The following is a 53028-nucleotide window of genomic DNA, read 5'->3' on the forward strand; positions in this document are numbered from 1 at the left end:
GCCCCGCCCCCCGCGGCGCCGCGCACCCCCCGCCGCCGCCCCACCCCCCCCGCCCCCCCCCCCCGGGCCCCCCGCCCCCGCCCCCCCGCCCACTCCGGCGGCGCCGTCCAGCGCCGCCGGGTCCAGGCCCCGCGCCACCCCGTACAGGTAGACGGCGAGGCCGTCACCGACGGTGTCGTGGTCGGTCACGATCCGGCCTCCTTCCCCTCGGCGCGGCGGGACCCGGAGCCTTCGGAACCGGACGCGGCGGAGGCGTCGCCGGCCTCCAGCGCGGCCAGCCGCTCGCGCAGCCGCCGGTTCTCCTCCAGCAGCTCCCGGTCCGCGCCGCCCTCCACGTGCCCGTCGCCGGACTTCGGCGCGCGGGCCTTCGACGACAGCGACGGGTCGTGCTCCCACCAGTCGATGCCCATCTCGCGGGCGCGGTCGACCGAGGCCACCAGCAGCCGCAGCTTGATCGTCAGCAGCTCGATGTCCAGCAGGTTCACCCGGACGTCACCGACGATCACGATGCCCTTGTCCAGGATCCGCTCCAGCAGGTCGGCCAGGTTCGCCGACTGCCGCTCCCCCGCCATCGACTTGGCGGGCCCCCGCGAGCCGGTCCAGGTGATCTCGCTCAACGGTCCTCAGTCCCTCTCCACTCGTCCGCGCGGGTACCGGCGGACGCGCCGGTAGGACACCAGTTCGCCGTCCGCGTCGACTTCGGTGTCGTAGATGGCGAGGATGTCGGCGGAGTCGGGGATGCGGTGGGTCTCCACCACCTCCACGGCCACGCGCCAGCCGTCCTCGCCGGAGCGCTCGAGTCCGACGACGCTCTCGGCGGCGCGGCCGGTCATCGCCGTCACGTGCTCGGCCGCCCGCTTGGCGGCCTCGGACGCCGACATCATCACTGGTCTCCCTCCACGCGCCGCGCCGCTACAGGCCGCGGGCGCGGCCCTCGTGCAGGCGGGCGATCAGTTCCTCCTCGCGGGCGGCGGCCTCGTCCTCGCCGATCTCGCCCGCGGCGACCTCGTCGGCGATCTGCTGCATCTCCGCAGCGATCCTGCCGGGGTCGTACAGTTCCTGCTCGGCCTGCTCGGTGAGCACCTCCGCCAGCCACATCACCCCGCGCACGGGCGCCAGCGGCAGCGTCACCAGGCCGGTGAACAGGCCCATTCACGCCTCCGGGACGAAGTCGTAGGGCGGCAGCGGCCCGATCAGCCGCAGCCGGATCCGTTCGGTGTGGGACGCGCCGAGCTTCTCCACGACCTTCTCGAACTCCTCGCGTCGGTCGGTGCGCACCAGGAACGAGGCGTCCAGGACGTCCTCCTCGCGGGGCGGCGTCTTGCGCACGAACGCCTCGGCCGCGGGCGCGACCGCCTCCAGCAGCACCTGCCCGTCGTGCTCGCGGCGCCGGTCCATCGCCTGCGCGATCAGCTCGCCGAGGCGGACCTGGTCGTAGTAGACGGCGTCGGCGACGTCCGCGGGGACCTCCCGCAGCCGCTGCGACAGCTCGGCGACCTCCGGCTCGGCCTGCATGATCTCGCGCAGGACGGTGTCCTGGACGTAGGTGGCCTTCAGCCGCAGCTCCACCCGGCCCTCGAGCTGGTCGATGACCTGCCCGAGCCGGTCGGAGTTGCCCTCCAGGAGTTCCTTCTGGACCGCGGTGCGGTCGGACAGGGCGGCGCCGAACCGGAACGGCAGCACCACCATGCCCGCGTCCAGCAGCGCGTTCAGCACCCGCTGGTGCGCGACCAGGTCGGCGCGCTCACCCAGCGGGCGGCCCGCCGGCAGGTCGCTGACGACCGCGGCGCAGCGCCCGCCGTCCTCCACCAGGGTCACCGGCCGGTCGTCCAGTCCCGCCACGTCGGCGGGCAGGGACGCGCCGGCGCGCGTCACCCCGTACACGTACTGGGGGGTCTTGCCCTCACCGGATTCGTTCGGGGAGGTCATTCGTCGTCCTCCTTCTTGCGGGACGACCGCCGCCGCGCGGGCTGCTTGTCCTCGTCCTCGTCGTCGTGGTCATCGTCGGAGCCGCCGCCGAAGGTCTCCTTCAGCCGCTCGCCGGCGCCTTCCAGCGCGCCCCGGGTCTTCTTCTTCGCGCCCGACTCCTGCATGCCCTCCACGAACTGCGGCAGGCCCTGCGAGGTGCCGTCGTGGGCGATGTCGAGGCGGTTCACCGCCTTGGCGAACCGCAGGTAGGTGTCCACGCTCGCCACCACGATCCGCACGTCCACCGTGAGGATCTCGATGCCGACCAGCGACACTCGGGCGTAGATGTCGATGACCAGACCCTTCTCCAGGATCAGGTCGACGACGTCGGCGAGGCTGCTGCTGCCGCCACCGCCGCCGCGCTGGACGGTGCTGGTGCCCGAGGTCTGCTGGGCTATCGGCCCAGTCATGTCATCTCCTTGTCCGGGGGAAAACGTTCATGCACCCCTCTACCCGCCTCGACCTGTCTAAACGGACATTCCGGTTTCGGTCAGGCACCGGTCAAGCGGCATGCCGCGCCCCCGGGACCCTCCCGTGCGGGACGGTCCCGGGGGCGCGAAACGGGCGGGTCAGCGCTTGGTGCGGCGGCCGATCAGAATGCCGGCGCCCGCGGCGGCCACCACCGGCGCCGCGCGCAGCAGCCGCCGCAGCGTCACCAGCCGCGCCAGCCCCGCCACCCGGCCCGGCAGCGCCGCCACCTGGCCGCCGACCTGCCCGGCCACCTGCCCGGCGCCCGCGCCGACGGCGCTGACGGCGTCCGTGCCGGCGCGGGCCGCCGACTTCGCGCCGGACGCCGTGCCCGACACGGCGCCCGACGCCTTGGCGGCGCCCGACGCCTTGCCGGACGCCTTCTCCGAGGCCTTGGCGGACGCGGCGGTGCCGGCGCGCGAGGCGTTCTTGCTGATCTGTCCGGGGCCCTTGCCGGGCACCGAGGGGGTGTCCATCCTCATTCCTTCCATTCGGGGGATCTCGCCGTGCGAGTAGGGTCATCCGCGCAGGCGGGGCAGCACCTCGCGGGAGTAGAAATCGAAGAATCCGTCCTGCTCGGGCCCGATCTGCGTGACGAACACGTCCTCGTACCCGGCGTCGACATAGGCGCGCAGCGCCCGCACGTGCACCTCGGGGTCGGGGCCGCACGGCACCTTCTCGGCGACCATGTCCTCGGTCACCAGCTGCGACAGCTGGCGGAACTGCCGCGGCTGCGGCAGCAGCTGGTTCGCCTCGCCCGGCAGGTGGTCGCTGGCCCACAGCCGCAGCGCGGTCCGCCGCGCCCGCTCCTCGTCGGACGCCCAGCACGCCTTCAGCCCGCCCTGCACCCGCCGGCCCGCACCGCCGGCGTCGCGGAACGCCTTCACCAGGTCCGCGTCGGGCATCATGCAGATGAACCCGTCGGCGATCCGGCCCGCCAGCGTCGCCGCCTTGGTCCCGAACCCCGACATGTGGATCGGCGGCGGCTCGTCGGGAACGGTGTACAGGCGGGCGGTGTCGAGGCGGTAGTGCTCGCCGCGGTGGGTGACGAGCTCGCCGGTGAACAGCCGCCGCATCAGCGCGACGGCCTCCTCCAGCATCTCCATCCGCTCGGCCGCCGGCGGCCACCGCGAGTCGATGATGTGCTCGTTGAGGAACTCGCCGGTCCCGACGCCGAGGGTGAACCGGCCGCCGGTCAGCACCGCGCACGTCGCCGCGGCCTGCGCCACGATCGCCGGGTGCGTGCGCACCAGCGGGCACGTCACCGCGGTCCCGACGGGCAGCGATGTCGCCTGCGAGATCGCGCCGATCACCGACCAGGCGAACGACGCCTGGCCCTGCTCGTCCAGCCACGGGTGGAAGTGGTCGGAGATCCACAGCGCCTCGAACCCGGCCTGCTCGGCCAGCCGCGCCTGCCGCACCAGCTCGCCGGGGGCGTGCTCCTCGCTGGACAGGAAGTACCCGAACCTCGCCATCTCCGCCCCCTTCCCTCGCCTGCCCGCGCCGTCGACCCGGCGCTCGAGCCCGGTCCTCCCGGAGGCGCGGTGTCCCGCCGGCGCGGTGCGCCTCACGGTCGTAGCGCGGCCTACCCGGCGAGGCGCACGCAAACATTCCGGCGCCGTACCACGGACGCCACGAACCGGTGACCGGTAGGGGATGCGGACGGCGGCCGCTTGCCGCCGATCACGGTTGGAACCGTCCGCTCGGGTATGCGGAAACGCATGACGCCACCAGCCCCGGGCCCGCCCGGGCGACCGCCCGGACTGCCCCCGGCCGGCCCCCGCGCCGCGCGGACCACCCCGCTGCTGCGCCCCGGCCCCGCCCGCCGCGCCGCAGAACCCCTCGCCTGGTGGGCCGCGCTCCTCGCGCTCTACCTGTCGCTGATCTCCACGATCGACGTCACCGAGATCACCGTCGGCGCCGTCGCCGCCGCGTTCGGTGCCGCCGCCGCGACCGCCGGGCGCCGCGCCCTGTTCACCACCGGCACCGCACACGACCCCGCCGGCCCCCGCCGCCCCGCCGCCGACCTCGCGCCCGGCGCGCGGCCCGTCCCGCCCGCCCGGCTGCTGCCCCCGCTGGCGCTGCTGCCCGCCCAGATCGTCGCCGACAGCGCCCGCGTCGCCGTCCTCGGCGCCTCCGGCGGCGCCTGGACCTCGCTGGCCGTCGCGCCCGGCGCCGCCAACCGCGGCACCGCCACCCTGCTGGTGTCGACCTCACCCGCCACCTTCGTCGGCGGCGTCGACCCCGAGCACGGCCTGCTGAACGTCCACCGCCTCGGCCGCGACCCGTCCGCCTTCGAGCGGCGGCTGCGCGACACCGGCCTCGTCCAGGACCCGCGCCGCTCCCCCCACCGCCCCGACGAACCCGACACCCCCAGCGCACCGGACGGACCGCGCGAGCCGCACGGGCCGGGCGGGCCGGGCGGGCACGGACCTGGGGAGGCGCGATGAGCATCGCCGTCCCCGCCCTGGTGCTGCTGGCCGGCGCCGTGCTGCCCGCGCTGCTGACCACCCTGCGCGGACGCCCCGTCGACCGGCTCGCCGGCCTCATCGTCACCGGCCCCCTGGTCACCCTCGTGCTGACGCTGCTCACCTCCGCCTACGGGCGCCCCGCCTACCTCGACGTCGCCCTCGTCCTGGGCCTGCTGTCGTTCGCCGGGGCGCTGGTGTTCGCCCGCTTCTTCAGCCGGACCCTGTGACAGGACGGAACGACCGTGACCGGGACACCACCGCGATGACCCTCCTCGCCGACACCCTCACCTGGGCCGGCACCGCCGTCTGCGTCCTGGCCGGGCTGCGGCTGGCCCGCACGCCCGGCGCCGCCGGCCGCCTGCACGCCGTCGCGCCCGTCACCGCGCTCGGCGCTCCGCTGCTGCTGGCCGGCCTGGCCCTGCACCCCTGGTCGTCCTGGCACGACGTCGTCAAGATCGTCGTGATCGGGGTGCTGCTCGCCGCGACCGGCCCCGCGACCGTCGTCACCGCCGGCCAGGCCGTCGCCCGCGCCGCCCGGCCCGACCACCGCCGCCCCGGCCCGCGGAACGCGGACGGGCGCAGCGGCGGCCCGGGAACGGAGGGATCGTGAGCGACCCGTTCTCCGGCGCCCTCGCCGACGCGCTCATCCTCACCGCGCTCGCCCTGACCGTCCTCATGGCGACCGCCGTCGTGTTGACCCGCAACCCCGCCCGCCAGGCCATCGTCCTGTCCGGATACGGGATGGTCCTCGGCGTGCTGTTCCTGATCCTGCAGGCCCCGGACGTCGCCATGTCCCAGATCGGCGTCGGCACCGTCGTCGTCCCCCTCATCGTCGTGCTCGCCCTGCACGCCACCCGCCGCCACCGCGAGGGCGGCGACACCGGCGAGGAGGACCGCCGCCCCGGCCGCGACGGCCCCGACCGCGACGGCGACGCCGACGGCGCCGGGACCGGCACGGCGTCCGACACGGCATCGGGCACGGCATCGGGCACGGCATCCGGCACGGCCCGCGAGGACGCGCGATGAGGGCGCCCGCATGAGGACCCGCACCCGCACCCTGCTGTTCCTCGCCGGCGCCGCCGGCGTCGCCGCCCTGTTCACCGCCGGCGCCCTCGACCTGCCCCGTTTCGGCGGCGCCGTGCACCCCTACGGCGACCGCGCCGTCCGGCAGGCCTTGCGCGAGTCCACCACCAACACCATCTCCTCGGTCAACTTCGACCAGCGCGCCTTCGACACCGTCGGCGAGGAACTGATCCTCATGGCCTCGGCGATCGGCGCGGTGGTGCTGCTGCGCGTCGTCGGCAAGGAGGCCGAGGACGAGGGCGCCGCGCACCGGCTCGGCCCCGCCGAGGTGTCGGACGCGCTGCGCATCGTCGGCTACCTGCTGCTGCCCGTCACCCTGCTGATCGGCGTCTACATCATCGCCCACGGCGCCCAGTCCCCCGGCGGCGGATTCCAGGGCGGCGTCATCCTCGGCACCGCCGTCCACCTGCTGTACCTCGCCGGCGACTACCCCGCTCTGCAGCGGCTGCGGCCCATCCCGGTGTTCGAGTCGACCGAGGCGCTCGCCGCCGGCGTGTTCGTCGCGATGGCCCTGGCCGCCGCCGGCGCCGTCCCCGCCCTCAACGGCGCCGTCGGCGTCGAGGTCGGCTGCGCGCTGGTCCTGCTCATCGGCAAGTTCTTCGAACAGGCGCTGCTCGTGCGCGAACCACCCGGGGGGACCCCGTGAGCCACCTGCCCTACCTGGCCGCCGCCTGGATCGTCCTCGTCGGGATCTACGGCATCGTCACCAGCCGCGACCTCATCCACGCCGTGGTGTGCCTGTCGGTCACCCAGTCCGGCACCTACGTGCTGCTGCTGGCCATCGGCTACCGCTACGGCGCCACCGCCCCCGTCTTCTCCGACCGCCCGCCCCGCGGACGCCCCGTCACCGACCCCGTCGTGCAGGCCATGGCCCTCACCGACATCGTCGTCGGCGCCACCGTCACCGCCCTGCTGCTCGCCCTGGCCGTCCAGGTCGCCAAGCGCCGCGGCACCATCGACCCCGGCGAGCTGAGGTCGCTGGAATCGTGATCCTGCAGGTCACCATCGCCGTCCCCATCCTGGCGGCCGCGCTGCTGGCCACCGCCGGGCGGTGGCTGCCGCGGCTGGTCGTCGACGTCGCCGCCGTGCTGGCCGTCGCCGCCGTCGCCGCGCTGTCCGCGCTCACCCTCACCCGCGCCCCCCACCACGCCCAGGTCAGCTGGCTCGGCGGCTGGGGACCGGCCACCGGCGTCGGGATCCCCCTGGTCGCCGACCCCTTCGCCGCCGGCCTCGCCCTCGTCACCGCCCTGCTCACCCTCGCCGCGCTGCTGTTCTCCTGGCGGTTCTTCACCGAGATCCAGGCGATCTTCCACACCCTCATGCTGCTGTTCCTGGCGGCCATGGTCGCCTACGTCTACACCGGCGACCTGTTCGACGCGTTCGTGTTCTTCGAGCTGATGAGCGTCGTGGCGTTCGCGCTCACCGGCTACCGCTCCGAGGAGCCCTCCACCGTCCACGGCGCCCTCAACTTCGGCATCATCCAGTCGATCGGCGCCTACCTCACCCTCGCCGGCATCGCCCTGGTCTACGCCCGCACCGGCCGGCTCGGCCTCGCCACCACCGGACGGCAGCTCGCCGGCAGCGGCGCCGGCGGGCACGGCGACGCCCTGGTCACCGCCGCGTTCGTGCTGATCTGCACCGGCTACCTGGTCAAGGCGTCCGCCGTCCCCTTCCACTTCTGGCTCGCCGACGCCCACGCCGTCGCCCCCACCCCCGTCTGCGTGCTGTTCTCCGGCATCATGGTGCCGCTCGGCGTCTACGGCATCGCCCGCACCTACTGGGCGACGTTCGCCGGGCTCGTCCCGCTGCGCGCCATCGCCGTCCTCGGCGCCGCCGCCGCGCTGCTCGGCGCCGTCATGTGCGTCCTGCAGCACCACATCAAACGGCTGCTGGCCTACTCCACCATCAGCCACGTCGGGCTGCTGCTGGTCGGCGTCGCCGCCCACGGACCCGACGCCCTCGCCGGCACCGCCTACTACCTCGCCGGGCACGCCGGCGTGAAAGGCGCCCTGTTCCTGGCGGCCGGGGCCCTGCTCAACCGGCACGAGACCGTCGACGAGCACGAACTGCGCGGCCGCGGCCGCGGCATGCCCGTCACCGGCGCCACCTTCCTGCTCGGCGCGCTCGGCCTGGCCGGGCTGCCCCCCTCCGGGCTGTTCGCCGGGCACGCCGTCACCGAGCACGCCGCCGAGGAACTCGGCTGGTGGTGGTTCACCCCGCTGGCCATCGTCGCGTCCGCGCTCACCGCCGGCGCCGTCCTGCGCGTCTGGCTCGGGGTGTTCCGCGGCACCCCCGCCGAGGAGGACCCCGCGCACCGCGGACGGCCCGGCGCCGGCGGCGGGCACGAGGACCCCGAGACCCGCCCCACCCTGCGGAACCTGCCCTGGACGATGCTCACCCCCGGCCTGGTCCTGCTCATCGGCGCGCTGCTCGTCGGGCTGATCCCCGGCGGGCCCGTCGGCACCGCCGCCGCCATGTTCACCGACCGCGACGGCTACGCCGCCCTGGTCCTGGACGGCCAAGTCCCCCACCCCCACGCCGTCCCCGCCGACCCCTGGACCGCCTCCGGCGTCGCCGGATTCCTGGCCACCCTGCTGCTGGCCGCGCTCGTCGCCGGGTACGCGCTGCGGCGCCGCGCCTCCCACTCGGCCTCCGACCCCGCCTCCGACCGGCAGGGGCCCCTCGCGCGGACCGCCGCCGCCGCGGCCGCCCGCCTGCACGCCCTGCACTCCGGGCACATCGGCGACTACGCCGCCTGGCTCACCGCCGGCGTCGCCGTCCTGGCCCTGCTCACCGCCCGTTTCTGACCCGCCCCACCGCGCACCGCCCCGCACCCCCGCGCACCCCGGCTTGCCGCCGCACGCACCCGCACGCGACCCTGGCACCCGGAAGCCGCCGCACCCCGGAGGGAGAGGGACCGTCGCATGAACCACCGCACGGCCCGCCCCGCACCCACGGCCCCGCCCGCACCACCCGGACGCGGCGCACTGGCCGCACCCGCCGCCCTCCTCGCCGGCGCGCTGCTCACCACCGCCGCGATCGTCGCCGTCCTCCTGCACGACCGCCCCCGGCACCCGCCCGGCGCCGCCCCGCCCGCCCGCGTCCTGTCCCGCTACGAGACCGCCGCGCCCGGCAACACCATCGACCGCGACTGCGGCTACAGCGCCCCCCTCACCGGCCACCGCGACCTGTGGCTGTTCTGCGACTCCACCTGGAAGGGCACACGCCCCGGCCTGTGGCTCGGCGCGACCGCCGCCACCGGCACCGCCGCACCCGGACGCGTCCCCACCGACCTCACCGAACTCCCCACCCCCGGCACCCCTCGCACCGGAACCGCCACCGCGCCCGGCGACGGGCCGCCGCAAGCGCTCCTGCCCACCCCGCCCGGCCTCCAACTCCCCGGCGGCGCCCCCTGCCACATCCCCGGCACCGCCTACAGCGCCTCCTGGATCTCCGGCGCCGCACCCCTGCCCGGCGACGGCACCGTCCTGCTCACCTACACCGATGTGTGCGTCCACGGCACCACCATCACCCCGCAGGGATACGGCATCGCCGCCTACCGGCCCGCCGACCGCACCCTGCACGGCCAGACCCGCGTGTTCACCGTCCCCGGCGGCCTGCCGTTCCAGCTCACCCTCGGCTCCCCTGTCCTGCGCGACGGCCACCTCTACCTCTACGGGTCGGCCTGCGACACCTGGACCATCGGCGCCTGCGCCGCCGGCCGCGTCACCCTCGCCCGCGTCCCCGCCGACCCCGCCGCCTGGCGCGACCCGTCCGCCTACCGGTACTGGTCCCCCGCCGGATGGACGCCCGACGCGTCCCGCGCCCAGACCGTCGCCCCCGGCGCCGCGCCCGCCGCCGTCCACATCGCCGACTACACCGCCGCCGGCCAGGGCCTGATCCTCATCGAGCAGCGCGGACTGGACGGCCGGTACCGGCTGTGGCGCGCACCCGCCCCGCAAGGCCCCTGGCGGCCCGCCGGGCAAGGCGCCGTCCCCTGCTCGGGCGGCACCGGCAACGACCAATGCCGCGCGTTCATCGGCCACCCCGAGCTCAGCACCACCGCCGCGCTGCTGATGTCGTACTACAACCCCGCCGACCGGCACGTCACCGTCCGCGCCGTCCCCTGGTGACACCCCGCACGCCGGGTCGGGGCGATGGTCAGACGCTCCACAGGCGGCGCCTGCGGTAACGCGGCTCCCACCGCATCCGGTTCATCTCCCGCACCTCGCGCGGCAGCGCCGTCAGGAAACGGCTGCGCTCGAGCGGCGCGATCCCGTCCACCAGCCATGGAACCGTCCCCTCCCCGCAGCCCCCGCCACCCGAAACGCCACCCGAAACGCCTCCAGATCCGCCCTGCGAACCGCACGCCGACACCGCGTCGGCGGCGAACCCCGCCCAGTCCGCCGGGCCGAGCACCCGCCGCGCCAGCGCCAGCACCCCCGCCTCCTCATGCCGCAGATGCACCTCCAGCGCCGCCCGCAGCGCCCGCACCGCCGATACCAGCTCCCCCGAACCCCGCTCGTCGTCCTCCAACGCGGCGTCCAGCGCCACCACCAGCGGCCCGATCCCCTCGTACTCCGCCCGCAGCTCCGCCACCACCCCCAGGTCAGGGCCGTGACCCGCCACCGCGCGCTCCACCCGCGGCCACAACGCGCCCGCCTGCAGATCGTGGTGATGGCGCAGCTGCAGCTTCAGGTTCTCCCAGCCCGCCCGCACCTGCGGCGCGTGCGCCCGGCCCGCCGCCGCGGCCGCCGCCAGCCGCTCCAGATCCCTGCGGAACGCCGCGTGCCCCGCGCGCGCGAAGACGTCCACGAACGCCGGTCCGGCCAGCCCGAGCACGCCCGCCGCCGCCCGGCCGCCGCCGGGCTTGGTCGCCGCGCCCACCGCCGCCTCATCGGGCAGCGCGATCGAGAAAGTGTCCATACCAGGATGAGGACTTCAGCCCCCTCGAATGTGACGGGACGCCGATGAGATCCTGCTCACGTCCCCGCGCGGGCGCGGCCCGTCACCTCTTTCGCGCTGCGGTGTGGGCGATCGCCGCCTCGATGCCGTCCAGCACGAGTTCCAGACCGCCCTCGAACGCCTCCCGCGCCGCCCGCTCCAGATACGACACCCCGCCATCCGACCCGCCGTCCGCCCCTTCCCCCGCCTCACCGGCGGCTTCAGCGGCCTCCGGCACGTCGGGGGCGCCCTCGGCGTCCAGCCACGCCACGCGCGGGAACCGCTCGGCGAACCCCGGCGCGACCTCCGTCAGCGCCCCGGCCCGCCCGTGCCACCACTGCGCCTCCGTCAGGCCCGTCGCCCGCACCGCCTGCCGCGACTCCGCCACCGTCCCCGCCGCGCCCCGCACCACGCTCGACAGCGCCGCGACCGCCCGCCGCACCCCCCGCGCGTCCAGCCCCGTCACCGCGAGCACCCCCAGCAGCGCCTCCAGGACCCCGTACTCGTTGGGCCCCAGGACCGGACGCGCCTGCGACACCTGCAGCATCCACGGATGCCGCAGATAGAACGCCCAGCCGTCCTCCGCCCACGCCACCAGCGCCGCACGCCACCCCGCCGACACCTCGTAGGCGGCCGGCAGCTCCGCCAGCGCCCGGTCGTACATCAGGTCCACCAGCTCGGCCTTGCCCGGCACGTAGGTGTACAGCGCCATCGCCGTCCGGCCGAGCCGCTCACCGACCGCGCGCATCGACAGCGCCGCCATCCCCTCGGCGTCGGCGACCGCGATCGCCGCGTCCACGATGACCTCCACGCTCAGCCCCGGCCGCGGCCCCGGACGCGCGTGCGGCGCCGCGGCCTCCGTCCGCCCCCACAGCAGGTCCATCGAGCGGCGGGGGTCGCCCTGCCCCGCGAACACGGTCACCGAACAACTCCGTATGCCGTAAACTGATTCATTCCACGATCTCTTTACGCCATAAGCTATCAAGCCGATGCGAGGACGACGCATGCCCCTCCCGCCCACCACCGGCACCGACACCGCGGCCGACCCCGGACCCGCCGCCGACCGGCACGACGTCATCGAGGTCCGCGGCGCCCGCGAGAACAACCTCGCCGGCGTCGACCTGGACATCCCCAAGCGCCGCCTCACCGTCTTCACCGGCGTGTCCGGCTCCGGCAAGTCGTCGCTGGTCTTCGGCACCATCGCCGCCGAGTCCCGGCGGCTGATCAACGAGACCTACACCGCGTTCCTGCAGTCGTTCATGGGCAGCCCCGCCCGCCCCGACGTCGACGCGCTGCGCAACCTGTCCGCGGCGATCATCGTCGACCAGGAGCCGATGGGAGCCAACTCCCGCTCCACCGTCGGCACCGCCACCGACGCCCACACCATGCTGCGGATCGTCTTCTCCCGGCTCGCCACGCCGAGCGCCGGGACGTCCTCGGCCTACAGCTTCAACAGCGCCGAGGGCATGTGCCCCGAATGCGAGGGCCTCGGCCGCACCACCGCCATCGACCTCGACCAGCTGCTCGACCGCGACCTGTCGCTCAACGAGGGCGCCGTCACCGTCCCCGGCTTCGCCGTCGGCTCCTGGTACTGGAAGGTGCTGGCCGAATCCGGGCTCGTCGACCCCGACACCAGGCTCCGCGACTACACCCCCGCCCAGTGGGACGACCTCCTCAACAAACCCGCCACCAAGATCCACAACAGCGGCCTCAACACCACCTACGAGGGCCTGCTGGTGAAGGTGAAGCGGCTCTACCTCGGCAAGGACCGCGACTCCCTGCGTCCGCACGTCCGCGCGTTCGTCGACCGCGCCGTCACCTTCAGCACCTGCCCCGCCTGCGGCGGTGCCCGCCTCAACCCCGCCGCGCTCGCCGGCCGCATCGGCGGCCTGAACATCGCCGACTGCGCCGCCATGCAGATCAGCGACCTCGCCGACGTCGTCGCCAAGATCGACGACGAGTCCGTCGCGCCGCTGGTGGCCACCCTGCGCGAGACCCTCGACTCGCTCGTGGAGATCGGCCTCGGCTACCTCAGCCTCGACCGCGAGTCCCCCAGCCTGTCGGGCGGCGAGGCGCAGCGGGTGAAGATGGTCCGCCACCTCGGCTCACCCCTCACCGACGTCACCTACGTCTTCGACGAACCCACCGCCGGCCTGCACCCCCACGACATCCAGCGGATGAACGACCTGCTGCTGCGGCTGCGCGACAAGGGCAACACCGTCCTGGTCGTCGAGCACAAGCCCGAGACGATCGCGATCGCCGACCACGTCGTCGACCTCGGCCCCGGCGCCGGGACCGCCGGCGGGCACGTCTGCTTCGCCGGCGACGTCGCCGGGCTGCGCGCCTCCGGCACCCTCACCGGACGCCACCTGGACCACCGCGCCCGGCTGCGCGAGCGGCCCCGCACCCCGACCGGTCACCTGCCGATCCGCGGCGCGAACCTGCACAACCTCAAGGACGTCGACGTCGACGTCCCGCTCGGCGTGCTCACCGTCGTCACCGGCGTCGCCGGATCCGGCAAGAGCTCCCTCGTGCACGGCGCGCTGCCCGGACGCGACGGCGTCGTCGTGGTCGACCAGTCCGCCATCCGCGGCTCCCGCCGCAGCAACCCCGCAACCTACACCGGCCTGCTCGACCACGTCCGCGCCGCGTTCGCCAAGGCCAACGGCGTCAAGGCCGCCCTGTTCAGCGCCAACTCCGAAGGCGCCTGCCCCGCCTGCAAGGGCATCGGCCTCATCTACACCGACCTGGCGATGATGGCGGGCGTCGCCGCCGTCTGCGAGAAGTGCGAGGGACGCCGCTACACCGCCGAGGTCCTCACCCACACCCTGCGCGGCAAGGACATCAGCCAGGTCCTGGCGATGCCCGTCGAGCAGGCCCGCGAGTTCTTCCCCACCGGCCCGGCCCACGCCGTCCTGGACCGGCTCGCCGGCGTCGGCCTGGGCTACCTGACCCTCGGCCAGCCCCTCACCACCCTGTCCGGCGGGGAGCGCCAGCGCCTCAAGCTCGCCGTCCACATGGCCGGCGACGCCTCCGTCTACGTCCTGGACGAACCCACCACCGGCCTGCACTTGGCCGACGTCGACCAGCTGCTCGGCCTGCTGGACCGCCTCGTCGACGCCGGCGGGTCGGTCATCGTCATCGAGCACCACCAGGCCGTCATGGCCCACGCCGACCACATCATCGACCTCGGCCCCGGCGCCGGAGCCGACGGCGGCCGCGTCGTGTTCACCGGCACCCCCGCCGACCTGGTCGCCTCCGCCGACACCCTCACCGCCCGCCACCTGCGCGCCTACCTCGGACACGACTGACCGGGGGAAAACGCGCGGCATCCCGGGGTGTTCCCGGCCGGCCCGCCCGACGCGCCGGCCGAGGCCGGCGGTGCCGGGCCGGCCCCTCGGCGCGCCTGCCCGACTCCCGGGTCACAGCGCGACCGCCCCCACCACGGCCGCCGCCGCCACGACCAGCACGCCCACGACGTTGACGGCCATGTCCCGCTTCCAGGACCGGCGTTCGGCCTCGACGTCCAGGACGAAGACGGCAGGGTCGGCGGGGGCGTAGTGGACCGTGACGTCCAGGCCGCGCGACCCGGCGGGGTCCGGGAGCCCCGACTCGCAGTAGGCCGTGACCTCCCTGCCGTCGAGGGTGGTGAAGGCGACGACCGGCATCAGGCTGGTCCAGGTGTTGCCGTCGGTGGCGTCGTGGGTGACGCTCCTGAGCACGGCGACGACACGTCCGGGCACGGCGGCCATGGCCGCGAGGTCGCCGAGACGGCGCTTCCTGTCGCGGATGTTCCCGGGCAGGTGGTAAACGCCGGAGAGGGCCCACGGCCCGCAGAAGCCGAGCAGCGCCCACGGCCAGCCCCAGTCGATCGCGGCGGCGGCGACCAGACCGGCGTAGACCAGGAACAGCGCGAAGGTGGGCCGGCCGAGGCCGCGCCCGCCTTCGGAGAGGCGGCCGGTGAACCGGAAGGCGTGGGGCCTGCCGCGCGGGTAGTGGACGCCGATCTCCCGGCCCGTCCAGGCCACGCTGATCCTCTCGCCCCGCTCACCGTCGTTGGTGACGGTGAACTCCTCTCCGGTGGCCGGGTCCTGGAACGAGACGACCACGGCTATCCCGTCCTCCGGGGAGCTTCCGTGCCGCGGTTCCCCGACCCGCTCGATCCGTCCCTTCGTCCAGACCGTCCGCTGCGCCCGGGTCGCCCCGGCGAGCGACCGCCCGTATCCGACCAGCGCCCACGTGCCGAACACCCCGCACCACAAGGCCGGATACACATGCCAGTCCATGGGTCAGCCTCCTGCCGACACGCGCCGTACGACCTTGCCTTGTCCGTCCGCATCCAGATAGGCGGTGCCTTCGGAGCCGGTCACGGAGACCCGGAGGGCGACGCCGCCGGTGAGGCGGTCGGCGGTGATCTGCCAGGTGCGCGGGGAGCCGACGCCGAGGGCGGTCGTGGCCTCCTTCACCAGGGCGGGGAAACGGTCGTAGGGCAGCGCACGGGGGTCGAGGCCCGGGGGCTGCGGGCCGGTCGGCGAGAACACGACCGACAGCAGGCGCTCCTGCACCACGACGGTGAGCGCCTGGCGCGTGTCCCTGCCCCTGGTGAGCAGGCCGACGGCCCGGTCCAGTTCGCCCTTGTCGAGAAACGACCGGCCCGGGCCCAGGGTGACCGTTCCGGACGCCGACGAGATCACCGTGGTCGACGACGTGGAGGAGACGGACGGCCGCACGGCCGAAAGCGGCTCCCCGGTGTCGTCCCGGTCGGACAGGTCCGCGCGGAACGACAGGACCACGACGGCCGCGCCGAGCAGCAGGCCGAAGGACGCGGCGAAGCCGGAAGCGCGGCCCTTCGGGGGCGCGGCCACCCTGGCCGTCCTGGGCGCCGAATCGAAGAGGGCCGAGGCCGCCCGCTCCTCCCACTCCGGTGTCGGCCGCTTGACGATGCGCACCCGCCACGGCCTGTCCGGCGGGTACTGGACCACCACGACGCCGTGCGGCCGGTAATCGGACAGGTCCACGAGGTTGATGCCCTGCGTGATCTTCACCCGGTACGCCGGCCCGTCGTCCGGTGCGACGGTGAGCTCGAACCGGACCGGTACGTCGCTCGACTCGCCCCCGATGGCCTCCAGATCCTCGATCATCGCGAGCGCCGTGCGGGGCACGACCGCCGCCTCGCGGGCACGCCTCGGCATACCGGCGAGGAAGAACAGCAGTCCGTAGCCCACGGGCAGAACCGCACCCGTGACGAACAGCGGCTCGTTCTCGACGATCGCGCCCACGACGAGCGCGGCGAGCGACGTACCGACCACGCCGCCGGTCAGGAACCCCCGTGCGAGCGCGGCGGGTGAACGGCGCGCGGGCGGCGGCGCGCCCGTGGTGATCGTCATAGGGGCGATTGTGCTGGGTTCAGGTGACGTGCGATAGGTCTCGGCGAGGCTCGCGTGCGGCGGACGGGCTGCCGACCTCGGCGGTCGCCGCCGTCAGCATCCGCAGATAGTGGGGGTTGGTCATCACCCCGAGCACGTTGCCGAACGGGTCGACGACCGACGCCGTCGCGAACCCCGTGCCCTCCCCGCGCTCGGTGATCTCCTCGTGGACTCGGGCGCCCATCGACACCAGCCGCGCCACCGCGCCCTCCAGGTCGTCGACGTGCCAGTACGCCACCGCCCCGCCCGGCTCCCCCGCCGCCGCACCCGCCGCGCCCGCCGCGCCCGGACGGAAGCGTGCGTCGATCAGCCCCAGTTCGTGCTGGTGGTCGCCGACCCGGAACTCCAGGTAGACCGCCCGGCCGTCCGGACCCGGGACGCGAAAGTAGGGACGCGCCCCGAGCAGCCCGGCGTACCAGTCGCCGGCCGCCTCCACGTCGTCCGCGAAGAAGCTGATCGTCGCCAGTCCGCGCAGCATGCCGTTCCTCCGTCCGCCAAGGGACCGGACGTCTTCCGGCCCCGACGACGACGACATTAGGACCGTATTAGGTCAGCGAACGTCCTAATGAATCGGCAGGATGGGCCCCATGCGCGATCCCTCCGCACGGCTGCTGCGGCTGCTGTCCCTGCTGCAGACGCCCCGCGACTGGACCGGCGCCGAGCTCGCCGACCGCCTCGGCGTCACCGGCCGCACCGTCCGCCGCGACATCGACCGGCTGCGCACCCTCGGGTACCCCGTCCGCGCCGTGCACGGCAGCACCGGCGGCTACCGGCTCACCGCCGGCACCGCGATGCCGCCGCTGCTGCTGGACGACGACGAGGCGACCGCCATCGCGATCGGCCTGCGCACCGCAGGCGCCGTCACCGGCATCGAGGACGCCTCCCAGCGCGCCCTGGCCAAACTCGAGCAGGTCCTGCCGAAACGGCTGCGGCACCGCGTGACCGCGCTCGCGCGCGCCGCCGTAACCCTGCCGCCGCACGCCGACGCGCCGCCCGCCGCCGACCCCGCCGTCCTGGCCCTGCTCGCCGCCGCCTGCGTCGCCGGCGAGAACGTCCGCTTCGCCTACACCGCCGCCGACGGCACCGAAAGCCGCCGGCACGCCCAGCCCCACCGGCTCGTCACCGCCGGACGCCGCTGGTACCTGGTCGCCCACGACGAGGACCGCGCGGACTGGCGCACCTACCGCGCCGACCGCATCACCGACCCGCACCGCACCGGCGTCCGCGCCCCGGGCCGCACCCCGCCCGGCGGCGCGGACCCCACCTCCTGGGCCATGGACAACCTCGCCGGCGGTTCCGGCGCCATCCGCGCCCGGCTGCTGCTGCACGTCCCGTTCGCCGAGGCCGCCCGGCACGTCACCGCCTGGCACGGCGTCCTGGAACCGGTCGACGACCGCACCTGCCGCCTGCACACCCGCTCGGACTCCCTGCGGTACCTGGCGCACCGCGTCGCTGTCCTGGACGTCGACTACACCCTGCTCGACCCGCCCGAGCTGGCCGACCACCTCACCGCCATCGCCGACCGCGCCGCCCGCGCGACCCGCCCGTTCACCGCGCGGTGACACGTGCGCGGACCGGGGCTCAGGCCCGGGAGGCGTCGCCCAGCGACTCCAGCAGCACCCGCAGCCTGCCCGCCAGGTCCTCCCGCTCGGAGGGGCCGAGCGCGGCCAGCAGCCGCGCCTCGTTCTCCACGTGCGCGCCGACCGCCTCGTCCACGACCGCCAGGCCGCGCGGGGTGAGCCGAATCAGCACCGACCGCCGGTCCCCGGCGTCGCGGACCCGCTCCACCAGCCCCTTGGCCTCCATCCGGTCGATGCGGTTGGTGATGGCGCCCGAGGTGACCATCGCCGCCTTCAGCAGCGCGCCCGCGGTCAGCTCGTAGGGCGCGCCCGACCGCCGCAGCGTCGCCAGCACGTCGAACTCCCAGCTCTCCAGGCCCCGCTCGGCGAAGAACCCGCGCAGCTCCCGGTGCAGCAGCATCTGCAGCCGGGAGATCCGGCCGATGATCCCCATCGGCCACACGTCCAGGTCGGGCCGCTCCCGCCGCCACTGCGCGAGGATGTCGTCCACCGCGTCCGCCATCGCCGCCTCCCTATCTCAACGTTGAGAATATCAATCGGCGGCGATTTGGAGGCGGCGCTACGCCGGCGTCACCCCGCGGCGGCCGCGCCGCGGGTCAGGTGACGGTCCAGGAAGTCCAGTTCGGCCGCGACGACCTGCTCGTGCTGCTCCAGGAACGGGGCGTAGTGCCGGCCGGGAACGCGGAGGAGTTCCGCACGGGGCATGCGGCCCGCCGCGCGGATCGCGGCGGGCGGGTAGGCCGCCATGTCCTGCTCGCAGACCACCACCAGCACCGGGCACCGGACGCGCCGCGCCGCGCGTCCGGGCTGGTAGAGCGCGAACCGCAGCGCCGAACGCGCGGCGATCTCCTGCCGCCAGGCGCCGTACCGGCCGTCCGGGTCCAGCGCCCGCGCGCCCTCCAGGGCGTCGGGGGTGGACAGCACCCCCACCTGCCCCGGCGGCGCCGCGAGCGGCACCGTCCGGGGCGCCCGGCCCGCGACCGCACCGGCGGCGTCGGCGATGCCGGTGGCGGCCAGGCGCAGCAGCGCCCCTGGAGTCTGGTGGGACGTGGCGCTGCGCGAGGCCGCCCAGCCGCCGACCGCGGGGGTCTGCGCGACCACCGCGGCGAGCGCGGGGTCGCCCGCCGCGACGCGCAGCAGATGCCCGCCCGACAGCGAGAACCCCCACGCCGCGACCGCGGCCGGGTCGACGTCCGGCAGCGACCGCGCGCGGCCGATCGCGGCCCGCCAGTCCGCCAGGTGCTCGCCCACCCGCGCGACCTGGCGCGGCAGCCCGCCGCTCTCCCCCAGATGCCGGTAGTCGAAGGCCAGCACACCGAACCCGGCCCGGGCGAACCGCTCCGCGAACCGGTCGGTGCCCGGCTCCTTGGTGACCCCGAACCCGCCGGCCATGACCACGCACGCGCCGTTCGAACTCGGATAGTGCCAGGCCGCGCACTGCGCGCCACCGCTGTCGAACCGGACCTTCTCCCGCTGTACGGACGTCCGCATGCCTGCCTCCGGATGGACGGACTAGCTGTCCTTGAAGTGAACCACGTGGTTCACAAATCTGTCCATCGCGTCGGGCAGCGGGTTACTTCCCCGGGGCCTGCAGGATCCACAGCCGCCCGTCGGGGTCCCGGACGGTCATCTCGCGGCTCCCGTAGTGGGTGTCCTCGAACGGCGTCACCACCTCGACGCCCGCGCCGGGACGGAACTCCTCCGCGTCCGGCACCTTCAGCACCATCCGCGCCTGCGGCTCCCGGTCCTCGGGCACCTCGGCGATGAAGACGTAGGGGCCGTCGCCCTTGCGGAGCCGCCCGGAGTTGTGATCGGTCTCGAACTCCAGCTCGAACCCCAGCGACCGGAAGAACCCGGCCGCCTTCCCCCAGTTGTGCGTCTCCAGGTAGACGGCCTCGAAGCCCTCGGTGGTCATCTCACTTCCCCTTCTCGCTGGACCGCTCCTGCGGGCCGCCGTCGTCGAGGTAGGCGCGCAGCGCCTCCGCGACCAGCGCCGACAGCGACAGCTCCGCCTCGATGGCACGGTGCTTCACCTGCTTGATCAGCCCGATCGGCAGGTACACGTTGAACTGCTTGACGTCCTCGTCGCCCACGCGAGGATGCTAGCACACTAGCTCATTAGTCGCTCGGGCAATGTCCGGCGCTGGCTGCGATAAGGGCCTCGCTGTCTACGCCCGGCAGTACCTGGCCTACCGCGCCACCCTCGCCTGCACCAGCCGCATCCGCGCCGTCCACATAGGAACACACCACAAAGCCCCGGCAGCACGTGAATGCTGCCGGGGCCGAGTGGTGATGCGTGCGGGCCGGTGTGCGGGTCGCCTCTCGGCGAATGGCGCGACGCGGCTCCAGCCGGACGGTATTCCGCGAAGGCGATAGATGAGGCCCGGGGACACCAGGCACACCGACCATCACGTATAACCACCCGACCCCGCATGCTGTTCCCGCCCCGCACACAGGTAGCGGGAGGCCGGACGCTCGATTCCCTGGCCTCCCGCGCCGGTGCGGCAGTGGTCAGGTGCTTACCGCCTTCTTGTAGAGGCGGGTGGCCAGGGGGACGAACACGACCAGGAGGACGGCGATCCAGAGCAGCGACGCCAGGACGGCGTGCCGGATCGGCCAGACGTCCGAGGTCCTCAGCACCGCGCTGGTGTTGCCGAAGAGCTCGCGTGCCGCCTGGGTGAAGGTGGAGACGGGGTTCCATTCGGCGACGACGCGCAGCGGCGCGGGAAGCTTCGAGCTGTCCAGGAAGGCGTTGGAGACGAACACCAGCGGGAACGAGACCATGGTGGCGACGTTGTTGAAGCTCTCCGGTGTGCGCAGGGCCAGCGCGACGGTCGCGGTGACCCACGAGAACGCGTAGGCGAACAGCATCAGCAGCCCGAACCCCAGCACCGCCTCGGAGGGCGAGGTGTGCACCCGCCAGCCGACGATCAGCCCCATCACCGCCATGACGGCCAGGCCGGCGAGGTTCATCAGCAGGTCGCTGACGGTCTGCCCGATCAGCACCGCGGACGGGGCCATCGGCAGCGAGCGGAACCGGTCGAAGATGCCCTTCTGCAGGTCCAGGGTCAGCGTGTACCCGGTGATCTGCGCGCTCATGATCACCGCCTGGACGAAGATGCCGGGCAGCAGGAACTCCCGGTACGACATCCCCGGCACGTGGATGGCGCTGCCGAAGACGTAGGCGAACAGCAGCACCAGCACGACCGGCAGCATGATCACGCCGCCGAGCATGTCCGGCGACCGCCGGATCTTCAGGGCGTTGCGCTTGGCGATGGTCCACCCGTCGGCGACGGGCATGATGACGGCGTTCATCGGACGGCCTCCCGGGGCTGCTCGCCGGCGCCGGGCGCCTGGTGCCCGGTCAGGGTGAGGTAGACGTCGTCGAGGGTCGGGCGCCGCAGCCCGGCGTCCCGGATCCGGACGCCGTCCTCGGCGAGGCGGCCGAGGACGCTGCGGAGCGCCTCGGGGCCGTCGGTCACCGGGACGGTGATCCGGAGCGACTCCGGCGCGGTCCGCATGGCGCCGACGGCGACCCAGGCGAGCGCCTGCCGGGCGGTCTCCAGTTCGCCGGCGTCGGCCACCGTCAGCTCGATGCGGCTGCCGCCGACCTGGTCCTTGAGCTCGTCGGCGGTGCCGCGGGCGATGGCGCGGCCGTGGTCGACCACCATGACCTGGTCGGCGAGGCGGTCGGCCTCCTCCATGTACTGGGTGGTCAGCAGCAGCGTGCTGCCGGCGCCGACGAGTTCGGAGATCGTGTCCCAAAGGGCGGCTCGGGCGCGTGGGTCCAGGCCGGTGCTGGGCTCGTCCAGGAACAGCACCGGCGGGTCGGCGACCAGCGCGGCGGCGAGGTCGATGCGTCGGCGCATGCCGCCGGAGTAGCCCTTCACCGGACGGTCCGCGGCGTCGGAGAGGTCGAAGCGTTCGAGCAGTTCGCGGGCGCGGGCCCTGCTGCGCTTGGCGCCCAGGTGGTAGAGGCGCCCGACCATCTCCAGGTTCTCGGCGCCGGTGAGGTGCTCGTCGACGGCGGCGTACTGGCCGGACAGCCCGATGTGGGCGCGCAGCCGCCGGGCGTCCTCGACGACGTCGTGTCCGGCGACGGTGGCGCGTCCGGCGTCGGGCCGCAGCAGCGTGGTCAGGACCCGCACGGCGGTGGTCTTGCCGGCGCCGTTCGGGCCGAGCAGGGCGAGCACCGTGCCCTGCGGGACGGAGAAGCTCAGCCCGTCCAGGGCCGTCACCTCGCCGTATCTCTTCACCAGCCCTTCGGCGGTGATCGCGTCGCTCATGAGGGGCTCCCTTGCTGGTCTTCGGGGGTCAGGACCGGTGGACGTCGATGTCGCCCCAGTTGGTGTGCGCGTGCACTTCCACGACCGCGTCGGACGGCTCGGGCCCGTCCGCGGCGGTCAGGGTGCTGCGCACGACGCCGTTCTTGGAGTGCAGGTCCAGCCAGGCGGCCGTGCCCTCGGCGATGCCGACGCCGACCTTGCCGTGGCCGGTCTCCAGGCGGACGGTGCCGCTCACCGCCTCGCCGATCCGGATCCGGCCGTGCGCGGTCTTGACGGTGAGACCGGCCAGCGTGCGGCCCACGGTGACGTCACCGGTGCCGGTCTTCAGCTGCAGGTCCCCGGTCACCTCGCCCAGCGTGATGGATCCGGTGGAGGCCTTCACGGTGCCGGTGCCGTCGATGGCGCCGATCCGGATCGACCCGGTGGAGGTGGCCGCCTCGGCCTGGCCGGTCACCCGGTCCACGGTGATGTCGCCGGTGGAGGTCTTGGCGTCCAGCGGACCGGTCTCCTCCAGCCGCACGTCCCCGATCGAGCTGTGCACGACGGCCTCGCCGAGCGCGCCGGTGGCGACGACCTCCGCCGCGACCTTGGCCTCCAGGCGGGACCCGGCGGGCAGGTCGATGGTCACCTCGATGGAGCCGCGCCAGGGGAGCACGTACTTCAGGCCCTTGGGCTTGGGTCCCTTGACCAGCAGCCGTCCGCCGGAGCACTCCACGACCGTCCGCTCGGCGGCCTGCACGCTCGCCTCCGCGGACGGGTCGCTCGGACGCACCTCCACCACGGTGTCGGTGCGGTCGCTCGCGTTGATCCGGACCTGGCCGCCGTAGACGTCGATGTCGGCGGTGATCGGCTCGGGGGTGTCGAAAACAGGCATGGCGGAGCCCTCCTCATGGGTCCGGTCCAACATCCCGGCGCGGGGCCGGGCGATGAATGAAAGAAATGAAGCCGAGCGGATGCCGCTAGCGCACCCAGCCGGTGTAGCCGCGCCCGCTCTGGGGCCGCTGGGCCTGCTCGGCGGGACGGCCGCCCGCGCCGGGCTCGAACGCGGCGGAGACGGCACGGACCAGCCAGGCGTTGACCGAGATCCCCTGCCGGCCCGCCGCCTCCTCCACGCGCAGCTTGAGGTGCTCGGGCAGCCGCAAGGTCATCCGCGCGGTGCCGCCCTCCTCCCCCGACGGCGGCACGGCCTCGGGCACCGGCGCGGCGACGGCAGCGTCTGGGGACGGCGCGGGCGGCGGCGTCACCACGAACGCCGGTTCGCCGCCCCGCAGCCGCACGTCGACCGAGCCCGGTGCGAGATCCCGGGTGATCTCGTCGGCCGCGGCCGACAGCGCCTCTAGCAGCGCGAGCCTGGCCGCCGAGTCGAGCGCCCCGGTGAGCCGCTCGGCCAGCGCCCGCGCATCCGGACCCCCCGCCTCGGCGGCGACGGCGAGTTCGCGGCGGAGGTTCTCGACATACGGCATCAAGTCCATGCCACCACCATGACGCCAAAGTGACGTCGTGTCAAGCCAACGTGACGTCACCTGGCATCTTGCTGACGTCACACGCCGCGAGAAGGTGCGGCCGCGGCGGGCCGAGGGGCTCGCCGCGACCACCTCCCCGCTAGTCCCCGGGCATCACGGTGAAGGTGAACCCGGTGGTCGTCGGACGGCGCAGCGGGATCTCGCACTTGATCCGGCGCAGCACCTCGCTCCTGCTGACGCCGAGGCCCTGCGCGATGAGCCGGTCCGGACGCACCGGCACCGGATCCTCGAACACGACCTGTACCCGGACCGGCCATGCCTCGTCGAGCCGTGCCGACGGGGCGTCCAGCCGCCAGGCGCCCGTCCAGTCCAGGGCGAAGCGGTTGCGCCGGGCGAGCAGCGGATCCAGCAGCGTGGACGCCACCAGGTCCGGATCGTTGACGCGGTAGCCGTGGAGTTCGGCCGGATCGAAGGACCTGACCGGCGCCCGCTCGTGGACGGTGAGCTTGCTCGTCCGGTCGCAGGACGTGCAGCGGACCAGCAGCCACACGTCCAGCAGCTTGCCGTTGGCGTTGACGCGGAACCTGCCCTCGCCGGTGGTGGCCGACTCCGACCGGCAGTCCGCGCACCGCAGCGACAGCAGAGGCAGCCGGGTCCGGCGAACGACCCAGGGCAGCACGGTATGAGGTTGTGAAGACATGATCTCTCTGGACCTGACACGAGGCCGATTGCGCGCGGCCTCGAACGCTGTACGGCCGGGCGCGCGAGGGCAGCCCGGCAGAGCCGACGGGGTCCGTCGGCTACAGGTGAGCGGAAGAAGGTGTCAGGTCTAAAGAGCAGGCGGGGTCACGCGGGTCCGTCCTCTGTCCTCACGGCGATGGGCCGCAGGCAACCTACGGGAGGGCGGACGAACCGTTCAAACGGTTTTCCGGCGCCGCGAACCTCCGCATCAGCCCCGGCCCGCAGAACACGCTGCCCTCCGGGTTTGCCAGGCACGAGGCCGGCGACACGGCCAGTGCCTTGTGCACCCGCTTCTATTCGTTGCCGACAAGGCCGCGGGCGCGCACACCGTACAAGGGGCGTGACAAGTCCGAGCCGCAAAAGGACCCCGACCGCGCATACGCCGAACTACGCGGACCCGGTGAACGACAGAACGCCCAGCTCAAGTCATGGAGAGTCCTACGAAAGCCGGGCTGCTGCACCCACCGCGCCGGCCGCCTCACCAAAGCCATCCGCACCCCGCAATACCGGGGGCCGCAGCACACCGAAAAGGCTCAGTGCGTCAAGGGCGGCTATGGCTATGTTGATGTGTTGTTGGACTTGGCTTGGCCTCCTTTGGTGACCGCCTCAATTGTCTCGATCTCAAGGCATCTCACTATGCAAGAACTTGGCCGCCTCTTATGGGCGACTGGCGGGTAGTCGCGTACTGTCACGGATCGTGCCTTTTGCGCCTATCTCCGAAAGAGACCCAGGGTGGAGCGACTCGACTCAAGTGGCTTGACCATTAAGGGGAGCCCTCTTTGACCAGTCATCAAGTGCAGCTGTTTCTCCTGGACGTAACGTTGATTCTGCTGGTGGCGCGCGGGCTCGGCGCGCTGGCCGGGCGTGTGGGACAGCCAGCCGTAGTGGGCGAGATAATCGCCGGTATTCTGCTCGGGCCCACGCTGATGGACGGCGCGATCTCGGACGCCCTGTTCCCCGCCGATGTGCGGTCCTCGCTTACGGGCGTCGCGAATCTCGGTCTGGCTCTGTTCATGTTCGGCGTCGGGCTCGAGGCAGACGCCGGTGCGCTGCGAGGCAGAGGACGGCTGGCCATCGGCGGACTTCTCGGAGCCAACCTCGTCCCTCTCGCACTGGGCATCGGTCTGGGGTTCTACCTGCTGCGCGAGTATTCGGCGCGAGGCGCGTCGCCGACCGCGTTCGTGCTGTTCATCGGTCTGGCGATCTCGGTGACCGCCTTCCCGGTGCTCGCGAGGATCATCGACGGCCGGGGGTTGTTCGCCACCGAGTTGGGCGGACTGGCGCTGGCGATCGCCGCCCTGGTCGATGTGGTGGCCTGGGCGGAACTCGCCGGCGTCCAGGCCATGGTCGGTGGCGGAGCAACGTTGTGGCGTACAGCCTTGTTCGTCCTCTACGGGGCCGGTGTGCTCCTCGTCGTCCGGCCCGTGTTGCACAGGCTCATCCGCGCGGAGCGGAGCCAGAAAGCCCCTGCGGCGTGGACCTTCCCCGTGGTTCTGGCGGGTGCGCTGCTGTCCGGTGCGGCCACCGAGGCAATGGGCATGCACTTCATTCTCGGTTCCTTTCTGTTCGGCATGGCCATACCGCGCACCGGCGGCGGTGCATTGCATGCCGACGTTAGCGACGGCCTCACCCGACTCACCTCGGTGCTACTGCCGGTTTACTTCGTGGTCGCCGGGCTGCAGATCAACCTGACGTCCCTGAAGATCTCCAGCCTCTGGCAGTTCGGCGCCATTCTTTTCGTCGCGGTGGTGAGCAAGCTTGGCGGGACCTACCTGGGACTGCGGACCCAGGGCATGTCCGCGCGGCCCTCGATGGCCATCGCGGCCCTGATGAACACGCGGGGACTGACAGGGCCGATCGTCGTAGGAATCGGCCTGCAGATGCACCTTTTCGGCGGCGAATTGTACGCACTGATGATCGTCATGATGCTCGTCACCACCCTCATGACGGATCCGTTGCTGTCGCTGACGTTTCGCGGCACGGTGACGATCCCCGGCTCCATCCGCGAGGGCGAAGAGCCCGCGAGATTGCAAGTGGCAACGCCGCCCTGACGTCGCGGGGCGCGGTCGGTGAAGTCCGTCAGACCTGGTTCGCGGGCTCGTCGCCGGCGAGGACGGCCGCGGTCATGGACAGGTGGAGGGTGAGGGTCTCGGCCGCGGCGTCGGCGTCGCGGGCCAGCGCCGTCTCCTCCAGCCGGCGGTGCTCGCCGACGGCGTCCCGCTCGGGCCCGCGGTGCGCGGACCAGCGGCGGGCCAGCTCGCTGGCGGTCCACAGCCGGTCGAACGTCTCCAGCAGGACGGGGTTGCCGCACCCCTCCAGCAGGGTGCGGTGGAACACCCGGTGGGCTTCGGCCCAGGCGGCGGTGTAGTACTCACCCTCGTCCGGCGCGTACGGCGGAGTGCGGGCCAGACGGTGGAAGGCGGCGCGCACCCGGGCCTCCCAGTCGATGTCGCCGCGCTCGATGGACATGCGCAGCATGACCGGTTCGACGGCCCGGCGGGCCTCGGCGATCTCCTGCCAGCGGCGGTCGGAGAAGGCCGGGACGGCGAAGCCGCGGTTCGGCAGCCGGTCCGCGAGGCCCTCGCCGACCAGCCGCACGAGCGCCTCGCGCACCACGGCCAGGCTCACCCCCTGCTGCTTGGCGAGGTCGTGCGGCTTGAGGGCGTCGCCGGGGACGTGCTCTCCCCGCATGATCGCGTCCCGGAGGCGTGCGTGGACCTGCTCGGAGAGCATCCGCTTCCCCGGCCCGGCCTCCGGGGACGGGGGGTGCGCTGTCTGAGGCATGGCGCCAGCATAGATGAAGATGCAAATAATCGATTTTCAATGCTATGGTCGATTCATGGCGAGGTGAGAGCGGACGGCCCCGCCCTCTGCACGGCGCCGCGGGCCTCCATCGGCTCAGGCCACGCCACCCACAGCACAACCCGAAAGGAAATCGCGATGAGCGAGAACGACCCCTTCGCCCGCCTCCCCGAGGCGGCCTCCTTCTCCGTGACCAGCACCACCGTCGGCGACGGCGACGCCTGGCCGCCCGAGCAGCTCGCCTCCGGCGTCCCCGGCGGCCGGGACGTCTCCCCGCAGCTGTCGTGGAGCGGCGCGCCCGAAGGCACGAAGAGCTATGCCGTCACCATCTACGACCCCGACGCCCCGACCGGGTCCGGGTTCTGGCACTGGGCGGTCGCCGACATCCCCGCCGCCGTCACCGAACTGCCCGAAGGCGCCGGCGACGACACCGGCTCGGGCCTGCCCGAGGGCGCGTTCCAACTGCCCAACGACGCCCGGGTCGCGCGCTACATCGGCGCTGCCCCGCCGGCCGGTCACGGACCGCACCGCTACTTCGTCGTGGTGCACGCCCTCGACGTCGCCTCCATCGGCGTCCCGGCGGACGCGACTCCGGCGCTCCTCGGCTTCACGATGGCCGGCCACATCCTCGGCCGCGCGGTCCTGACCGCCACCGCCGAAACCGCAGAGGCCGCCGCCTGACCGTAAGGGACGGCCCCGGCCGTCCCCACACGGGCGCCGCCCACGCATCGGGGGCGGCGCCCTGCCGGCTCACGCGACGGTCCGTCCTTCGGTCCCGGCGAGCATGCCGATCAGACTGTGCGGTGCGCCGTCGCCGAACATGAGCTCGTGCAGGTGGGCGGCGTCGGCGGCCTCAGCGGCGCTGCGGGGGAACAGCGCCCGCTCGTACTCGGTCAACGCGGCCTCGACGTCGCCGGGGTGGGCGGCGATCGCCTTGCCGAGGTCGGCGCCGTCGTACATGGCGAGGTTGGCGCCCTCGCCGGACGGGATCATGAGGTGGGCGGCGTCGCCGAGCAGCGTCACGCCCGGCACGCGGTCCCAGCGGTGACCGTCGGGCAGAGCATGGAGGGGGCGCAGGACCGGCGCGGTGTCACCGTCGGTGATCAACGCGGTGAGGGCGGGCGCCCAGCCGTCGAACTCCCGCGCGACGCGCGCGGCGGCCGCGGCGGGATCGGTGAAGTCGATGCCGGCGAACCAGTCGCGGGGCCTGCGGAGCGCCACATAGGTGTGGAGGGTCCCGCCGCTCTCCCGGTGGGCCTGGATGCCCTTTCCCGGTCGGAGCGCGAACATCGTCCCGCCGCCGACCGCCTTCGCGCAGGCGGGGTGCCGGTTGTCGGCGTCGAACAGGTACGTCTCGACGAACGACATGCCGGTGTACTCGGGGACGGCGCCGGAGAGCAGCGGCCGGACCCGTGACCAGGCGCCGTCCGCGCCGACCAGCACGTTCGTGACGACGGTGCCGCCGTCGGCGAAGGCCACTTCATGGCGGCCGCCGCCCAGGGCCCGGACGCCGGTGACCTTGCGGCCCCATTGGACGGTGCCGGCGGGGAGTGAGTCGAGCAGCATCCGCCGCAGCTCGCCGCGCTGCACCTCGGGGCGCCCGCCCGTGCCGTCGTCGGGTTCGTCGAGCAGGACGGTCCCGTCCGAGGCGAGGGCCCGTGTCGCCTCGCGGCCCTCCAGGACGAGACCGCGGAACTCCTCGATGAGGCCCGCCGCCTGGAGGGCCGGTTGGCCGTTGTGGTCGTGGATGTCGAGCATCCCGCCCTGCGCGCGCGCCGTCGGCGACGGCTCCGCCTCGTAGACCGTGGACGGGATTCCGTGGACGTGCAGGGCGCGCGCGAGCGTGAGGCCGCCGAGCCCGGCGCCGATGATCGTGACGTGAGCGGTCATGGTGGCTCCCTTCGATGGGGAGGTCGGCCCGGCCGACCTCTGGTACGCCGTTCCATCACTCCAACGCCGCGCTTTGGAACGATGTTCCAGACGTGGCAGGATGGCGGTATGGCAACGCGGGCACGCCGGTCGCACCGGCGCACGGAAGCGCTCTCCCGGGAGCGCATCGTCGAGGCGGCCGTCGAGCTGCTCGACGCGGCCGGCGAGGGCGGGCTGACGTTCCGGGCGCTCACCGACCGCCTCGCCACCGGTCCCGGAGCGATCTACTGGCATGTGGCGAACAAGGGCGAGCTCCTCGACGCCGCCACGGACGCCGTCGTCGCCGCCGCTCTGGCCGTCGAGCCCGCCGCCCTTCCGGACTCGCCACGGGACGAGATCCGCGCCGTCGCGCTCGGCCTGTTCGAAGCGACCGAAGAGCACCCCTGGCTCGGCGCTCAGCTCGCCGCGCAACTGTCCCGCAACCCCGCCGGGACGGTCACACCGCGGATCTTCGAAAGCCTCGGCCGGCGGGTCCGCGCGCTGGGCGTGCCGAGGGGCGACCGGTTCACGGCGACGTCGGCGCTGATGCACTACATCCTGGGCGCCGCGGGCCAGAACGCCGCGAACACCGCCGGCGCCGCCGCTCTCGGACCCGACGCCGACCGCGCCGAGTTCCTCGACGCCGTGTCCACGGCATGGGAGGAGCTCGACGCCGACGACTACCCGTTCACCCGTGCCGTCGCGGACGAGCTGCGCGAGCACGACGACCGCGAGCAGTTCCTCGCCGGGATCGATCTGATCCTCGCGGGCATCACCGCACTCCACCCACCCGACGCGCAGGCACGCACATCACCCGCCACCTAACTGGCGGCAGGTCACGGCGCCGGGTGAGCACGTCCCTGGCTTGAACCGCCCCTTTTCCGCTCGCGATGGAGAAAGTGAATCTAGCGGTTCTCGCTGTCCGGCGAGGGCTCGTACCGGCGGCGGTGCCGGGCGGCCCCGGCGCTGAGGATCCGGCTGAGGTCGTACGCGGGAGAGCGGTCGAGGCTTTCGCGGTCCTCGTCGTAGCGGCGGGTGGTGGCGGGGTTGGCGTGGCCGAGGAAGTCCTGCACCACGTGGAGGGGGTGGCCGTCGAGCAGGACGGTCGCCACGCCGTGCCGGGCGCTGTGGGGCGAGAGCTGGTCGGCCCCGTGGACGCCCGCCGCCGCGGCGACCCGCCGTACCAGCCGGAACACGTACGGCTGGTCGATGGGGCGGCCGGTGCGGGTGGCGAACAGCGGGGCCGCCGGGTCGAGCGGCCGGTCGGGACGCTCACGGCGTTGTTCGAGGTAGGCGTCGATGGCGTCGGCCGCCAGCGGGGGCAGCACGAAGCGCTTGGTGGCACCGCCCTTGACCGGCAGGTCGATGGTCCGGTGCCCGGAGTCGTGGCCGAGGCTGTCCACGGTGGTGTCGGTGACGGAACCGACCCGGCAGCCGGTGGAGAACATCAGGGCCAGCACCGCGGTGGTGCGCGGTGTCTCGTGCACCTGCGCGTACGCCAGCATCCGCTCCATGTCGTCGGCGGAGATCCCGCGGGTCGTGGAGTACTGGCTGACCCGCGGCCGCTCCATCCCGGAGCCGAACGGATTGCGCGCGGCGAGGCCGGCGCGGTGCAGGTAGGCGTACCAGGAGCTGACGGCCGACAGCCGCCGGGCGCGAGTGGCGTTCTTCAGGCCCTGGGCGCGCAGGGCGGCCAGATAGAGATCGGCCTCGAGGTGGCTGATGTCGGTCGGGTCCAGGCCCCGGGTGATGACCCACGTCAGCCACCAGGCCACCTCGCGGATGTAGCCGGCCTGGGTGGCGGGCGAGGAGCGGCGCTCGCCTTGGAGCCAGGTCCCGGTCGCGTTCGCCAGCTCCCGCAGCGTGGCCGCCGGCAGGTCGGCCCCGGATCCGGCGCGCGCGAGGAGGTCGGCGAGTTGGTGCGGGGTCCGGGCCGGCGCCGGACCGCGTAGCGCCACGGTCGGCGCGGTGGCGACTTCGACGCGCTCCCCCGGGACGGCGAGATGCGCGGGGACTGCGTCCTCCCCGGCGGCGGTGTCCGTCGTCGGGTGCTCCGGGCTCATGCGGCCACTGCTGTCGGTCACTCCGTCGCCCCTCGGTCGGCTCTCCACGGCGAGTACATCATAACGGCGATTGTCATGTAGCAATGGTTTCGCAAACACGGAACCGCAAAACTAGTTTCACGTTTCACGCAGAGCCTCTATGCTCAGCATGTGGGCGAAGACGAAGCAGGGAAGACCGAGGCGACAGGCCAGGAGACGGGGCCGGACGGTGGGCCGGACGAGCGCGCGAACGCTCTGACCGTCCTCCAGGCGCCCAGCAGCGAGCCGCGGCCGTGCGAATGGTGCCAGCAGCCGCTGCCTCCACCCCGCAACCCGCGCCGGGGCGGCCGGCCGCAGCGTTACCACCAGCCCGGCGAGGGCCCCGGCGGGCAGAACTGCAAGGCGCTCGCCGACGCGGCGCGCAAGACGGCGACCGCCGCCGCGACCGCCGAGCCGCTGGCCGCGCTGCGCGCCTTCGGGGAACGCGCCGCCACCGAGCGCGCCGCGTTCGCCGATCGGCTCGGCCGGCACGTCGCCGACCTCCAGCGGCTCGCGGAGCTGGAGAAGGAGGAGTCGGACCGTCTGGCCGCCACCGTCGACGCGGTCACCACCCGCAACAGCGAGCTGGAGCGGCAGGCCGCCGAAGCCTTGGCCGCAGCCGACGAGGCGACCGCCGCGCGCGACTCCGCCGAACGGCTTCGCCAGGCCGCGGTCGACGCCCGCGCCGAGGCCGAACGCGAACGCGACCGGTCCCGGACCGCCGCCGCCGAGGCCGACACCCGCGCCCGGCTCGCCGAAGAACTCGCCCAGACCCATCAACTCGCCCGCAAACAGGCCGAGCAGCAGGCCCGGCAGGCCGCCGACGACCGTGCCGAAGCGCGCAGCGAGCGCGATGCCGCACGGGAGCGACTCGCCGACGCCGAACGGCGGCTGCAGCAGATGCGCGACGACCTCGTCCAGGCTCAAGCCCGGCTCGCGGAGGAGCGCAGCCGGGTGCAAGCGCTCACGCAGGAGGCGGCCGACCACGCCGACCGGGCCCGCGAGGCGACCGCACGCGCGGACGCCGCCGAACGCGACACCGCGAGCGTCCGCGACCGGCTCGCCGAGGCCGTGGCCGCCGCCGAGACGGCCCGCACCGAGCGGGCGGCCGCGCAGGCGGCGCGCGAGGCCGAGGTCGCGGCCCTCACCCGGGACCGGGACGCAGCGCGCGCCGACGCCGACCGGCAACGCGAACGCGCCGTCCTCGCCCAGCAGCGCGCCGAGACCGCCGAGGCCCTGGTGCCGCCCGCCGGACGGCTGCCCGCCGTGGACGCCACCGGCCCCGCGGCGCTCGTCCGGATCGGTGAATCCGCAGCCGTCCGCGCGGAGGGAGAAGAGGTCGTCCTCGACCGGTTGCCCACACCGCTGTCCACCGAGACGGCTCTGCAGGTGGCCTACGCGATCCTCGCCCTGAAGGCCCCGGTGTCCTAGCTCGGACACCAGCCGCGAAGTAGGTCGCGGGCAGCCGCACAAGCCCCCGCTTCCCTGTCCTCGCCCTCATCGAGTGAACGAGGCAAAGAAGCGGGCTTACGGCAAGAGCGGTCGCCAGAGGAGCTGTTGGCGAACTGGGCGCTGGTAGACGGTGACCGAGACCTGGTGGCGAACAAGAGTCGATTCAGTGAGGCCCGAGTGATACGCGTGCGCTCCTGAGCTCGCGCGTTGGCGTCAGGAACGAAGGGTGCGCAGGCCGGTGCGGATTTCGCCGACCAGGATCTCGGGCTGTTCCAAGGCCGCGAAGTGCCCGCCCTTGTCGGCCTCGCCGTAGTGGATCAGATTGCCGTAGGTGTCTTCGATCCAGCTTCGTGGCAGGCGTGGGATGTCCCTCGGGAAGACGGTCACCGCGACCGGAAGCGTCAGCTTCGGGCCGGCGAAGGTGAGCGATTTGTTCTCCCAGTAGATGCGGGCGGACGACGCTGCGCTGTTGGTGAACCAGTAGAGGGATATCGCGTCGAGCATGTCGTCCATGCCGAGGGCGTCCTCGGCGAGCCCGTGGTTGTCGGTCTTGGACTGGAACTTCTCGTAGATCCAGGCCGCCTGACCAGCGGGAGAGTCCGCCAGGGCGAATCCGACGGTCTCCGGCTTCGTGCCCTGAAGGTGGTTCGACCCACCGAGATCGCCGGTGTAGAGGGCGAGGGTCTCCACGGCGTAGCGCTGTTCGGGCGACAACGTGTCGGGTATCTGTGCAGGAAAGGCGTACTGGGTGTTCAGATGAATTCCGAGAAGCCCCTCAGGCTGCATGGATCCGAGGGCGGTGGTGACGACGGCACCCCAATCGCCGCCTTGCGCGGCCCATCTCGTGTAGCCGAGACGCTTCATCAGCTCCACCCACGCGCTTGCGATGCGCGATACAGTCCACCCGGTCTCCGTGGGCTTCTGGGAGAACCCGAACCCGGGAAGCGACGGGACGACGACGTCGAATGAATCTGCGGCGTCTCCTCCGAACGAAACCGGATCGGTCAGCGGGCCGATCAGCTTCAGGAACTCGACGATCGAGCCCGGCCATCCGTGCGTGAGCATCAGCGGCATCGCGTTGGGATTCTTGGACCTGACGTGGATGAAGTGGATGTCCAGCCCATCGATCTCGGTCAGGAATTGGGGGAAGCGGTTGAGTTCGGACTCGAAGCGCCGCCAGTCGTAGCCGCGCCTCCAGTAGTCGACCAGAGATCTGGCGTTCTCTACGCGAACCCCTTGCGACCAGTCGCCCACCGTTTCCGGAGCCGGCCACCGGGTTCTGGCCAGTCGCTGCTTCACGTCGTCGATCTCCGAATCCGGGATCGAGACGGTGAACGGGCGGACGACGGGCGTGGCCGGCGGCGTCGGTGCGGTCATTGCTTCTTCTCCTGACCTTCGAAGCGCAGCGCAACTCTCCGTTGCACACTGCTGTGCAGCCTACTTCGCTGCACACCAGTGTGCAGTGTGATTCGTTACACACCGATGTGCAACAATGCAGTCGTGCCCACCGAGTCCTCCCGTGCGCGCTCGATGAACGAGACACGCGATCGCATCCTCGACGTCGCCCTCGACGTGCTGGGAGAGAACCCCGACGCCGGTATGGGCGACATCGCCTCCGCTGCCGGCGTCGTCCGCCGCACCGTCTATGGCCATTTCCCCTCGCGGCTCGACCTGGTTCGGACGCTCACGGAACGGGCCGTCACCGAGATGACGGCCGTGCTCACCGAGGTCAACGCCTCCCACGCGGAAGCGGACGCGACATGGGTCGAATTCATCGCCCGCGTCTGGCCGGTGACGCACCGGTATCGAGTGCTGCTGGCGCTGCGCCGCGGCGAGTACGGGGAGGCGATCCACGGCCTGCTCGGGCCAGTCGATGATCTTCTCGCCGACCTCGTGAAACGGGGCCAGGACAGCGACGTGTTCGCACAGCACCTGCCGGCGGGCATTCTGAGCCAGGTCGCCTACGGCGTCGTGTTCGCCATCGCGGACAGCGACCTGTCGAACGAGCCCGTCGGCGCCCGAGCAGCGACGATCACGAGCCTGCTGATGCTGGGAGTTCCCGAGGCGCGCGCGATCGCTCTCGTGGACGACCAGCCCTGACCCGCAGCACTCGAGCGGAGCCGCAAGGGCGCGAGTCCGTGCGCAAGCGCGGCAAGAGCATCGGCGTCACCGACGACGACATGTCGTTCATGGCCCGTCCACCTTGTGCGGGCTGGGACTCCGAGGCCCTGAGAACGACCGTCGTTCCGCTACTCCCCCGCCCTCCGGTCCGGCCGGGCGTGACCGAGGTAGGTGACGATCGGCTTGCCGTCCGGTTCGAGAACGAAACCCGTCATTCCCGGGATCGCCTCGTCGGCGATCCTCCCCTTCCGGCGCGCGACGGTCGCTCGGACCAGGTCGAGGACGTTCGCGGGCTTGAAGGAGCAGACGTCCTCGTTCCGCAGCCCGTGAGCGGCGAGGGCGGCCGCGACCTCCTCCGGGGTCCGCAACCGCGCGGCGGTGTAGCGGCCGCGCGGCATGATCCGGGTCGACGGCAGCGCCTGGAAGGCCCCCAGGTAGATCAGCCGGGAGACCGGCGTCCGGTTGACGGTGTCGTAGAACAGGACGCCGTCGGGCCGCAGCAGCCGGGCGGCGTGCGCGACGACCCGGTCGAGGTCGTCGGTGATCTCGAAGGTGTCGGCGTAGAAGACGATGTCGAAGGACGCGTCCGGCAATCCGGGGTCCTCCGCGGAGGCGGTCGCGTATTCGACGGCCTCGGCGGTGCCCGCCTCCCGCGCCATCGCGGTCGCCTCGGGGGACGGGTCCAGCGCGACGACGGTGAGGCCGAGCCCGGCCAGCCCCCGGGCGAGCAGCCCGCGCCCGCTGCCGACCACCAGGGCGGACCGCCCGGCCGGGTCGATCCCGAGCCGGCGCAGCACCGAGTCCACGTACTCCAGCCGCACGTCCTGGAACGTGAGGGCCCGGATGTGGCGCCCGTCGATGGCGCCGGCCGTACGCGAGTCCAGTTCGATGGTCGGTCCCATGTCGCCTCCCGTTGGTTCCCTAAGGAAACCTACCTTAGTCCCCTAAGGGAACCCGGGTAGTCTGGACGGGTGACCAGGACCCCGCTCACCGACGTCGCGTGCTCGATCGCGCGCGCCACCGACCTGTTCGCGGACGCGTGGACGGCGCTCATCATGCGCGACGTCCTGGTGGGCGTGACCCGCTTCGACGACCTGGCCCGCGACCTGGGCATCTCGCGCAAGGTCCTGGCCGCCCGGCTCGCCCGGCTGGTGGAGGAGGGCGTGCTGGTCCGCGAGCGCTACCAGGACCACCCGCCTCGCGAGCACTACCTGGCGACGGAGAAGGGCAAGGACCTGTATCCGGTCCTGCTCGCCCTGATGCGGTGGGGCGACCGCTGGTACGGGGAGTCCGGGCCGCCCGTGCGCATCCACCACCTGGAGTGCGGGCACGACACCGAGGCCGTCACCGCGTGCGCCCACTGCGGGCACGAACTGACCGCCGACAACACCACCCAGCTTCCCGGTCCCGGCGGCCGCATCGGCCCCGGCACCAGTGTCATCGGCCCCCTCATCGCCGCCCGCGGATCCGCCACCTGACCGATGGGCCGCGCCGACGTCATCGGTGGGACGCGGCCAGGTAGTGGCTCAGCTGGACGGACGCGTCGAGCATCGCCAGCCCCTGCGCGGTGAGCTTTCGCTGCCAGCCGTCCAGGGCGGCGGCAAGGGCGCCCGTCCCGCCGGCCTGCCGGACCTGCTCGACCACCGTGCGGATGTGGCCCAGCGGGTAGCCCCCGCGCCTGAGCAGGTGGGTGAGCTCCGCGTCGCGGACGTCGTCGGCGCGGAAAAGGCGGTAGCCGGTGGCCGGGTCCCGGGCGGGCGCGAGGATGCCCGCGCCTTCCCAGTTGCGCAGGGTCGCGGCCGTGACCTGGAGCCGGTGCGCGAGTTCGCCGATGGTGAGGGTCTCGGGGCGCCCGGGCGGGTCCGGCTGGACGCCGGAGTCCATGATCAGGTGGTCGACCGCCTGCCGCACCGCGTCGAGGGTGTCCCGGTCGCGGAGCAGCCGGCCGTGACCGAGGTCGATGATCCTCAGCGCGCCGTCGAGGTCGCCGTCGTGCACGGCGTTCATGATCTGGCCCGCGATGGCGTGCCCGTACGCGGGGACGAGGGCGAGGAAGGCGCGCAGCGCCGCCGCGTGCGCCTCGGTGTAGATCCGGTACCCGCTGCGCGTGCGCTCGGCGGGCGGGAGGAAGCCGTCCTGCTCGTAGTTGCGCACCGCCTGGGTCGAGATGCCGTGCTCGCGCGCGAGGTCAGCTGGTCGCAAGTGTCATCACCGTTTGAGACTTTAGCGCGCTCCAAGACGACGAATGCAGCCAAAGTCTCAACCGAATTTTCAAAGATACGATTGCGACACATGACCCAGGACATTTGCGGGTTCGTACCCGCGTCATGCGACCTGCTGGGGCTCGGTGAGCCGACGCATCTCGAGCCCGCCTTCGGACGGGTCCGCAACGACCTGTTCGCCCAACTGGTCGGCCGAGGCTTCCGGTCGATCGCCCTGGAGACCGATCGTGTGGCCGCGCTCGCCGTGGACGACTTCGTCCAGCACGGCACCGGAAGCCTCGACGCCGTGATGGGCGGAGGGTTCTCGCACGGCTTCGGAGACCTGGACGCCAACAGGCGGCTGGTCGACTGGATGCGCGAGTACAACCGGGACCGGCCCGCCTCGGAACGCGTCGCCTTCCACGGCTTCGACGCTCCGATGGAGACGACCAGCGCGCCCAGCCCCCGGACCTACCTCGAACACGGCCGCGACTACCTGGCCCTCGACCATGACATCGCGGCCCTGACGGGAGAGGACGGGCGGTGGAGCCGCATGGAGGCGGTCATGGACCCGGCCATGTCGGTCGGTGAGACGCCCGAGGCCGAGAGGCTGCGCTCGATCGCCGACGACATGCTCAACACGCTCTACGCGCGCGCACCGGAACTGATCGCGGCGACGTCGCGCGCCGAGTGGTACCGGGCGAAGACGCACCTCACCGCCGGCCTCGGTCTGCTGCGGTATCACAGGCAGTCGGCCCAGCGCCTGGAGCAGGCCGCCCGCATCTCCCTGCTGGGAGGCACCCGGGACGCGCTGATGGCGCGGAATCTCCTCGACATCCGCGACATCGAGGCCCGGCGGGGACCGACGCTCGTCTTCGCGCACAATCTCCACCTGCAGCGGAACATCTGCGTCATGCCGATGGGGAATATGGAGCTCAGCTGGATCGGTGTGGGCGCCATTCTCGGGTCCCTGGTGGACGAGCGGTACGTTTTCGTCGCCGGAAGCCTGGGCCGCAGCGGGATCCTCGATATTCAGGAGCCGGCCCCGGACACCTACGAGGGTTCGCTTCAGGGCCGTGTCGGCACGTGGGGCCTGGTAGAGGCCGCCTCGATCGCCGCCACCGGTCCGCGAACGGACGCCGCCCAGCAGCAGACCTATTTCCCGCTCGGCAAGGAGATCATCGACGCGGCGGACGCCGTCCTGCACATCAGCGACGCCTCGACGGCCGCCCCGAATCCGTAGGGGCCGGGCGGTGTAGGCGGATCCGCCTCAGCACCGCGGCTCGCGCAGCCGCCCGCCTTCGGCGGGCGGCTGCGGCTGCGGGGCCGGGGAACGGCGATAGGTTTCGGGTGTGGACGACACCTCGGACGACGCGTTGGACGTCGACGCTTTCGACGTGGACGCCTTCACCGCCGCGATCGAGAGCTTCAACCGGTTCTACATCCGGATTCCGATGCTGGAGAAGCTGCCGTTCACGACGCTGTCGGTGCTGGACACGCTCGCGGCGGGCGGTCCCGTGCGGATGACCGAGCTGACCAGGACCGAGCAGGTGAGCCAGCCCGGCATCACCCAGCTGGTCACGCGGCTGGAGCGGGACGGGCTGGTGGAGCGCCGCCCCGACCCGGACGACGGGCGCGCCGTCCTGGTCCACATCACCGAGGCGGGCCGCCGGATCTGGCGGTCGCGCCGCGCCGACCGGGCGCGGCACCTGGCGCCGCTGGTGGAGCGGCTGACCGGGGAGCAGCGGCGGGCGCTCGCGGACGCGCTGCCCGCGCTGGCCCGCCTCGCCGAGCTCGGCCGCGACGAGGCGGGCCGCAGGTAGGTCGGCTGCAAGCGGCCCGGGCGCAGGTAGGCCTGGCGCCCCGTGAGCGGGCGCTAGCCGGGGCGCTTCGCCTTGGGGCGGGCGCGCAGGTGGGCGCGTTCGCCCTGGCTGCCGAACAGCACGAGGAACTCGACGGGGTCGGCGTCGACGGCGCCGAACCAGTGCGGCAGCCGGGTGTCGAACTCGGCGGCCTCGCCGGGTGACAGGACCAGGTCGTGCTCGCCGAGGAGGACGCGCAGCCGTCCGTTGAGGACGTACAGCCATTCGTAGCCCTCGTGGGTCTGCGGTGTGGGCTCCCGGCGCTCGCTGCCGGCGGGGATGACGAGCTTGTAGGCCTGGATGCCGCCGGCGCGGCGGGTCAGCGGCAGCATGGTCATGCCGTTGCGGACGACGGGCCGCAGGTGGATGCGCGGGTCGCCGGTGGGCGGCGCGTCCACGAGCTCGTCGAGGGTGACGCCGTAGGCCTTGGCCAGCGGGAAGAGCAGTTCCAGGGTCGGGCGGCGGGCGCCGGACTCCAACCGCGACAGCGTGCTCACCGAGACGCCGGTCGCGGCCGACAGGTCGGTCAGCGTGATCTCGCGCTCGTTGCGCAGCGCGCGCAGGCGCGGGCCGACCGCGTCGAGCGCCTGGTCGAGGTCGTCGTCCATACTGCCAGTTTGCCATATCGGCAAAGAGGTTTGCCGTCGCCGGGGTCCGGTTCGCATAGTGGCCGCGGAGGTGGTCGAGATGACCGAACGGCTGAAGGACGCCTATGACGTGGTGGTGGTCGGCGGGGGCGCCGCGGGCCTGAACGGGGCGCTGATGCTCGCGCGGTCGCGGCGGTCGGTCGTGGTGGTCGACGCCGGTTCCCCGCGCAACGCGCCCGCCGAGGGCGTGCACGGGCTGCTGGCCAGGGACGGGATGCCGCCGGCCGAGCTGCTGGAGCGGGGCCGGGCGGAGGTCCGGCGCTACGGCGGGCACGTGGTGGCCGGGACGGTCACCGAGGCGGTGCGCGACGACGGCGGTTTCACCGTCGGCCTGGCCGGCGGTCGGACCGTCCGGGCGCGCCGGCTGCTGGTGACGACCGGCCTGGTGGACGAGCTGCCGGACGTGCCGGGGCTGGCGGAGCGGTGGGGCCGGGACGTGGTGCACTGCCCGTACTGCCACGGCTGGGAGGTCCGCGACCGGGCCATCGGCGTGCTGTCGAGCGGTCCGATGTCGGTGCACCAGGCGCTGCTGTTCCGGCAGCTCAGCGACGATGTCGTGTTCTTCGCCCACACCGCGCCCCGGCCCGGCGGCGAGCAGGCCGAGCAGCTGGCCGCCCGCGGCGTCCGCGTAGTGGAGGGCGAGGTCGCGGGCCTGGAGGTCGCCGATGACCGGCTCGTCGGCGTCCGGCTGGCCGGCGGCGCGGTGGTCGCGCGCGACGCGCTGGCGGTGGCGTCCCGGATGACCGCCCGCGGCGGCTTCCTCGCGGGGCTCGGGCTGCGGCCGGTGGAGCATCCGACGGGCGCTGGCGAGCACATTCCGGCCGACACGGTGGGCCGCACCGAGGTGCCCGGAGTGTGGGTCGCGGGCAACGTGACCGACCTGTCCGCCCAGGTCGGTGCCGCCGCGGCGGCAGGTGCGATGGCCGGGGCGCAGATCAACGCCGACCTGGTCGCCGAGGAGGCGCGGGACGCGGTGGCCGCGCGGCGGGAGCCGTTCTCCGCCGAGTCCGAAGCGCGCGCCTGCGAGGCGGTCCTGGGCGACCGCCGCCACGGCCTGTAGCCCGGCGGATTGTGCGGGGCGGTTGCGCGGCGGGGTCCGTCCATGCCATCTTGGAACGGTCGTTCCGAGTTATGTGGAGGCGGGAGCGGATGCCCGACGTCAAGCACTTCGACCCGGACGCGGTGCTGGAGCAGGTCGTGCGGCTGTTCTGGCGGCGCGGCGCCGCGTCCACCGGCATCGCCGAGGTGGTCGCGGAGACGGGGATCAGCCGGTCCAGCCTGTACGCGACGTTCGGCGGCAAGCGGGATCTGTACCTGGCGGCGCTCCGCGGCTACGTGGAGCGCCACTCGCGCCCGGTGTTCGACCGCCTCGCGGCCGACGGCCGGGGGCTGGCCGCTATCGCCGGCTTCTTCGCCGGGCTCATCGCCGCCCGCTGCTCGGGCGAGCACGCGCGCTGGGGATGCATGGTGTCCAACGCGCACGCGAGCCCGGACGGCGCCGAGGACGACGACGTCAGGCGGATCCTGGACGCCCACCACGACGGGCTGTGCGCGGCGATGCGCGCGGCCCTGCGGTCCGCCGACCGGCAGGGGCAACTGCGTCCGGGCCTGGACGTCGACGGCACCGCGCAGACCCTGGCGCTGCTGGCCTACGGCGTGAACCTGCGGTCGCGCGCGGGCGCCCCCGCGGCCGCGCTGACCGCGTCCGTGGACGCCGCCCTCGCCTCCCTGACCCCCGATGAGGAGAACCGATGACCGAGTTCACCGTGTACGACGAGACCGACGCCCCCGAGGCCGCGCGCCCGCACCTGGAGGCGGCCAGGAAGCGGATGGGGTTCGTCACCACCCTGAACGGGGTGATGGCCGAGTCGCCGGAGCTGCTGGCCGGGTACAATGCGCTGTCGGAGCTGTTCGGCAGGTCGTCGCTGCCCAGGAACGCCAAGCACGTCGTGTGGATCACCGCGAGCGTGCTGAACGGCTGCGCGTACTGCGTGGCGGCCCACTCCACGCTCGCGCTGCGGTCGCGCGTCCCGGCCGAGGTCGTCGAGGCGCTGCGCGGCGGCCGCGCGCTGGACGACCCGGCGCTGGAGGCGGTCCGCGTGTTCACCGGCGCGATGGTCGAGCAGCGGGGCTGGGTGGACGACGCGCAGGTCGAGGCGTTCCTGGCCGCCGGGTACACCCGACGCCACGTCCTGGACATCGTCCTCGGGATCGGCATGAAGACGCTGTCGAACTACACCAACCACATCGCGCACACCCCGCTCGACCCCGCCTGGGAGGACCAGGAGTGGACGGCGCCCGCGCCCGCGTGACGCGGGTCCGGCCCGCGGCTCACCGCACCGACACGCTCCGGTGGGTGGCGGCCAGCAGACGCAGCGCCGCGTGCGACGGGGAGCCCTGCTCGACGGTGTGCGCAACCAGCGCCTGGTCGGGGTCGTCGGGCAGCCGGAGGGTCTCGAAGCCGAGGTCGAGGGTGCCGACGACGGGGTGCCGGTAGACGTAGCGGCCGTGCGTCTTCTCCTTGAGGCCGTGCTCGGCCCAGATCTCGCGGAACTCGGGGCTGGCGGCCGACAGCTCCTCGACCAGCGCGGCGGCCGCCGGGTCGCCGGGATGCCGCCCGACGTCCAGCCGCAGGTAGCCGACGATGTCGGCGGCCTTCCCGCGCCAGTCGGCGTACAGGCCGCGCATGCCCTCGTCCAGGAACACCATGCGCGCGAAGTTGCGCTCGGCGGGCGCCAGCGCCCCGAAGTCGGTGATGAGCGCGGCGGCCAGGTCGTTCCAGGCGAGCACGTCGGTGTAGCGGCCGACGATGTAGACGGGCACTTCGGTGGTGGCGTCCAGCAGCCGCCGCAGCCCGGACCGGACCTGCTGGGGCCGCCGCTCGGGCGCCCCGGCGGGCTCGGTGTAGGGGCGGGCCAGGCGGTACAGGTGGCCGCGTTCGACGTCGTCGAGCCGCAGGGCGCGGGCGACCGCGTCCAGGACGGCCTCGGAGAAGTGCAGGGTGCGGCCCTGCTCCAGCCGGACGTAGTGGTCGACGCTGACGCCGGCGAGCCGGGCCAGTTCCTCGCGGCGCAGGCCGGGGACGCGGCGCCGGCCGCCGTAGTCGGGCAGCCCGAGCTCCTCGGGCTTCAGCCGGGCCCTGCGTGAGCGCAGGAACTCGCCGAGTTCGGCTCGCCTGTCGAGTGCCATGGGCCGATTATCCCGTGCCGTCCCGGGACGCCGGGACCGCGGAGCCTGGTCATGCGGTGCCTAGGCAGCGGCCGCCACTGGGTACCGCGGCGCTCGCCGACGACAGTGATCATCACGAACTCCCGCGAACCTGAGGAGCAGGGGAAATGATCACAACGCGTCCGCTCGGCGGCACCGGCATGGACATCACCGCGGTCGGTTTCGGGTCCTGGGCGGTGTCGGGCCCGGGCTGGCGGTTCGGCTGGGGCGCCACCGACGACGCCGAGTCCGTCGCGGCGATCCGGCATGCGATCGGTTCCGGCGTCAACTGGATCGACACCGCCGCGGTGTACGGCCTCGGGCACTCCGAGGAACTGGTCGGCAAGGCGATCGCGGGGCTGCGCGAGGACGAGCGGCCGTTCGTCTTCACCAAGGCCGGCCTCGTCTGGGACCCCGCCGACCCGCAGGCCGCGCCGCGGCGGATCATGAAGCCGGCGAGCGTGCGCCGCGAGGTGGAGGACTCGCTGCGGCGGCTCGGCGTCGAGCGCATCGACCTCTACCAGGTGCACTACCCCGACACCGGCGAGTCGCTCGAGTACGCCGGCAACGGCAGCGGCCCGGTGTCGCCGAACGCCACGCCGCTGGACGAGTACTGGCAGATCATGGCCGACCTGAAGGCCGAGGGGAAGGTTCGCGCGATCGGGCTGTCCAACCACCCCCCCGACCTGCTGGACCGGGCCGAGAAGATCGCGCACGTGGACGCGGTCCAGCCGCCGTTCTCGGCCATCAACCGGTCCGCGGCCGGCGAGATCGCCTGGGCCCGCGAGCACGGCACCGGCGTGATCGTGTACTCGCCGCTGCAGTCGGGGCTGCTGACCGGCGCGTTCTCGGCCGAGCGGGCCGCGACGCTGCCCGCCGACGACTGGCGCACGGCCCACCACGACTTCACCACCGGGCTGGCGGCGAACCTGCGGCTCGCGGACGCGCTGCGTCCCGTCGCCGAACGCCGCGGCGCGAGTGTCGCGGAGGTCGCGATCGCCTGGACGCTGGCCTGGCCCGGCGTCACCGGCGCGATCGTCGGCGCCCGCCGGGCGGACCAGGTGGACGGCTGGATCGGCGCCGGCTCGGTCGAGCTGACCCCGGCCGACCTGGACGAGATCGCCGCGGCGATCACCGCGTCCGGCGCGGGCACCGGCCCCGCCCGCCCCTGACCCGCACCGTCACCGACCCCGCACCGCTTCCCTCACGCGACCTAGAAGGAGATCGCCATGTCATTGACCGTCGTCGCCGAATGCCTCGCCTCGCCCGGCCAGGAGGACCGACTCCGCACCGCTCTGGAGGCGATGATCGAGCCGTCCCTGGATGAGCCGGGATGCCTGGCCTACCGCCCCTACGCCGACCCGAACCGTCCCGCCCGGATGGTGGTCGTGGAGGAGTGGACGGGTCCCGAGGCGCTGGACGAGCACTTCGCCACGCCGCACTTCCGGCACGTCGAGCAGGTGCTGGGGCGGATCCTCGCCGAGCCGATGACGATCCGGCGGCTCGTCCCGGCGCCCTGACCTCGCCCGCGCGGCCCCGCGGCCCGCACCGCCCGCGCCGGTCAGCTCGTCAGGAGACCGGCGCGGACGGCGGCGCGATCGTCACGCAAATCCAGTTCCGTTAGTCTCGCCGTCGCTCGGAAAGAAGTGGGACGAGGGGGGACTATTCATGCCGCAGGGTTCGCATGCCACGATCAGGGAGTTCACCGTCACCGACCCCGAAGCGGGTCCTTATGGAATAGCCACGGGACCGGAGGGGTCGTTGTGGTTCACGCTGGTGCATGAAGGACGGATCGGGCGGATGGCGCCGGGCGGCGAGGCGGACCTCCATCCGGCCGACCCCCTCCCGGACGGGCCGATGAACATCACAGCCGGCCCGGACGGCGCCCTGTGGTTCACCTGCCTGCGCGGCGACCGCGTCGGCCGGATCGACACCGGCGGCCGGGTGACGATGTTCGAGGTCCCCCCGGGCGGCCCCTGCGGCATCGCCGCCGGGCCGGACGGCGCGCTCTGGTTCACCCTCATGCGGACCGACCGCATCGGCCGGATCACCCCCGCCGGGGAGGTCGCCGAGTTCCCGCTGCCGGTGTCGGGCGCCATGCCGTCCATGATCACGGCGGGGCCGGACGGGGCGCTGTGGTTCACCCTCAACCAGGGCAACGCGGTCGGGCGGATCGCGCCCGGCGGCGACGTCGCCGTGCACGCCCTGCCGACCGAGGGCGCCGCGCCGGTCGGGATCACCGCGGGCCCGGACGGCGCGCTGTGGTTCGCCGCGATCGGCGCCGGGCACATCGGCCGGATCACCACGGACGGGAAGGTGACCGAGTTCCCGCTGCCCGACCCGGGGGCGCGCCCGCACGCGATCGTCACCGGCCCGGACGGGGCGCTGTGGTTCACCGAGTGGGGCACCGCGCACGTCGGCCGCATCACCTGCGAGGGCCGCATCGACGAGCATCCGCTGCCGAGGCCCGGCTGCGAGCCGCACGGCATCGCGCTCGGCCCCGACGGCGCCCTGTGGGTCGCCTTGGAGACCGGCGCGCTCGCCCAGGTCGTCCCCGGCTGACGCCGGCCACCCGACGCGCGGTCGCGGAAGGTTCCAGCGCGGGCGAAACGTTCGCGGGTCACCGTGGACGGATGAGATCGCCGACCGACACCGGTGCCCAGACCGCCACCGAGAACACCGGGTCCGCGCCCGTCCCGCGCCGCGGCGCGATGCTCGCCATCCTGTGCGCCGGCATGTTCCTGGTGCTGCTGGACGTCACGATCGTCAACGTCGCACTCCCCGGCATCGGCCGCGCGCTCGGCACCGGGCTGCCCGGCCTGCAGGGCGTCGTCGACGGGTACGCCGTCGCGATCGCCGGGCTGCTGCTCGGCGGCGGCGCGCTCGGCGACCGGATCGGGCACCGCCGGATGCTGCTGGCCGGGCTCGGGCTGTTCGGGCTCGCGTCGCTGGCCTGCGGCTGCGCGCCCGGCCCGGGACCGCTGATCGCGGCGCGGGTCGTCCAGGGCGCGGGCGCGGCGCTGCTGCTGCCCGGCAGCCTCGCGGTCATCACCGCGGCGTACCCGGGCCGCGCGGAGCAGGCCCGCGCGCTCGGGGTGTGGGCGGGCATCTCCTCCACGGCGCTGCCCGCCGGGCCGCTGCTGGGCGGCGCGCTGGTCGACTCCGCCGGCTGGCGGTGGATCTTCCTGCTGAACGTGCCGATCGTCGCCGCCGCGATCGCCGGGGTCCTCGCCGTCGTCCGCGAGCCGCGCCGGGAGCGTCCGGACGGCCCGCGCCCGCCGCTGGACCGCGCGGGGATGGCGCTGGCGCCGCTCACCCTCGGCGGGCTGGTGTGGACGGTCATCGCCGCCGGCCACGGCCACCGCGGGGAGGCGGCCGTCACGGCGGCCGTCACGGTCGCGGCGGCGGCCGCGTTCGTGTGGGCCGAGCGCCGCGCCGCGGCGCCGATGGTGCCGGGCGGGCTGCTGCGCGCCCCCGCGTTCCTCGGCGCCAACGGCATCGCCCTGGCGATGAACCTGGTCACCAACGGCGTGCTGTTCGTCGCGACGCTCAAGCTCCAGCAGGCCGAGCACCACTCGGCGTTCACCGCCGGGGTGCTGCTGATGCCGATGGCGGTGCCGCTGGCGCTGCTGGCACCGGTCAGCGGACGGCTCACCGCCCGGTTCGGCACCCGCCTCCCGCTCGGCGCCGGGACCGCGCTGGCCGCCGCCGGATGCCTCAGCCTGCTGCGGGTCGGCACCGGCGGCTCCTACCCGGTGCTGCTGCCGACGCTGCTGGCCATCGGGATCGGCGACGGCCTGATCGTGACGGCCGTGGTCGCCGCGGCGATGCGCGCCGCCCCGCCCGCGCACGCCGGACTGGCGGGCGGGTTCAACAACACCGCCCGGCAGGTCGGCACGGCCCTCGGCGTCGCGGTGTACGGGGCGGTCGCCGGCCCGGCGCTCGACGCGGCGCACTTCACGGCGGGCCTGCACGCGCTGGCGTGGGTGAGCGTCGGGCTGTGGCTCGCCGCGTTCGCGCTCGCCCGGATCGTCCCGAACCGCTGAAATTCGGTTGGCACGGCCGGACGGGTTCGTTAGAACGGTCGGCATGCTCCGCAAATACCCCCGCACCCGGCACATCGAGGGCTCCCGGCTCCAGCCGGGAGACCACGACCTGGCCGCGCGGCCGTTCTCGGCGATCGCCGGACGGTACCTGGTGGTGGAGGAGAAGCTCGACGGCGCCAACTGCGGCATCAGCTTCTCCTCCGACGGGGAGCTGCGGTTGCAGAGCCGCGGCCACTACCTGACCGGCGGGCCCCGCGAGCGGCAGTTCGGGCCGCTGAAGGCGTGGGCCGCGTCCGTCCAGCACGTCCTGCGGGAACGCCTCGGCGACCGGTACGTGATGTACGGGGAATGGCTGTACGCCAAGCACACCGTCTTCTACGACGCGCTCCCCCACTACTTCTGCGAGTTCGACGTCCTCGACCAGCGCGACGGGACGTTCCTGTCGACCGCCCGCCGCCGCGAGCTGCTGGCCGGCACGCCGGTGGTGTCGGTGCCCGTCCTGCACGAGGGGACGCTCCCGGACCTGGGCGCCCTGACCGCGTTCGTCGGCCCCTCGACCTGCCGCACCCCCGCCTGGCGGGACGCGCTGCGCGCGGCGGCGCGAGCGGGCGGCGCCGACCCGGACCGGGTCGCCGCCGAGACCGACAAGTCCGACGAGATGGAGGGCCTCTACATCAAGGTGGAGGAGAGCGGGGAGACGGTCGACCGCTACAAGTGGGTCCGGCCGAGCTTCCTGACCGCGATCCTCGATTCGGGGACGCACTGGCAGGAGCGTCCGATCGTCGCCAACGGCCTGGCCGACCCGGAGGTGCTGTATGCGGGTGTTCGCTGACCTGTGCCCGGCGCCGCCGCACTGGGACGTCCGGTGGGACGACATCCGCGAGGCGTTCGGGTGGGTGCGCGAGATGGCGGGCGTCCCGCAGGACGCGGTCTTCCACGGCGAGGGCGACGTCGAGGTCCACACCCGGATGGCGTGCGAGGCGCTCGCTGCGCTGCCGCAGTGGCGGGCGCGTCCGGAGGACGAGCGGGTGCGGCTGTTCGCGACGGTGCTGATGCACGACATCGCCAAGCCGTACTGCACCCGCACCGAGGACGACGGCCGGATCACCGCGCGCGGCCATTCGCGCCGCGGTGACCTGATGGTGCGGCGCATCCTGTGGGAGATGGGCGCGCCGGTCGCGTGGCGCGAGCACGTCGCCGCGCTGATCCGCCACCACCAGGTGCCGTTCTGGGCGCTGGAGCGCCCCGACCTGCAGAAGATCGCGTTCCGGGTGAGCCTGCTGGCCCGCAACGACGACCTGGTGCTGCTGGCGTCGGCCGACATCCTCGGCCGGATCTGCCCCGACACCGACGAGCTGCTGGACAACGTCGCCCTGTACGGGGAGTACTGCGCCGAGCAGCGGTGCCTGGACGCGCCGCGCGCGTTCCCGTCCGAACACGCGCGGTTCTGGTACTTCCGCAAGGACGACCGCGACCCCGACTACGCCGCCTACGACGACACCCGCTGCACGGTGACGGTGTTGTCGGGCCTGCCGGGGGTCGGCAAGGACCACTGGATCGCCGCGAACCGGCCGGACGTGCCGGTGGTGAGCCTGGACCGGCTGCGCACCGAGATGGGCGTGTCGCCCGCCGGCGACCAGCACGCGGTCGCCGCGGCCGCGCACGAGCTGGCCCGCGGGCATCTGCGCGCCGGGCGGTCGTTCGTGTGGAACGCCACGAACGTGTCGCGGACGCAGCGCGAGCAGTGCACCGGTCTCATCGCCGGCTACCAGGGCCGGGTGGAGCTGGTGGCGCTGGAGGCGCCGCCGGCGGTGCTGCGCGACCGCAACCGCGGCCGGGCCGCGCCGGTTCCGGACGCGGTCATCGACCGGCTCGTCCGCCGCTGGGAGACGCCCGACCCGACCGAGGGGCACCGTGTCGACTGGGTGAGCACGGCCTGACGATTAGAGTCGTCGGGTGCGCTTGTATCTGTCGTCGTTCCGGATGGGCGGGCACCCCGACCGGCTGCTCGGCCTGCTGCCGGCGCCGGGGGCCGAGACCGCGGTGATCGCCAACGCTCTGGACGCGGAGTCCGAGGAGGGCCGGCGGGCCGGGGTGCGAAGCGAGATCGCCGCCTTGACCGCGCTCGGGCTGCGGCCGACCGAGATCGACCTGCGGCGGTACTTCGGCCGGCCCGCCTCCGCCATCGCCGCGGAGTTGGCGCGCTTCCCGCTGGTCTGGGCGCGGGGCGGCAACGCGTTCGTGCTGCGCCATGCGCTGGCCCGCAGCGGCGCCGACGCCGCGCTCACCGGCCTGCTCGGCCGCGACGCGCTCGTGTACGCCGGGTACAGCGCGGGCGGCTGCGTGCTGGCGCCGAGCCTGCGCGGCCTTGAGGCGTGCGACGACCCGGACGCCGTGACCCGCGTCCACGGGGACCCGCCGGTCTGGGACGGCCTGGGCGTCCTCGATCACGCGCTCGTGCCCCACGTCGACTCCCCCGGGCATCCGGAGTCGGAGGTCCTGACGGCCGTCGCCGCCCGCTACCGCGGCGAAGGCGTCCCGCACCGGTCGCTGCGCGACGGCCAGGTCCTGCTGGTCGACGGCGCGGAGACCGCGATCCTCTGACGATCGCGGCAGGGGCCGCCGGGCGTCGCCGGCGGCCCCTGCGCTCAGTGCCGTGTGCGTCCCGTGTGCTGCTCAGTGCCGGGCGCGGTGGGCGTTCAGATGGTGAGCGGTGGTGACGCGGGGGGCGGGGCTCGCCGTCGCCGGAGCGGCCGCCGCCGGGGCGGCGCCGAAGATCCCGGTGAACAGGTCGGTGCCGTTGACGGCGGGTCCGGTGTCGTTGGTCTCGATCACCGCGGGCTGGAACCCGTGTCCGGCGGCCGCGACGCTCTCGTAGTCGCCGAGGAAGTGGCCCCATCCGGCGTAGGGCGCCTTCAGCCAGTCGAAGACGCGGGAGATGCGGCGCTCGGACGGGCGGTTCTCGCCGCCGCGCGGGGACGTGAGGTACCACATGGCGGCAGGCAGCGTGGTGGTGTCGCCGGGGCGCAGGTAGCGCAGGTCGACGTAGGTGATGGCGACCGTGCCGCGGTCGTTCACCGCGATGGACGGGGTGAAGGCGGGCGCCGCCGGAGCCCCGTTGACCCGCACCGGAGCCGACCAGGTGCGGCCGCCGTCGGTGGAGTGGACGAGCTGGATCTGGTCGTAGGAGCCGGTGGGGTCGGCGCCCTCGAACGTCGCGTAGAGCTCGCCGGTCTGCGGGTCGACGGCGGCGCTGATGAGGTTCGCGCCGCCGCGCAGCGCCTTGGACGGGTCGTCGGGGGCGTTGGGGTCGACCTCCGGCACGGAGGTGTCGGGCGCGACCGTGACGGGCTTGCTCCAGGTCCGGCCCTGGTCCTTGGAGGTGACGACGGCGAAGTGCAGGTCGACCGGTTCGGTGGCGTCGACGCCGCTGTAGGTCTGCCATTCGAAGAAGTCGTACAGGACGTCGCGGCGGGCGTCGGCGACGATGACGTTGCCGATGGTCTGGGAGTTGGGGACCGCGCCGGTGTCCACGAACGGGTGCGCGGGCGTCCAGGTGCGGCCGTGGTCGCGGGTGATGGCGATGTAGGAGGGGCCGGTGTAGTGGGCGCCGGGTCCGGTGGTGACCTGGTCGATGCGGTCCCACACCTGGTAGGCGGTGCCGGGGTGGCGCGGGTCGGCGGTGACGGAGTTCTTGTCGTCGACGATGGACGGGTCGGTGTCGTCGATGAGCTGGGTGGTGCGGGTCCAGGTGCGTCCGCCGTCGTAGGAGGTGGCGGCGCCGACGCCGTTGCGGGCCGTGGACACGTCGAAGTCCAGGCCGCTGGCGTAGGCGACGCCGTCGGGGCCGAAGTCCACCCAGGCGTCGGAGGCGCGTTCGTAGTTCAGGCCGCCGGGGGCGCACTTGCTGAACGGCAGCGTGGTCTTGGTGAAGTGGCGTCCGTCGCGGCTGTAGGAGGCGGCGACGCCTTTGGCGCCGCCGTCGGACCAGCGGTCCTGCTGGTAGACGGCGATGACGCGGCCGGGCCGGTGCCGGTCGGCGGCGATCCACGGTTCCACTTCGGCGCCCGGGTAGACCGTGCCGTGAGGGCTGGCGCCGGCGGTGCAGGCGGCGTAGGGGTCGCCGGGCGAGATCGAGTGGACGGGCTGCGCGGCCGGGCCGGGCGCCGCGTGCGCGGCGGGCGCGGTGGCGAGCGCGGCGCCGAGCAGCAGCGCGGCGGCGGTGATCGTTGTGCGGGTCGTCATCGGGGGGAGCTCCTCGGGGGTCGGTGGAGCCGGACGGCGGCGGTGAGGATCTGCTCGTCGTCGCCTGGGACGGGCGCTGGGAGCAACGCCCGCGCGGAAGGTAGATCCGCCTCAGCGGGCCCACAAGACCCGGTGGCCGACTCTGGACACGCACGCCGGGTCCGGTACCGGCCAGACGGGCACGGGCCGGACGCGGGCCGGGCGCGGCGCCGGCGGTGACCGCGATGTGGCGGTTCACCGGAGTGCATCCGTATCGTGAACGCCGATCTTGACATGTGAGACGTCGACGGGGGAGGCTCGACCCGTGTCCGATCATGAAACCGGCCCCGGCCGGAAGCCCGGCGGGGAACCGGTCGCGCTCGTCACCGGGGCGGGCTCGGGCATCGGCGCCGCCGTCGCCGTCGCCCTGCTGGACCGCGGCTGGTGGGTGGCCCTGGCGGGGCGCCGCGCCGCACCGCTCGCGGACACGGCCGCGCGCGCCCGCGACGCCGGGGACCGGGCACTGCCCGTCCCCGCCGACGTCACCGACCCCGCGTCGGTCGAGGCGCTGTTCGGCGCCGTCGCCGAGCGCTGGGGACGGCTGGACCTGCTGGTCAACAACGCCGGGGTGTTCGGCGCGCCGCAGCCGGTCGAGGAGTTCTCGCACCGCGAGTGGCGGACCGTCCTCGACACCAACCTCACCGGCGCGTTCCTGTGCGCCCAGCAGGCGTTCCGCTTGATGAAGGAGCAGGACCCGCGGGGCGGCCGGATCATCAACAACGGGTCGCTGTCGGCGCACACCCCGCGCCCGATGTCGGCCGCCTACACCGCCAGCAAGCACGCGATCACCGGCCTCACCAAGACGCTGTCGCTGGAGGGGCGCCCGCACCGGATCGCGTGCGGGCAGATCGACGTCGGCAACGCCGCGACGGAGATGACCGGCCGGTTCGGGTCCGGCACCTTGCAGGCCGACGGGTCGGTGAGGCCTGAACCGGTGATGGACGTCCGGCACGTCGCCGACGCCGTGCTGTACATGGCGGGCCTGCCCCTGGACGCCAACGTGCAGTTCATGACGGTGATGGCCACCGCGATGCCCTCGTTCGTCGGCCGCGGCTAGGGGCCCGGCGCGCCGCGTCCCACGTTTAGGTCCCCACCAGGGGGAACGGGTCTGCCGCAGGCTTCGAAACGACGGCACGCGGAGGGGGCCTGAGGCCATGAGCACCCTGCGGACACACGACGGCCGGAGCGCCGCCGACATCACCGGGGCGTCCCGGCAGGACGCCGGACGCGCGCCCGCGGTCCACGACGGGCACAGGAGCGAGGCCGGGACGGGCGAGCTCGTCCGGCAGGCGACGCAGCAGGTCTCGGAGCTGATGCGCGCGGAACTGCGGCTCGCCGTGGCGGAACTGAAGGACAAGGGCCGGCACGCCGGCACCGGCGCCGGCATGTTCGGCGGCGCGGCGCTGGTCGCGCTGTTCGGGGCGGCGGCGCTGCTCACGGCCGTGATCGCCGCGATCGCGCTGGTGCTGCCGGTGTGGGCGTCGGCCCTCATCGTCGGCGGCGCGCTGGTGGCGGCCGCGGGCGTGCTGGCGCTGCTCGGCATGGCGCAGACCAAGCGGGCGACGCCCGCCAAACCCGAACGGGCGATGGACGAGGCGCGCATGACCGTCCACGACCTGAAGGAGAGGGCGACGCACCGATGACCACCCAGGGCAGGCACGGCGCCGACGCCGGCACCGAGGAGCTGCGCCAGGAGGTCGACCGGGCCCGCCAGGAGCTCGGGGAGACCGTCGAGGCGCTGGCGGCCAAGGCCGATGTCAAGGCGATGGCCCGCGACCGGGCCGACCAGGCCAAGGAGATGGCCCGCGAGCGCATGCTGCGCGCCCGGCAGGTCGTCGCGTCGCGGCAGGCGCGGACCAGGGCCGCGCAGGGCGGCGCCGCCGTCGCCGCGGCGGGCGCCGTCGCGGCGCTGACGGTGTGGATGCGGCGCCGCCGCACCGCGCAGGCACGGCTGCGCCGCCGGATCCGCAACGCGCCGGTGCAGGTC

At 73.5% G+C, this 53028-nt stretch carries 62 protein-coding genes (1 of these 62 only partly in view); 31 read left to right on the forward strand and 31 right to left on the reverse strand.

The annotated features are described in order from the left end of the window. The 8 genes from ABT299_RS30630 to ABT299_RS30665 form a co-directional block, all read right to left on the reverse strand. On the reverse strand, window positions 1–189 hold a 189-nt coding region (locus ABT299_RS30630; RefSeq protein WP_500252848.1), incomplete at its 3' end, for a hypothetical protein. Next, window positions 186–617, reverse strand: coding sequence for a gas vesicle protein (locus ABT299_RS30635; RefSeq protein ID WP_463040990.1), 432 nt, complete (start codon window positions 615–617; stop codon window positions 186–188). The genes ABT299_RS30635 and ABT299_RS30630, both read right to left, overlap by 4 nt. A 6-nt stretch (window positions 618–623) precedes the next feature. Beyond that, window positions 624–884 carry a gas vesicle protein GvpO gene (gene gvpO, locus ABT299_RS30640; protein WP_190856689.1) on the reverse strand — a complete coding sequence of 87 codons (261 nt, stop codon included), beginning with the start codon at window positions 882–884 and terminating at the stop codon, window positions 624–626. Between the two features lie 28 nt (window positions 885–912). Next, window positions 913–1152 (reverse strand): gas vesicle protein GvpG, encoded by a 240-nt coding sequence (locus tag ABT299_RS30645; protein ID WP_190856688.1) that lies wholly within the window; start codon window positions 1150–1152, stop codon window positions 913–915. Further along, the gene (locus tag ABT299_RS30650; RefSeq protein WP_190856687.1) at window positions 1153–1929 is read right to left on the reverse strand and encodes a GvpL/GvpF family gas vesicle protein; all 777 of its coding nucleotides are present in this window, start codon (window positions 1927–1929) and stop codon (window positions 1153–1155) included. It abuts the gene before it with no gap. Next, window positions 1926–2378 (reverse strand): gas vesicle protein GvpJ, encoded by a 453-nt coding sequence (gene gvpJ / locus ABT299_RS30655; RefSeq protein ID WP_500252849.1) that lies wholly within the window; start codon window positions 2376–2378, stop codon window positions 1926–1928. The genes ABT299_RS30650 and gvpJ overlap by 4 nt, the downstream gene beginning before the upstream one ends. Window positions 2379–2537: 159 nt before the next feature. Beyond that, the gene (locus ABT299_RS30660) at window positions 2538–2912 is read right to left on the reverse strand and encodes a hypothetical protein (protein ID WP_500252850.1); all 375 of its coding nucleotides are present in this window, start codon (window positions 2910–2912) and stop codon (window positions 2538–2540) included. Window positions 2913–2954: 42 nt separating this feature from the next. After that, a complete protein-coding gene (locus ABT299_RS30665) occupies window positions 2955–3911 on the reverse strand; it encodes an LLM class F420-dependent oxidoreductase (protein WP_387018877.1) in 957 nt (318 codons plus the stop codon). A gap of 246 nt (window positions 3912–4157) precedes the next feature. Here ABT299_RS30665 and ABT299_RS30670 point away from each other — a divergent pair, with 246 nt between their 5' ends. The 8 genes from ABT299_RS30670 to ABT299_RS30705 all read left to right on the forward strand — a co-directional run bounded on the left by ABT299_RS30670 (window position 4158) and on the right by ABT299_RS30705 (window position 10123). After that, entirely contained in the window at window positions 4158–4886 is a 729-nt protein-coding gene (locus ABT299_RS30670) for a hypothetical protein (protein WP_500252851.1), read from the forward strand. Further along, entirely contained in the window at window positions 4883–5134 is a 252-nt protein-coding gene (locus tag ABT299_RS30675; protein WP_500252852.1) for a monovalent cation/H+ antiporter complex subunit F, read from the forward strand. The genes ABT299_RS30670 and ABT299_RS30675 overlap by 4 nt, the downstream gene beginning before the upstream one ends. Next, window positions 5131–5517, forward strand: a complete 387-nt coding sequence (locus tag ABT299_RS30680; protein ID WP_500252853.1) for a monovalent cation/H(+) antiporter subunit G — start codon at window positions 5131–5133, stop codon at window positions 5515–5517. The genes ABT299_RS30675 and ABT299_RS30680 overlap by 4 nt, the downstream gene beginning before the upstream one ends. After that, complete coding sequence (locus ABT299_RS30685; RefSeq protein ID WP_500252854.1) at window positions 5514–5933, forward strand: Na(+)/H(+) antiporter subunit B; 420 nt, start codon at window positions 5514–5516, stop codon at window positions 5931–5933. Before ABT299_RS30680 ends, ABT299_RS30685 begins: the two co-directional genes overlap by 4 nt. A 10-nt stretch (window positions 5934–5943) precedes the next feature. Beyond that, window positions 5944–6636: an MnhB domain-containing protein gene (locus ABT299_RS30690; RefSeq protein WP_190856681.1), complete on the forward strand. Its 693-nt coding sequence runs from the start codon at window positions 5944–5946 to the stop codon at window positions 6634–6636. Then, window positions 6633–6980 carry a sodium:proton antiporter gene (locus ABT299_RS30695; protein ID WP_500252855.1) on the forward strand — a complete coding sequence of 116 codons (348 nt, stop codon included), beginning with the start codon at window positions 6633–6635 and terminating at the stop codon, window positions 6978–6980. Before ABT299_RS30690 ends, ABT299_RS30695 begins: the two co-directional genes overlap by 4 nt. Beyond that, window positions 6977–8797, forward strand: a complete 1821-nt coding sequence (locus ABT299_RS30700) for a complex I subunit 5 family protein (RefSeq protein ID WP_500252856.1) — start codon at window positions 6977–6979, stop codon at window positions 8795–8797. Before ABT299_RS30695 ends, ABT299_RS30700 begins: the two co-directional genes overlap by 4 nt. Before the next feature lie 117 nt (window positions 8798–8914). Further along, window positions 8915–10123 carry a hypothetical protein gene (locus ABT299_RS30705; RefSeq protein ID WP_500252857.1) on the forward strand — a complete coding sequence of 403 codons (1209 nt, stop codon included), beginning with the start codon at window positions 8915–8917 and terminating at the stop codon, window positions 10121–10123. A 28-nt stretch (window positions 10124–10151) separates the two neighbouring features. Here ABT299_RS30705 and ABT299_RS30710 read toward each other — a convergent pair whose 3' ends face one another. Together ABT299_RS30710 and ABT299_RS30715 are read right to left on the reverse strand one after the other, a co-directional pair. Further along, entirely contained in the window at window positions 10152–10916 is a 765-nt protein-coding gene (locus tag ABT299_RS30710; protein WP_500252858.1) for a hemerythrin domain-containing protein, read from the reverse strand. Between the two features lie 82 nt (window positions 10917–10998). Next, complete coding sequence (locus ABT299_RS30715; protein WP_500252859.1) at window positions 10999–11856, reverse strand: TetR/AcrR family transcriptional regulator; 858 nt, start codon at window positions 11854–11856, stop codon at window positions 10999–11001. 82 nt (window positions 11857–11938) lie between these two features. Here ABT299_RS30715 and ABT299_RS30720 point away from each other — a divergent pair, with 82 nt between their 5' ends. Next, window positions 11939–14245, forward strand: coding sequence for an ATP-binding cassette domain-containing protein (locus tag ABT299_RS30720; protein ID WP_500252860.1), 2307 nt, complete (start codon window positions 11939–11941; stop codon window positions 14243–14245). Between the two features lie 111 nt (window positions 14246–14356). Here ABT299_RS30720 and ABT299_RS30725 read toward each other — a convergent pair whose 3' ends face one another. The 3 genes from ABT299_RS30725 to ABT299_RS30735 are packed head-to-tail and all read right to left on the reverse strand — an operon-like array spanning window position 14357 to window position 16838. Continuing rightward, a complete protein-coding gene (locus ABT299_RS30725) occupies window positions 14357–15220 on the reverse strand; it encodes a DUF3592 domain-containing protein (protein ID WP_500252861.1) in 864 nt (287 codons plus the stop codon). A gap of 3 nt (window positions 15221–15223) precedes the next feature. Next, a complete protein-coding gene (locus ABT299_RS30730) occupies window positions 15224–16321 on the reverse strand; it encodes a hypothetical protein (RefSeq protein WP_500252862.1) in 1098 nt (365 codons plus the stop codon). A 19-nt stretch (window positions 16322–16340) separates the two neighbouring features. Then, on the reverse strand, window positions 16341–16838 hold the full coding sequence (locus tag ABT299_RS30735) for a VOC family protein (protein WP_500252863.1): 498 nt from the start codon (window positions 16836–16838) through the stop codon (window positions 16341–16343). 109 nt (window positions 16839–16947) lie between these two features. On the opposite strand from ABT299_RS30735, the gene ABT299_RS30740 reads away from it, so the two are divergent. Continuing rightward, on the forward strand, window positions 16948–17922 hold the full coding sequence (locus ABT299_RS30740) for a helix-turn-helix transcriptional regulator (protein ID WP_500252864.1): 975 nt from the start codon (window positions 16948–16950) through the stop codon (window positions 17920–17922). A gap of 19 nt (window positions 17923–17941) precedes the next feature. On the opposite strand, the gene ABT299_RS30745 is transcribed toward ABT299_RS30740, so the two are convergent. From ABT299_RS30745 to ABT299_RS30785, 9 genes are all read right to left on the reverse strand, one after another. Next, window positions 17942–18442 (reverse strand): MarR family winged helix-turn-helix transcriptional regulator, encoded by a 501-nt coding sequence (locus ABT299_RS30745; RefSeq protein WP_500252865.1) that lies wholly within the window; start codon window positions 18440–18442, stop codon window positions 17942–17944. Between the two features lie 68 nt (window positions 18443–18510). After that, entirely contained in the window at window positions 18511–19431 is a 921-nt protein-coding gene (locus tag ABT299_RS30750) for an alpha/beta hydrolase (RefSeq protein ID WP_500252866.1), read from the reverse strand. 82 nt (window positions 19432–19513) lie between these two features. After that, the gene (locus ABT299_RS30755; protein ID WP_500252867.1) at window positions 19514–19855 is read right to left on the reverse strand and encodes a VOC family protein; all 342 of its coding nucleotides are present in this window, start codon (window positions 19853–19855) and stop codon (window positions 19514–19516) included. A gap of 1 nt (window position 19856) precedes the next feature. Further along, the gene (locus tag ABT299_RS30760; RefSeq protein WP_190856668.1) at window positions 19857–20033 is read right to left on the reverse strand and encodes a ribbon-helix-helix domain-containing protein; all 177 of its coding nucleotides are present in this window, start codon (window positions 20031–20033) and stop codon (window positions 19857–19859) included. A 418-nt stretch (window positions 20034–20451) separates the two neighbouring features. Beyond that, complete coding sequence (locus ABT299_RS30765; RefSeq protein WP_387018920.1) at window positions 20452–21255, reverse strand: ABC transporter permease; 804 nt, start codon at window positions 21253–21255, stop codon at window positions 20452–20454. Further along, a complete protein-coding gene (locus tag ABT299_RS30770; protein WP_500252868.1) occupies window positions 21252–22226 on the reverse strand; it encodes an ATP-binding cassette domain-containing protein in 975 nt (324 codons plus the stop codon). Before ABT299_RS30770 ends, ABT299_RS30765 begins: the two co-directional genes overlap by 4 nt. A gap of 28 nt (window positions 22227–22254) precedes the next feature. After that, window positions 22255–23100 carry a DUF4097 family beta strand repeat-containing protein gene (locus tag ABT299_RS30775; protein ID WP_500252869.1) on the reverse strand — a complete coding sequence of 282 codons (846 nt, stop codon included), beginning with the start codon at window positions 23098–23100 and terminating at the stop codon, window positions 22255–22257. 85 nt (window positions 23101–23185) lie between these two features. After that, window positions 23186–23698, reverse strand: a complete 513-nt coding sequence (locus tag ABT299_RS30780; RefSeq protein ID WP_500252870.1) for a toxin-antitoxin system HicB family antitoxin — start codon at window positions 23696–23698, stop codon at window positions 23186–23188. Window positions 23699–23828: 130 nt separating this feature from the next. Next, window positions 23829–24368 (reverse strand): DUF1062 domain-containing protein, encoded by a 540-nt coding sequence (locus ABT299_RS30785; protein ID WP_387018929.1) that lies wholly within the window; start codon window positions 24366–24368, stop codon window positions 23829–23831. Between the two features lie 856 nt (window positions 24369–25224). Between ABT299_RS30785 and ABT299_RS30790 the strand changes: the two genes are divergently transcribed. Beyond that, window positions 25225–26481: a cation:proton antiporter domain-containing protein gene (locus ABT299_RS30790; RefSeq protein WP_500252871.1), complete on the forward strand. Its 1257-nt coding sequence runs from the start codon at window positions 25225–25227 to the stop codon at window positions 26479–26481. 28 nt (window positions 26482–26509) lie between these two features. Here ABT299_RS30790 and ABT299_RS30795 read toward each other — a convergent pair whose 3' ends face one another. Next, window positions 26510–27214: a GntR family transcriptional regulator gene (locus tag ABT299_RS30795; RefSeq protein WP_500252872.1), complete on the reverse strand. Its 705-nt coding sequence runs from the start codon at window positions 27212–27214 to the stop codon at window positions 26510–26512. Window positions 27215–27370: 156 nt separating this feature from the next. Between ABT299_RS30795 and ABT299_RS30800 the strand changes: the two genes are divergently transcribed. Next, window positions 27371–27913 carry a YbhB/YbcL family Raf kinase inhibitor-like protein gene (locus ABT299_RS30800; protein ID WP_500252873.1) on the forward strand — a complete coding sequence of 181 codons (543 nt, stop codon included), beginning with the start codon at window positions 27371–27373 and terminating at the stop codon, window positions 27911–27913. 69 nt (window positions 27914–27982) lie between these two features. Here ABT299_RS30800 and ABT299_RS30805 read toward each other — a convergent pair whose 3' ends face one another. Next, complete coding sequence (locus ABT299_RS30805; RefSeq protein WP_500252874.1) at window positions 27983–29122, reverse strand: FAD-dependent oxidoreductase; 1140 nt, start codon at window positions 29120–29122, stop codon at window positions 27983–27985. 108 nt (window positions 29123–29230) lie between these two features. On the opposite strand from ABT299_RS30805, the gene ABT299_RS30810 reads away from it, so the two are divergent. Continuing rightward, window positions 29231–29965 (forward strand): TetR/AcrR family transcriptional regulator, encoded by a 735-nt coding sequence (locus ABT299_RS30810; protein ID WP_500252875.1) that lies wholly within the window; start codon window positions 29231–29233, stop codon window positions 29963–29965. Window positions 29966–30045: 80 nt separating this feature from the next. Here ABT299_RS30810 and ABT299_RS30815 read toward each other — a convergent pair whose 3' ends face one another. After that, window positions 30046–31224, reverse strand: coding sequence for a tyrosine-type recombinase/integrase (locus ABT299_RS30815; protein ID WP_500252876.1), 1179 nt, complete (start codon window positions 31222–31224; stop codon window positions 30046–30048). A gap of 129 nt (window positions 31225–31353) precedes the next feature. Here ABT299_RS30815 and ABT299_RS30820 point away from each other — a divergent pair, with 129 nt between their 5' ends. Next, window positions 31354–32652 (forward strand): hypothetical protein, encoded by a 1299-nt coding sequence (locus ABT299_RS30820; protein WP_500252877.1) that lies wholly within the window; start codon window positions 31354–31356, stop codon window positions 32650–32652. 234 nt (window positions 32653–32886) lie between these two features. On the opposite strand, the gene ABT299_RS30825 is transcribed toward ABT299_RS30820, so the two are convergent. After that, complete coding sequence (locus ABT299_RS30825; RefSeq protein WP_500252878.1) at window positions 32887–34050, reverse strand: epoxide hydrolase family protein; 1164 nt, start codon at window positions 34048–34050, stop codon at window positions 32887–32889. A 123-nt stretch (window positions 34051–34173) separates the two neighbouring features. Between ABT299_RS30825 and ABT299_RS30830 the strand changes: the two genes are divergently transcribed. Further along, entirely contained in the window at window positions 34174–34773 is a 600-nt protein-coding gene (locus ABT299_RS30830; protein ID WP_500252879.1) for a TetR/AcrR family transcriptional regulator, read from the forward strand. A 149-nt stretch (window positions 34774–34922) separates the two neighbouring features. Here the strand turns inward: ABT299_RS30830 and ABT299_RS30835 are convergent, their stop codons facing one another. Then, entirely contained in the window at window positions 34923–35696 is a 774-nt protein-coding gene (locus ABT299_RS30835) for a methyltransferase domain-containing protein (RefSeq protein WP_500252880.1), read from the reverse strand. Window positions 35697–35765: 69 nt separating this feature from the next. On the opposite strand from ABT299_RS30835, the gene ABT299_RS30840 reads away from it, so the two are divergent. Beyond that, window positions 35766–36272: a winged helix-turn-helix transcriptional regulator gene (locus ABT299_RS30840; protein WP_190856655.1), complete on the forward strand. Its 507-nt coding sequence runs from the start codon at window positions 35766–35768 to the stop codon at window positions 36270–36272. Between the two features lie 19 nt (window positions 36273–36291). Here ABT299_RS30840 and ABT299_RS30845 read toward each other — a convergent pair whose 3' ends face one another. Then, window positions 36292–36996: a TioE family transcriptional regulator gene (locus ABT299_RS30845; RefSeq protein WP_500252881.1), complete on the reverse strand. Its 705-nt coding sequence runs from the start codon at window positions 36994–36996 to the stop codon at window positions 36292–36294. A 90-nt stretch (window positions 36997–37086) separates the two neighbouring features. Here ABT299_RS30845 and ABT299_RS30850 point away from each other — a divergent pair, with 90 nt between their 5' ends. Next, on the forward strand, window positions 37087–38238 hold the full coding sequence (locus ABT299_RS30850; RefSeq protein ID WP_500252882.1) for an erythromycin esterase family protein: 1152 nt from the start codon (window positions 37087–37089) through the stop codon (window positions 38236–38238). A 109-nt stretch (window positions 38239–38347) separates the two neighbouring features. Continuing rightward, complete coding sequence (locus ABT299_RS30855; protein WP_347256688.1) at window positions 38348–38818, forward strand: MarR family winged helix-turn-helix transcriptional regulator; 471 nt, start codon at window positions 38348–38350, stop codon at window positions 38816–38818. 53 nt (window positions 38819–38871) lie between these two features. Here ABT299_RS30855 and ABT299_RS30860 read toward each other — a convergent pair whose 3' ends face one another. Then, the gene (locus ABT299_RS30860) at window positions 38872–39465 is read right to left on the reverse strand and encodes a helix-turn-helix domain-containing protein (protein WP_190856652.1); all 594 of its coding nucleotides are present in this window, start codon (window positions 39463–39465) and stop codon (window positions 38872–38874) included. Between the two features lie 79 nt (window positions 39466–39544). On the opposite strand from ABT299_RS30860, the gene ABT299_RS30865 reads away from it, so the two are divergent. The 3 genes from ABT299_RS30865 to ABT299_RS30875 all read left to right on the forward strand — a co-directional run bounded on the left by ABT299_RS30865 (window position 39545) and on the right by ABT299_RS30875 (window position 41816). Beyond that, window positions 39545–40564: an NAD(P)/FAD-dependent oxidoreductase gene (locus ABT299_RS30865; RefSeq protein ID WP_500252883.1), complete on the forward strand. Its 1020-nt coding sequence runs from the start codon at window positions 39545–39547 to the stop codon at window positions 40562–40564. A gap of 89 nt (window positions 40565–40653) precedes the next feature. Beyond that, the gene (locus ABT299_RS30870; protein ID WP_500252884.1) at window positions 40654–41259 is read left to right on the forward strand and encodes a TetR/AcrR family transcriptional regulator; all 606 of its coding nucleotides are present in this window, start codon (window positions 40654–40656) and stop codon (window positions 41257–41259) included. Next, window positions 41256–41816 carry a carboxymuconolactone decarboxylase family protein gene (locus ABT299_RS30875; protein WP_190856640.1) on the forward strand — a complete coding sequence of 187 codons (561 nt, stop codon included), beginning with the start codon at window positions 41256–41258 and terminating at the stop codon, window positions 41814–41816. The genes ABT299_RS30870 and ABT299_RS30875 overlap by 4 nt, the downstream gene beginning before the upstream one ends. Before the next feature lie 19 nt (window positions 41817–41835). Here ABT299_RS30875 and ABT299_RS30880 read toward each other — a convergent pair whose 3' ends face one another. Beyond that, window positions 41836–42693 (reverse strand): helix-turn-helix transcriptional regulator, encoded by an 858-nt coding sequence (locus ABT299_RS30880; protein WP_387018974.1) that lies wholly within the window; start codon window positions 42691–42693, stop codon window positions 41836–41838. Window positions 42694–42839: 146 nt separating this feature from the next. Between ABT299_RS30880 and ABT299_RS30885 the strand changes: the two genes are divergently transcribed. From ABT299_RS30885 to ABT299_RS30915, 7 genes are all read left to right on the forward strand, one after another. Beyond that, window positions 42840–43883 carry an aldo/keto reductase gene (locus ABT299_RS30885; protein WP_500252885.1) on the forward strand — a complete coding sequence of 348 codons (1044 nt, stop codon included), beginning with the start codon at window positions 42840–42842 and terminating at the stop codon, window positions 43881–43883. 57 nt (window positions 43884–43940) lie between these two features. Continuing rightward, entirely contained in the window at window positions 43941–44231 is a 291-nt protein-coding gene (locus ABT299_RS30890) for a putative quinol monooxygenase (RefSeq protein WP_500252886.1), read from the forward strand. 148 nt (window positions 44232–44379) lie between these two features. Next, entirely contained in the window at window positions 44380–45273 is an 894-nt protein-coding gene (locus ABT299_RS30895; protein WP_500252887.1) for a Vgb family protein, read from the forward strand. Window positions 45274–45344: 71 nt separating this feature from the next. After that, window positions 45345–46757: an MFS transporter gene (locus tag ABT299_RS30900; protein WP_500252888.1), complete on the forward strand. Its 1413-nt coding sequence runs from the start codon at window positions 45345–45347 to the stop codon at window positions 46755–46757. Between the two features lie 43 nt (window positions 46758–46800). Continuing rightward, a complete protein-coding gene (locus ABT299_RS30905; protein ID WP_500252889.1) occupies window positions 46801–47589 on the forward strand; it encodes an RNA ligase family protein in 789 nt (262 codons plus the stop codon). Continuing rightward, window positions 47573–48697, forward strand: a complete 1125-nt coding sequence (locus ABT299_RS30910) for an AAA family ATPase (RefSeq protein WP_500252890.1) — start codon at window positions 47573–47575, stop codon at window positions 48695–48697. Before ABT299_RS30905 ends, ABT299_RS30910 begins: the two co-directional genes overlap by 17 nt. A gap of 16 nt (window positions 48698–48713) precedes the next feature. Beyond that, entirely contained in the window at window positions 48714–49361 is a 648-nt protein-coding gene (locus ABT299_RS30915; protein WP_190856634.1) for a Type 1 glutamine amidotransferase-like domain-containing protein, read from the forward strand. A 72-nt stretch (window positions 49362–49433) separates the two neighbouring features. Here the strand turns inward: ABT299_RS30915 and ABT299_RS30920 are convergent, their stop codons facing one another. Then, complete coding sequence (locus tag ABT299_RS30920) at window positions 49434–51002, reverse strand: hypothetical protein (RefSeq protein WP_500252891.1); 1569 nt, start codon at window positions 51000–51002, stop codon at window positions 49434–49436. A gap of 304 nt (window positions 51003–51306) precedes the next feature. Between ABT299_RS30920 and ABT299_RS30925 the strand changes: the two genes are divergently transcribed. The 3 genes from ABT299_RS30925 to ABT299_RS30935 form a co-directional block, all read left to right on the forward strand. Then, window positions 51307–52098 carry an SDR family oxidoreductase gene (locus tag ABT299_RS30925; RefSeq protein ID WP_500252892.1) on the forward strand — a complete coding sequence of 264 codons (792 nt, stop codon included), beginning with the start codon at window positions 51307–51309 and terminating at the stop codon, window positions 52096–52098. A gap of 97 nt (window positions 52099–52195) precedes the next feature. Further along, complete coding sequence (locus ABT299_RS30930) at window positions 52196–52684, forward strand: phage holin family protein (protein WP_190856631.1); 489 nt, start codon at window positions 52196–52198, stop codon at window positions 52682–52684. Further along, window positions 52681–53028: the 5' portion of a DUF3618 domain-containing protein gene (locus ABT299_RS30935; protein ID WP_387019001.1), read on the forward strand. The gene runs 69 nt beyond the window's last position; 348 of the gene's 417 nt are visible here — the first part of the coding sequence; its start codon is at window positions 52681–52683; its stop codon lies beyond the right edge, outside the window. Before ABT299_RS30930 ends, ABT299_RS30935 begins: the two co-directional genes overlap by 4 nt.

Origin of the sequence: Spirillospora sp. NPDC000708, assembly GCF_040299565.1 — a bacterium.
Lineage (GTDB): Bacteria > Actinomycetota > Actinomycetes > Streptosporangiales > Streptosporangiaceae > Spirillospora.

What these genes read in the sequence shown, in the direction of transcription:
- ABT299_RS30880 (WP_387018974.1), bottom strand. Translation starts at nt 42,693, where the DNA reads ATGGCACTCGACAGGCGAGCCGAACTCGGCGAGTTCCTGCGCTCACGC.
- ABT299_RS30725 (WP_500252861.1), bottom strand. Translation starts at nt 15,220, where the DNA reads ATGGACTGGCATGTGTATCCGGCCTTGTGGTGCGGGGTGTTCGGCACG.
- ABT299_RS30770 (WP_500252868.1), bottom strand. Translation starts at nt 22,226, where the DNA reads ATGAGCGACGCGATCACCGCCGAAGGGCTGGTGAAGAGATACGGCGAG.
- ABT299_RS30825 (WP_500252878.1), bottom strand. Translation starts at nt 34,050, where the DNA reads ATGACCGCACCGACGCCGCCGGCCACGCCCGTCGTCCGCCCGTTCACC.
- ABT299_RS30795 (WP_500252872.1), bottom strand. Translation starts at nt 27,214, where the DNA reads ATGCCTCAGACAGCGCACCCCCCGTCCCCGGAGGCCGGGCCGGGGAAG.
- ABT299_RS30720 (WP_500252860.1), top strand. Translation starts at nt 11,939, where the DNA reads ATGCCCCTCCCGCCCACCACCGGCACCGACACCGCGGCCGACCCCGGA.
- ABT299_RS30765 (WP_387018920.1), bottom strand. Translation starts at nt 21,255, where the DNA reads ATGAACGCCGTCATCATGCCCGTCGCCGACGGGTGGACCATCGCCAAG.
- ABT299_RS30730 (WP_500252862.1), bottom strand. Translation starts at nt 16,321, where the DNA reads ATGACGATCACCACGGGCGCGCCGCCGCCCGCGCGCCGTTCACCCGCC.
- ABT299_RS30750 (WP_500252866.1), bottom strand. Translation starts at nt 19,431, where the DNA reads ATGCGGACGTCCGTACAGCGGGAGAAGGTCCGGTTCGACAGCGGTGGC.
- ABT299_RS30675 (WP_500252852.1), top strand. Translation starts at nt 4,883, where the DNA reads ATGAGCATCGCCGTCCCCGCCCTGGTGCTGCTGGCCGGCGCCGTGCTG.
- ABT299_RS30650 (WP_190856687.1), bottom strand. Translation starts at nt 1,929, where the DNA reads ATGACCTCCCCGAACGAATCCGGTGAGGGCAAGACCCCCCAGTACGTG.
- ABT299_RS30850 (WP_500252882.1), top strand. Translation starts at nt 37,087, where the DNA reads ATGACCCAGGACATTTGCGGGTTCGTACCCGCGTCATGCGACCTGCTG.
- ABT299_RS30755 (WP_500252867.1), bottom strand. Translation starts at nt 19,855, where the DNA reads ATGACCACCGAGGGCTTCGAGGCCGTCTACCTGGAGACGCACAACTGG.
- ABT299_RS30735 (WP_500252863.1), bottom strand. Translation starts at nt 16,838, where the DNA reads ATGCTGCGCGGACTGGCGACGATCAGCTTCTTCGCGGACGACGTGGAG.
- ABT299_RS30900 (WP_500252888.1), top strand. Translation starts at nt 45,345, where the DNA reads ATGAGATCGCCGACCGACACCGGTGCCCAGACCGCCACCGAGAACACC.
- ABT299_RS30895 (WP_500252887.1), top strand. Translation starts at nt 44,380, where the DNA reads ATGCCGCAGGGTTCGCATGCCACGATCAGGGAGTTCACCGTCACCGAC.
- ABT299_RS30745 (WP_500252865.1), bottom strand. Translation starts at nt 18,442, where the DNA reads ATGGCGGACGCGGTGGACGACATCCTCGCGCAGTGGCGGCGGGAGCGG.
- ABT299_RS30835 (WP_500252880.1), bottom strand. Translation starts at nt 35,696, where the DNA reads ATGGGACCGACCATCGAACTGGACTCGCGTACGGCCGGCGCCATCGAC.
- ABT299_RS30810 (WP_500252875.1), top strand. Translation starts at nt 29,231, where the DNA reads ATGGCAACGCGGGCACGCCGGTCGCACCGGCGCACGGAAGCGCTCTCC.
- ABT299_RS30775 (WP_500252869.1), bottom strand. Translation starts at nt 23,100, where the DNA reads ATGCCTGTTTTCGACACCCCCGAGCCGATCACCGCCGACATCGACGTC.
- ABT299_RS30905 (WP_500252889.1), top strand. Translation starts at nt 46,801, where the DNA reads ATGCTCCGCAAATACCCCCGCACCCGGCACATCGAGGGCTCCCGGCTC.
- ABT299_RS30875 (WP_190856640.1), top strand. Translation starts at nt 41,256, where the DNA reads ATGACCGAGTTCACCGTGTACGACGAGACCGACGCCCCCGAGGCCGCG.
- ABT299_RS30920 (WP_500252891.1), bottom strand. Translation starts at nt 51,002, where the DNA reads ATGACGACCCGCACAACGATCACCGCCGCCGCGCTGCTGCTCGGCGCC.
- gvpJ (WP_500252849.1), bottom strand. Translation starts at nt 2,378, where the DNA reads ATGACTGGGCCGATAGCCCAGCAGACCTCGGGCACCAGCACCGTCCAG.
- ABT299_RS30805 (WP_500252874.1), bottom strand. Translation starts at nt 29,122, where the DNA reads ATGACCGCTCACGTCACGATCATCGGCGCCGGGCTCGGCGGCCTCACG.
- ABT299_RS30930 (WP_190856631.1), top strand. Translation starts at nt 52,196, where the DNA reads ATGAGCACCCTGCGGACACACGACGGCCGGAGCGCCGCCGACATCACC.
- ABT299_RS30710 (WP_500252858.1), bottom strand. Translation starts at nt 10,916, where the DNA reads ATGGACACTTTCTCGATCGCGCTGCCCGATGAGGCGGCGGTGGGCGCG.
- ABT299_RS30740 (WP_500252864.1), top strand. Translation starts at nt 16,948, where the DNA reads ATGCGCGATCCCTCCGCACGGCTGCTGCGGCTGCTGTCCCTGCTGCAG.
- ABT299_RS30890 (WP_500252886.1), top strand. Translation starts at nt 43,941, where the DNA reads ATGTCATTGACCGTCGTCGCCGAATGCCTCGCCTCGCCCGGCCAGGAG.
- ABT299_RS30860 (WP_190856652.1), bottom strand. Translation starts at nt 39,465, where the DNA reads ATGGACGACGACCTCGACCAGGCGCTCGACGCGGTCGGCCCGCGCCTG.
- gvpO (WP_190856689.1), bottom strand. Translation starts at nt 884, where the DNA reads ATGATGTCGGCGTCCGAGGCCGCCAAGCGGGCGGCCGAGCACGTGACG.
- ABT299_RS30870 (WP_500252884.1), top strand. Translation starts at nt 40,654, where the DNA reads ATGCCCGACGTCAAGCACTTCGACCCGGACGCGGTGCTGGAGCAGGTC.
- ABT299_RS30800 (WP_500252873.1), top strand. Translation starts at nt 27,371, where the DNA reads ATGAGCGAGAACGACCCCTTCGCCCGCCTCCCCGAGGCGGCCTCCTTC.
- ABT299_RS30690 (WP_190856681.1), top strand. Translation starts at nt 5,944, where the DNA reads ATGAGGACCCGCACCCGCACCCTGCTGTTCCTCGCCGGCGCCGCCGGC.
- ABT299_RS30780 (WP_500252870.1), bottom strand. Translation starts at nt 23,698, where the DNA reads ATGGACTTGATGCCGTATGTCGAGAACCTCCGCCGCGAACTCGCCGTC.
- ABT299_RS30665 (WP_387018877.1), bottom strand. Translation starts at nt 3,911, where the DNA reads ATGGCGAGGTTCGGGTACTTCCTGTCCAGCGAGGAGCACGCCCCCGGC.
- ABT299_RS30645 (WP_190856688.1), bottom strand. Translation starts at nt 1,152, where the DNA reads ATGGGCCTGTTCACCGGCCTGGTGACGCTGCCGCTGGCGCCCGTGCGC.
- ABT299_RS30885 (WP_500252885.1), top strand. Translation starts at nt 42,840, where the DNA reads ATGATCACAACGCGTCCGCTCGGCGGCACCGGCATGGACATCACCGCG.
- ABT299_RS30705 (WP_500252857.1), top strand. Translation starts at nt 8,915, where the DNA reads ATGAACCACCGCACGGCCCGCCCCGCACCCACGGCCCCGCCCGCACCA.
- ABT299_RS30910 (WP_500252890.1), top strand. Translation starts at nt 47,573, where the DNA reads ATGCGGGTGTTCGCTGACCTGTGCCCGGCGCCGCCGCACTGGGACGTC.
- ABT299_RS30670 (WP_500252851.1), top strand. Translation starts at nt 4,158, where the DNA reads ATGACGCCACCAGCCCCGGGCCCGCCCGGGCGACCGCCCGGACTGCCC.
- ABT299_RS30660 (WP_500252850.1), bottom strand. Translation starts at nt 2,912, where the DNA reads ATGGACACCCCCTCGGTGCCCGGCAAGGGCCCCGGACAGATCAGCAAG.
- ABT299_RS30865 (WP_500252883.1), top strand. Translation starts at nt 39,545, where the DNA reads ATGACCGAACGGCTGAAGGACGCCTATGACGTGGTGGTGGTCGGCGGG.